The organism is Alteromonas sp. 07-89-2 (assembly GCF_013113925.1).
In the GTDB taxonomy this organism is placed as follows: Bacteria; Pseudomonadota; Gammaproteobacteria; order Enterobacterales; family Alteromonadaceae; genus Alteromonas; species Alteromonas macleodii.
In genome coordinates this window covers 57,672-103,432 of the sequence record NZ_VTYM01000011.1, presented here as the reverse complement: position 1 = coordinate 103,432, position 45,761 = coordinate 57,672, and the positions used below count along the sequence as shown (strand labels likewise).

The 45,761-nt window shown below is 43.9% G+C and carries 33 protein-coding genes (1 of these 33 only partly in view); 19 read left to right on the top strand and 14 right to left on the bottom strand.

Translation table 11 applies throughout. The features are described 5' to 3' along the window. Positions 1 to 489 (bottom strand): LacI family DNA-binding transcriptional regulator (locus tag F0261_RS09600; RefSeq protein ID WP_171337830.1); only part of this gene is annotated, 489 nt, incomplete at its 3' end. 219 nt (positions 490 to 708) lie between these two features. Between F0261_RS09600 and F0261_RS09595 the strand changes: the two genes are divergently transcribed. The 11 genes from F0261_RS09595 (at position 709) to F0261_RS09545 (ending at position 18,213) form a co-directional block, all read left to right on the top strand. Next, the gene (locus F0261_RS09595; protein ID WP_171337829.1) at positions 709 to 3,435 is read left to right on the top strand and encodes a TonB-dependent receptor; all 2,727 of its coding nucleotides are present in this window, start codon (positions 709 to 711) and stop codon (positions 3,433 to 3,435) included. A gap of 110 nt (positions 3,436 to 3,545) precedes the next feature. Beyond that, the gene (locus tag F0261_RS09590) at positions 3,546 to 6,098 is read left to right on the top strand and encodes a family 20 glycosylhydrolase (RefSeq protein WP_014979995.1); all 2,553 of its coding nucleotides are present in this window, start codon (positions 3,546 to 3,548) and stop codon (positions 6,096 to 6,098) included. Between the two features lie 85 nt (positions 6,099 to 6,183). Continuing rightward, the gene (locus F0261_RS09585; RefSeq protein WP_171337828.1) at positions 6,184 to 7,089 is read left to right on the top strand and encodes a BadF/BadG/BcrA/BcrD ATPase family protein; all 906 of its coding nucleotides are present in this window, start codon (positions 6,184 to 6,186) and stop codon (positions 7,087 to 7,089) included. After that, positions 7,086 to 8,084: a glucosamine-6-phosphate deaminase NagB-II gene (gene nagB-II / locus F0261_RS09580; RefSeq protein ID WP_014979993.1), complete on the top strand. Its 999-nt coding sequence runs from the start codon at positions 7,086 to 7,088 to the stop codon at positions 8,082 to 8,084. The genes F0261_RS09585 and nagB-II overlap by 4 nt, the downstream gene beginning before the upstream one ends. Continuing rightward, positions 8,081 to 9,232, top strand: coding sequence for an N-acetylglucosamine-6-phosphate deacetylase (nagA, locus tag F0261_RS09575; RefSeq protein ID WP_171337827.1), 1,152 nt, complete (start codon positions 8,081 to 8,083; stop codon positions 9,230 to 9,232). The genes nagB-II and nagA overlap by 4 nt, the downstream gene beginning before the upstream one ends. Positions 9,233 to 9,262: 30 nt before the next feature. Further along, entirely contained in the window at positions 9,263 to 10,615 is a 1,353-nt protein-coding gene (locus F0261_RS09570) for a sugar MFS transporter (RefSeq protein ID WP_171337826.1), read from the top strand. Positions 10,616 to 10,948: 333 nt separating this feature from the next. Further along, complete coding sequence (gene gcvT, locus F0261_RS09565; protein ID WP_014950361.1) at positions 10,949 to 12,028, top strand: glycine cleavage system aminomethyltransferase GcvT; 1,080 nt, start codon at positions 10,949 to 10,951, stop codon at positions 12,026 to 12,028. A 51-nt stretch (positions 12,029 to 12,079) separates the two neighbouring features. Continuing rightward, positions 12,080 to 12,469, top strand: a complete 390-nt coding sequence (gene gcvH, locus F0261_RS09560; RefSeq protein ID WP_014950360.1) for a glycine cleavage system protein GcvH — start codon at positions 12,080 to 12,082, stop codon at positions 12,467 to 12,469. Positions 12,470 to 12,590: 121 nt separating this feature from the next. Continuing rightward, positions 12,591 to 15,488, top strand: coding sequence for an aminomethyl-transferring glycine dehydrogenase (gene gcvP, locus F0261_RS09555; protein ID WP_171337825.1), 2,898 nt, complete (start codon positions 12,591 to 12,593; stop codon positions 15,486 to 15,488). Between the two features lie 420 nt (positions 15,489 to 15,908). Further along, entirely contained in the window at positions 15,909 to 17,936 is a 2,028-nt protein-coding gene (locus F0261_RS09550) for a histidinol phosphatase (RefSeq protein ID WP_171337824.1), read from the top strand. Continuing rightward, positions 17,917 to 18,213: a hypothetical protein gene (locus F0261_RS09545; RefSeq protein ID WP_171337823.1), complete on the top strand. Its 297-nt coding sequence runs from the start codon at positions 17,917 to 17,919 to the stop codon at positions 18,211 to 18,213. Before F0261_RS09550 ends, F0261_RS09545 begins: the two co-directional genes overlap by 20 nt. Before the next feature lie 324 nt (positions 18,214 to 18,537). On the opposite strand, the gene F0261_RS09540 is transcribed toward F0261_RS09545, so the two are convergent. Then, a complete protein-coding gene (locus tag F0261_RS09540; protein WP_171337822.1) occupies positions 18,538 to 20,046 on the bottom strand; it encodes a serine hydrolase in 1,509 nt (502 codons plus the stop codon). 92 nt (positions 20,047 to 20,138) lie between these two features. Then, on the bottom strand, positions 20,139 to 21,317 hold the full coding sequence (locus tag F0261_RS09535) for an alpha/beta hydrolase-fold protein (protein ID WP_171337821.1): 1,179 nt from the start codon (positions 21,315 to 21,317) through the stop codon (positions 20,139 to 20,141). A gap of 320 nt (positions 21,318 to 21,637) precedes the next feature. Between F0261_RS09535 and F0261_RS09530 the strand changes: the two genes are divergently transcribed. Both F0261_RS09530 and F0261_RS09525 read left to right on the top strand, forming a co-directional pair. After that, on the top strand, positions 21,638 to 23,494 hold the full coding sequence (locus F0261_RS09530) for a hypothetical protein (protein WP_171337820.1): 1,857 nt from the start codon (positions 21,638 to 21,640) through the stop codon (positions 23,492 to 23,494). A 14-nt stretch (positions 23,495 to 23,508) separates the two neighbouring features. Beyond that, positions 23,509 to 24,441: a hypothetical protein gene (locus F0261_RS09525; protein WP_171337819.1), complete on the top strand. Its 933-nt coding sequence runs from the start codon at positions 23,509 to 23,511 to the stop codon at positions 24,439 to 24,441. Between the two features lie 85 nt (positions 24,442 to 24,526). Here the strand turns inward: F0261_RS09525 and F0261_RS09520 are convergent, their stop codons facing one another. Beyond that, on the bottom strand, positions 24,527 to 25,411 hold the full coding sequence (locus F0261_RS09520) for a hypothetical protein (protein ID WP_171337818.1): 885 nt from the start codon (positions 25,409 to 25,411) through the stop codon (positions 24,527 to 24,529). 655 nt (positions 25,412 to 26,066) lie between these two features. Here F0261_RS09520 and F0261_RS09515 point away from each other — a divergent pair. From F0261_RS09515 to F0261_RS09505, 3 genes are all read left to right on the top strand, one after another. Further along, positions 26,067 to 27,263, top strand: a complete 1,197-nt coding sequence (locus F0261_RS09515) for a PQQ-dependent sugar dehydrogenase (RefSeq protein WP_014979980.1) — start codon at positions 26,067 to 26,069, stop codon at positions 27,261 to 27,263. 188 nt (positions 27,264 to 27,451) lie between these two features. Further along, positions 27,452 to 30,106 carry an ATP-binding protein gene (locus F0261_RS09510; protein WP_171337817.1) on the top strand — a complete coding sequence of 885 codons (2,655 nt, stop codon included), beginning with the start codon at positions 27,452 to 27,454 and terminating at the stop codon, positions 30,104 to 30,106. A gap of 92 nt (positions 30,107 to 30,198) precedes the next feature. After that, positions 30,199 to 30,648 (top strand): DUF3010 family protein, encoded by a 450-nt coding sequence (locus tag F0261_RS09505; protein WP_171337816.1) that lies wholly within the window; start codon positions 30,199 to 30,201, stop codon positions 30,646 to 30,648. Positions 30,649 to 30,757: 109 nt separating this feature from the next. Here F0261_RS09505 and F0261_RS09500 read toward each other — a convergent pair whose 3' ends face one another. From F0261_RS09500 to F0261_RS09475, 6 genes are all read right to left on the bottom strand, one after another. Then, complete coding sequence (locus F0261_RS09500) at positions 30,758 to 33,925, bottom strand: response regulator (RefSeq protein WP_171337832.1); 3,168 nt, start codon at positions 33,923 to 33,925, stop codon at positions 30,758 to 30,760. 77 nt (positions 33,926 to 34,002) lie between these two features. Next, positions 34,003 to 34,209 (bottom strand): hypothetical protein, encoded by a 207-nt coding sequence (locus F0261_RS09495; RefSeq protein ID WP_014977183.1) that lies wholly within the window; start codon positions 34,207 to 34,209, stop codon positions 34,003 to 34,005. Between the two features lie 14 nt (positions 34,210 to 34,223). Beyond that, the gene (locus F0261_RS09490; protein WP_171337815.1) at positions 34,224 to 35,069 is read right to left on the bottom strand and encodes an SAM-dependent methyltransferase; all 846 of its coding nucleotides are present in this window, start codon (positions 35,067 to 35,069) and stop codon (positions 34,224 to 34,226) included. 70 nt (positions 35,070 to 35,139) lie between these two features. Further along, positions 35,140 to 37,131, bottom strand: a complete 1,992-nt coding sequence (locus F0261_RS09485; RefSeq protein ID WP_014979972.1) for an ATP-dependent DNA helicase RecQ — start codon at positions 37,129 to 37,131, stop codon at positions 35,140 to 35,142. A gap of 140 nt (positions 37,132 to 37,271) precedes the next feature. Further along, entirely contained in the window at positions 37,272 to 37,997 is a 726-nt protein-coding gene (locus F0261_RS09480) for a transposase (RefSeq protein ID WP_014979971.1), read from the bottom strand. Between the two features lie 161 nt (positions 37,998 to 38,158). Next, on the bottom strand, positions 38,159 to 38,752 hold the full coding sequence (locus tag F0261_RS09475) for a hypothetical protein (protein ID WP_171337814.1): 594 nt from the start codon (positions 38,750 to 38,752) through the stop codon (positions 38,159 to 38,161). Between the two features lie 451 nt (positions 38,753 to 39,203). On the opposite strand from F0261_RS09475, the gene F0261_RS09470 reads away from it, so the two are divergent. The 3 genes from F0261_RS09470 (at position 39,204) to F0261_RS09460 (ending at position 42,384) form a co-directional block, all read left to right on the top strand. Further along, complete coding sequence (locus F0261_RS09470; protein WP_171337813.1) at positions 39,204 to 40,325, top strand: zinc-binding dehydrogenase; 1,122 nt, start codon at positions 39,204 to 39,206, stop codon at positions 40,323 to 40,325. A 207-nt stretch (positions 40,326 to 40,532) separates the two neighbouring features. After that, on the top strand, positions 40,533 to 41,354 hold the full coding sequence (nei, locus tag F0261_RS09465; RefSeq protein ID WP_171337812.1) for an endonuclease VIII: 822 nt from the start codon (positions 40,533 to 40,535) through the stop codon (positions 41,352 to 41,354). A 94-nt stretch (positions 41,355 to 41,448) separates the two neighbouring features. Beyond that, a complete protein-coding gene (locus tag F0261_RS09460) occupies positions 41,449 to 42,384 on the top strand; it encodes a GNAT family N-acetyltransferase (protein ID WP_171337811.1) in 936 nt (311 codons plus the stop codon). A gap of 241 nt (positions 42,385 to 42,625) precedes the next feature. Here the strand turns inward: F0261_RS09460 and F0261_RS09455 are convergent, their stop codons facing one another. From F0261_RS09455 to F0261_RS09440, 4 genes are all read right to left on the bottom strand, one after another. Then, on the bottom strand, positions 42,626 to 43,048 hold the full coding sequence (locus tag F0261_RS09455) for a TraR/DksA C4-type zinc finger protein (RefSeq protein ID WP_014979966.1): 423 nt from the start codon (positions 43,046 to 43,048) through the stop codon (positions 42,626 to 42,628). Further along, positions 43,045 to 43,263, bottom strand: coding sequence for a hypothetical protein (locus F0261_RS09450; protein ID WP_014979965.1), 219 nt, complete (start codon positions 43,261 to 43,263; stop codon positions 43,045 to 43,047). The genes F0261_RS09455 and F0261_RS09450 overlap by 4 nt, the downstream gene beginning before the upstream one ends. Positions 43,264 to 43,274: 11 nt before the next feature. Next, a complete protein-coding gene (locus F0261_RS09445) occupies positions 43,275 to 45,440 on the bottom strand; it encodes a M3 family metallopeptidase (RefSeq protein ID WP_171337810.1) in 2,166 nt (721 codons plus the stop codon). 160 nt (positions 45,441 to 45,600) lie between these two features. After that, positions 45,601 to 45,761: the 3' end of a sugar efflux transporter gene (locus tag F0261_RS09440; protein WP_014979963.1), read on the bottom strand. 1,009 nt of this gene lie beyond the right edge of the window; only the last 161 of its 1,170 coding nucleotides appear in the window; its start codon lies beyond the right edge, outside the window; its stop codon occupies positions 45,601 to 45,603.

Here is a 45,761-nt window from a genome sequence, read left to right as displayed (position 1 = left end):
CACCAACACGTAGGGGAGGGGCGATGGAAAGGGGCCGTCTCCAGATAAAATACGCACATAACTTATTTGGTTTTGATCAAGTTCCGATAATACCTCAGGCATTTCTGACAGCGGAGGCGAAAGAATAAGGCCTGCCAATTGCGCGGTGTCTACCATGTCCACCAGTTCTTTCGCTATGTTTTTAGAGCTTGCATCGCACGGGTGAATTAACAATTCGAAATTGTTTTTGCGACACACATCCAATATGCCTTTTTGCATATCGATAATGTAGTAAGCGTTGGGGTTGTCGTATACGTAACCCAGTACCGATGCTCCTTTGCTCGCTAAGTCTCGCGCTGCCTTATTTGGCGTGTATTTTAGGGCCTTTATCGCCTCTTCAACACGTTGCAAGGTGTCGGGTTTTACCGTGCCTTCCTTGTTAATTACGCGCGAAACGGTCTTTATCGAAACACCCGCCATTTCGGCAACACTTTTGATGGTAGCAGCCAAATTCGATCTCACTTTAAAAATTGGTTTAATTTTCAACAATTAAGAAGCTTGTATTACTTTTTTGTTAAAAAATTAATTGCAGCCTTACATTGTGTCATGTAAGTTAACATTCAATGACAGCGTTGTCATCAAAAAGCTGTACCCCACAACAACGCCTGTCATTTTATTATTTCAATAAATGACAGCGTTGTCATTTATGGCTGAGAGAAGGTAAATACAATGTTCAAAAACCAACAACATAAACTAACAAGAAGTGTTCGCCTCGCCATAGCTATGGGCGCATTAACAAGTATTTCAGCACCTATTGCGGTAGCACAGGAAGCAGGTGAAACTGAAATCATCGAAGTCACAGGGATCCGCGGAAGCCAAAAGGCCAACATCAATGCCAAGCGTTTTTCTAACGCCATTGTTGACGCTATCACTGCTGAAGACATTGGTAAGTTCCCCGATAAAAACGTGGCAGAAACACTTGCCCGTGTTCCGGGTATTACCATCGACCGCGATTTTGGTGAAGGGCAAGGCGTAACTATACGCGGCGTTCAGCCAGACCAAAACTTAACCCTAGTGAACGGTCAAGCCGTGGGAACCGGTCAGTGGTTTGTGTTATCAGACGCAACCCGTAACTTTAACTTCGAAATTTTAGCGTCAGAAATGATTGCAGGTTTAGAAGTGTACAAGTCGTCTCAGGCAGACATTGATGAAGGCGCATTGGGTGGAACGGTAATTCTGAAAACACGTAAACCGTTCGACCTTGACGCTAATTCTGGACAAATCTCGGTAGAAGGCCAGTATGGTGATATCGCCGATTCACTCGACCCAACGCTATCTGGTTTGTACAGCTGGAAAAACGATGACGAAACCTTTGGTATTCTTTTCTCAGGCTCTTATCAAGAAAGAACGGTAGAGCGTGAAACTAACGAAGACTTCGGCTGGTTCGGCCCTAGCATCCCTCGTATCGACCCACTTATTGAAGCACCAGTCGGCGCTTCACAAAAAGGCGCTATTCCATGGGGAATGGGCTCAGCGTTGTTTAAGCAAGACCGTGAGCGCGTTGGTTTTGATGTAACTGCTCAATGGGCACCTACCGACGACTTCGACGTGTCTGTCCACTATTTATCGTCAACGCTTAAAGCTGACAACGTAAACTCTAACTTGATTGGTATTCCGTTTCGCGGTGTGGCGTACACAGGTACAGACACCAGTCCGGGTACGGTGAGCAGCGACAACGTAGTAGAGTCGCTTAGCATGATGGGTGTAGATAACCGCCCTGAGTGGGCGCGCTTTATGGCGTATGACAACATCTTCCGCGATGGTTCTGAAATGTCTACCGAGATCGTAGATATTGAGGGGCACTATCTTATGGGTGATGGCAAGTTGCACTTCCAGTTAGGTACAACCACGGGTGAAGGCGAAAACCGAGATTTCTTTACTGAGTTTTGGGCTAGCGCAAACGACCCGCGTGCAGCCATCGATTTTTACAACCCAGGTGGCGACAACCCGTATATCGATTTTACAACGGCAAGCCCATGGCTAGCTAACCCAACGGATGAAATGTGGTTGGGAGGAATATTCGACCAGCTAAATGCAACGGAAGATAAAGAAAACTATATCCAGTTTGACTACGAGCATTCAGTAGATTGGGGTGCAGTAACCGAAATCAAAACGGGTATTAAGCGTCGCGATCGTAGCTTTGCGCAATCTCGCTACAGAACTGACTTGGCCAACTTAGCGCCGGTAGGTGAAGGTAGCCTTGGCCCAGCGTCATCGTTTTGGAATGGCGACATGATTAACGTGTCTCACGACAACACCAACGGTGTGGCTGCCAGCTACTTCTTCCCTGACAAAGACAGCATGTACAACGCATTATATAGCGTAGCCGAATGTGCTGATGACACTACTATACTTTGCCGCCGTACCGATGAATTCTTAGATGAATCTTCATTTGAGATAGAAGAAGATATTACTGCACTTTACGCCATGGCGAAATTTAGTGGTGATGGTTTCAGAGGTAATGTGGGTATGCGTTACGTTGAGACCGATTCAACATCGAACGGTTACGACCTAACAACAGGCGAAGCGGTAGCGTTTGACGGTGGTTACAACGAATGGCTGCCAAGCATCAACTTGTCGTACGACTTATCTGAAGATGTGTTACTTCGTATGGCGGCAGCACGTGTGCTTACACGTCCAGCACCGTTTCAGTTAGCACCTGCAGTAAACTTAACGCCTGAAACTAGTTCTGGCTCTGCTGGTAACCCGCAGCTTAACCCGCTAACTGCTAACCAATTTGAAGTGGGTGCAGAATGGTACTTTAGCGAATCATCTGTAGCCGCGGTAACGGTGTTCAAGAAAGATATTAACGACTTTATCTTTACCAAAACCGTATCTCGTGAAATTGATGGTCAGCAAATCAATCAGCTAAGAACGCCAGAAAATGGTGGCTCAACCACAATCGATGGTATCGAAATGCAAATTCAGCATGTGTTCGACAACGGTTTCGGTGGCTACGCTAACTACACCTACACTGATGTGGCCGACGCACAAGTTGATGAAGCGGTTGCCGTTACAGACAATGACGGCAGCATCATTGGTGCTACTATCGCAACGCGCTCAGTAAGCTTCCCGAACACGTCAAAAGACTCGTTTAACGTAGGTGTGTTCTACGAAACTGATCTTTACAGCGCGCGCTTAAACTACAACTATCGCTCTGAGTACTTTATTGCCCAAGCTGAAATTGGCGATCAGTACCGCGACGAACAGTCACAGCTTGATGCGCAGGTAAGCTGGAACGTGACAGAAACCATTACACTCAAAGCTGAAGCCCTTAACCTTACCGACGAAATCTGGGAGAACTACTATGTTCGAAGCAGTGACGGTAAGCGACTTGGTGGAACGCAAAGTGCTAATGGACGCCGTTTCTTCATCGGCGCTAGCATGAAGTTCTAGTTGCTAGTATGTGAAGATAGTTCGTGTGTTCACTATCTTCACTTAGCATAGGGTAGGGCGTTTGCTTTACCCTTGTTTTACTCTGAAATTGTGATTTAAGGATGTGCGACGTGATCCGCAAAACGACCAATATTGTCAAAGCGTGCTTGAGCTTGTCGTTACTGCTAGTGGGCAGCGCTTCGGCAATGGCTGAAACGCCTTCGCTACAGCAAGCCAGCTTGAATGCGCTAGGAGAAAGCCTCGATGTACATTACGAAGTATTAAGTAATGTGGACGATAGTTTGTGCCGGGTACATATTCCAAAAGGCGACTGCTTTTCGTCAGAGCTTACGATAGCAACCATGGCAATCCCCATTGAAGCCTCTACGTCGCTTTACTTTAGTCATATTGCGCCTATTCGCGGTTATGACTCAAAAAATGCAGTTCGTATTGAGCATATAAACGGTGACCTGCACCGCCTAACGTTCGAAGAAAAGGTGAACGCAAGTGATCAAATTAAGGTAACGCTATCTGCGCCCTTTTGGCACGCCTCTCGCTCAGACGCAATGCCGAACTATTACTTAACTTACCCTGCTTTATCACCGGTGGTGGTGGCCTCCACAACTCGCGTGAAAGAGTCGGGAAGCAATTTACTCATCAATCAACACACTGGCTTGTGGAACAAACACGCCCAGTACAAACGCACTGAAAACGACAATACACCGCTTATGGACAGCGCGTATTTATACAATAAGGGCGATTCAGCGCTAATTTCAGATGATGTCCAGAACCGTGTTATTCCCAACGTAAGTCGAAGAGATGATTCGGATAAATTTGTTGCAGCCGCTGGCATTAATATAGATAAGTCAGATCAAGACATGCTTGCTCCAGCCATTGAGCAAATGGCCTATTTTGGCCTGACTAACCAGAAAACAGGCTTACCGTTTAAGGTTATTATTCGCAGCGCTCACGATGCGAACGCCCTTGCAAATGAACCCGCAACAACAAGCGCAAAAGAAGGCTATGCGCTTAGCATAACAGAGCAAAGCGCCACGATAATTGCCAACGATAACATTAGTGCTAACTACGGTTTGCTAACACTAATGCAAGTATTTGATGCGCAGCATGGCCGCTTTCCTATCACTGAAATTGCAGACTCGCCACGATTCGAATTTCGCGGAATGCACTTAGATATTGCTCGACACTTTCCGGGAAAAGCCGCGATTGAATCTGTTGTTCGCCAAATGTTCACCTATAAGCTCAATAAGCTACACCTTCACTTAAGTGATGACGAGGGCTGGAGATTAGCTATCGATGCTTTGCCCGAGCTTACCGAAATTGGTGCGTTTCGATGCCACGATTTGTCTGAAACACAGTGCTTGCTGCCTCAGCTGGGAAGCGGGCCTTTTAAAAGTGCTACAGGTAACGGCTTTCTTACGCAGCAAGACTACATTGATATTTTAACAATGGCTCATGCGCGCGGTATAGAAGTTATTCCGTCGCTTGATATGCCCGGCCATGCCCGCGCAGCGATTGTTGCTATGAATGCGCGCTACAAGCGGCTTATGGCAGAGGGTAACTCAGATGCTGCAAATGAATTCTTACTGGTAGATAAAGAAGATAAAACCCAGTATGAAAGCGTTCAATTCTATTCAGATAACACCATAAACCCCTGTTTAGCTAGCAGCTATCATTTTATCGAAACCGTACTTACCTCTGTGAAATCACTGCATGAAAAGGCCAACGTTCCGTTGACTCACTTCCATGTTGGCGCCGATGAAACCGCCGGTGCTTGGGTTAAATCGCCTGTATGCGCTGCGAAAGGTCAAAAGGCAGATGAAATACTGCCGGCTTTTGTTACCGAAGTGCAGAAAATTGCGCAAAAGCACAATATAGCAATTGGTGGCTGGAGCGATGGCATGGAAAAAGCCGTAAATACACTGGATAACAGTAGCGCGTATACCAACGTTTGGCATCTTCTTGCTGCGGGTGGAGAGAAAACAGTATCGCACTTTGCGAAGGAAAATATTCCGGTAGTACTTTCGTTTCCAGACGTGCTTTATTTTGACTTTCCTTACCAAAGTAATCCTTATGAACCTGGCTATTACTGGGGTTCACGGGCAACCGATACCGAAAAAGTATTTTCGTTTATGCCCGAACAGCTGCCGCTTCATGGCGAGTTATGGACCGACCGTATGGGCCACAGTTACAGCAGTTCTGCTGAGGCCGACACATCATCAGTAATCGGTATTCAGGGGCAGCTGTGGTCAGAAGTCACCGTGAATCAAGATGCCGTGGAGTATATGGTGTTTCCCCGACTATTGGCCTTGGCTGAACGGGCCTGGCACTACGCACCATGGCAACAAAACGCGAAAGCACTGCATGAAAAAGGTGGTTTAATAAACCAGCAGACAAACGACTGGCAAGCGTTTGAGTTAGCGTTATTTAACCGCCATGCACCCGCGCTAGTGCAGCAGGGAGTGAATGTGCGTGTACCTTCGCCAGCAGCGGTAATTAACAATGGTAAGTTACATATAAAGCCAGTGTCTGGTCTTACGATGGAGTATTTAACTTCAGGTAACAAGTGGGAAACCTTTACCGCTCCTGTTGAAGTGAAGGGGATCGTAACTATACGCGCTAGAATTGCGGGAACACAGCAAATGAGTCGACAGGTGCAGTTATAAGTGCCTGTTTTTATTGGTTAAAATGACAGCGTTGTCATGTTTTTACCAAGTGCATCTATGCATTTATCTATACTGAGATGTTTAAATGAGCTCTGATTTATTTTTTATTGGCATAGACGGTGGTGGCACCAAGTGCCGAGCACGATTAGAAGACGTTGACGGAAATGTCTTGGGTGAGGGCGTAAGTGGCCCTGCCAATATTATGCGCGATAGCGATTTAGCTAAAGCGTCGATAGTAGATGCGATTAATATCGCTATTTCGAATGCAGGGAACGCCAACACATCTGAGCAAATTTCGCTGTCGCAGTGCGTGGTAGGCGCCGGTCTAGCTGGCGCAAACATTGAGTCTGCGAAGCAACAGTTTGAACAATGGCAGCACCCGTTTCATTCGCTACACGTGTTAAGCGATTTACACGCCGCATGCGTTGGAGCACACAATGGAAACCCGGGAGCAGCGATAATTATTGGTACGGGTTCATCGGGCACCATGTGGCAAGATGAATCTTTTCAAGATGTTGGTGGGCACGGATTTCCTATCGGCGACAAAGCCAGTGGGGCTTGGCTAGGTTTAAAGGCCGTGCAGCACACGCTATTGTGTTTAGATGAGTTGGAAAAAAAGGATGAACTTGCAGCAGAAGTGTGTAACGCCCTGCAATCATCATGCACCCAAGAAATCGTAGCGAAATGTGCGGAATTTAACACCCATCACTATGCCGCCTTGGTAGAACGTATGCTGCCTTTGCTATACACAAAGCAAAACAAGGTTACCGCACTTTTTGAAGAGGGTGCGGTTTACATTGAGCGTATGGCAAAGCGACTTCTTGCTAATCACAACCATTGTTTAGCCATGATAGGTGGGCTTAGCAATGTTTATTCAGCCTATTTTTCAGAATCCATCAAAGCGCGTTTAGTACCCTGCAAAGCAACGCCGCAGCAAGGTGCTATTTATCATGCAAAAGCCGCGTTTAATCACAAAGAAGGTGAGAAATGAGTTTATCTATAATGGCAAAAGAAGCCAGAGAGTTTCCGTCAGTTATTGCGCAGCAGTTAGATAAGAATGATGAAGCGATCAGTCAGTTAGCGGGTAGGTTACAGCAATTAAACCCTAACTTGATTTATATTATTGGTCGCGGCTCGTCAGATCATGCCGGCGTGTTTGGGAAATATCTCTTTGAAACAGAAATGGGTATTCCTGTATGCAGTGCCGCCCTTTCAATAGCAGGCATATTCAAACGCCAATTGAATTTGAAGGGGGCGGTAGCTTTTATTATCTCTCAATCTGGTCGCAGCCCAGACATACTAAAGCAAACCGAGTCGGCCAAAAACGGCGGGGCGTTTACGATTGCCTTCGTGAATGATGAAACGTCGCCATTAGCCGAGCTGGCTGATGCCGTTATTCCTTTATCTGCCGGGGAAGAAAAGGCGGTTGCGGCTACTAAGAGCTTTTTAGCAACGCTGTCGGCGCTTCTCCATTTGTGTGCCCGTTGGAGCGAAAATACCTCGCTATTTAATGCGCTAAAAGCCATGCCTTCGCAGCTAGAAGCGGTGATCAATGCGCCGTCTCAGCTAACAAAAGCCCATTTAGAAAATACGCGAAACACCATTGTTTTGGGGCGTGGCTTTGGCTATGCGGTTGGGCGAGAAGTAGCGCTTAAATTAAAAGAAGTATTGGGTATACATGCCGAAGCGTTTAGCAGTGCAGAGTTCATCCATGGCCCAGTGACGTTAGTTGAGAAAAAGCTGAAGCTTATTTCGTTAAACATAGAAGATGAGAGCGCACCTTTTCATCAAAACATGGTGCAAGATGTGAGATCCCGTGGCGGTGAGTGCATAGATCTGCAAGGGGGAGTAACGTCTTCACACCCAAGGCTGGACGCACTTTTACTAATGCAACGCTTCTATCTGGATATAGAGAAAATTGCCGTTGAATTAGGTTTGAACCCAGATACGCCACCCGGATTAAACAAGGTAACGAAAACCCAATGAAGACCATTATTCTGGCTGAAAAGGTGCTGATGAACGGTGCCTGGCAGCATAATCAGGTGCTAAGCATTGAAAAGGGTGTGATAGCTGACATTGCACCTCTTTCTTACTTTAAGAAAGACGCAACGGCAACAATCAACGAGCGCATACGTGGTGCAGTTATTCCAGGCTACATCGACACGCAGGTAAATGGTGGTGGAGGCGCGATGTTTAATCATGCTCCCACGCTTGAAAGCATAAACGTGATGGCCGATGCACATCTGAAATACGGCACCACCACATTGTTTCCAACGCTCATTACCGACGATATAGACACCATTGAGCAAGCGGCAGATGCAGTAAGCGAGGCCATTGCACAGGCGCACCCCTGTGTTGAGGGGGTTCATTTTGAAGGGCCGCACCTTTCTGTTGAGAAAAAAGGCGTGCACTTGCCACGCTATATTCGCGCACTTTCAGATCGTGAACTGGCAACCTATACCCGAAGAGATATTGGGCAAGTCCTTATTACGGTTGCGCCTGAAAACGTGCCCTGCGACATCATCCGAGATTTGGTGGGGCAAGGAGTTATTGTTGCATTAGGGCATTCAAACGCACCGTTTGAAACCGTGCAAAATGCATTAGACGCTGGGGCATCAGGCTTTACCCACCTTTATAACGCCATGTCGCCACTGACTTCCAGAGAGCCTGGAATGGTGGGGGCGGCGCTACTTAACAACAGCGTGTGCGGGATAATTGTGGACCATCATCACATTCACCCGAAAGCGGTAGAGTTGGCTTATAAGGTGAAAGGGCCGCATCATTTAATGCTAGTAACTGACGCCATGGCCCACGTGGGCGCAAGCGACGATACCATCGCGTTCTTCGATACTCATATCACGCGCCAAGGTAACAAGTTAACCACGCCCGACGGGACGTTAGCTGGTAGCTGTTTAGATATGCACGGCGCAGTAACGAACAGCATTAATGACATCAATATTGCACTAGAACATGCCAGTACCATGGCAAGCGCAACGCCAGCACGCTTCACCAAAATACATGATAGGGTAGGTGAAATAGAGGTAGGAAAGCGCGCTAACTTTTTAGTGATAAACAACGACAATACTCTGTTAGAAGTGTGGCAGAACGGAAGTAAATGCCTTTGCGCTAACTAACAACATAATAATAAATAAGAGATCTTTGCTATGACAACACAAGCTCAGTCGCAAGTACCCAACGCAACAGGAATGGGGCGCTTTGTACCTATTTTAAGTATCGGTTTACTGTTTTTCATTTTCGGCTTCATTACATGGTTAAACGGGGCATTAATTCCGTTTTTGCAAATGGTGTGCGAGCTAACCGAAATGCAAGCGTTGCTTATCGCCTTTTGTTTTTACATTGCTTATGTAGTCATGGCGCTACCCATGGCAAAGATCCTAGAAAAAACTGGCTACCAGAAGGGCATGAGCCTAGGGCTTAGCATTATCGCCGTGGGATGTTTGTTGTTTGTACCTGCCGCAATGAGCGCCATGTTCCCCGTGTTTTTGCTGGCACAATTTGTGGTAGGTAGCGGTTTGACCATACTTCAAACAGCATCAAACCCGTTCATTGTTCGCCTGGGTAACGAAGAAAGCGCTGCCGCTCGCATTGCCTTTATGGGTCTTCTTAACAAAGCGGCTGGCGTGCTGGCTCCTATTGTTTTTACTAGTTTAGTGTTAAGTGGTTTGCCTGACGTAAACCAAGAGTCGTTAAACGCCATGCCACAAGACGTAAAAGCCACGCTAATTAATGATATGTCTGTCTCACTTATTCAGCCTTATGTTGCAATGGCAATCGCATTGGGCGTACTGGCACTGGTATTTATGCGCCTTGCATTGCCAGCCATTAATGATGAGCAAGCAGAAGGCGAAACTGCGGAAGCATCGCTTTCCTCAAATAAAGATAAAAAGATCCTGCATTTCCCACACTTAGTATTGGGCGCAATAAGCTTGTTCTTCTACGTTGGGGTAGAAGTTATCGCTGGCGACACCATTGGGCTGTATGGCTCTTCAATTGGCGTAGAAAACGCGACCACGCTAACGTCATTTACCATGATTGCAATGGTTATCGGGTACGCAGTAGGCCTTATTTGTATTCCTCGATTTATATCTCAGCAAACGGCGCTACTAAGCTCTGCGGTATTGGGCGTAGTTTTTACCACATGCATTCTAATGAGCTCAAACACTGATACTGGGATCTCTCAAGTGCTGTGGGGATGGACGGGCGTGCAATCGCTTCCTTTCTTACCTAACAGCGTGACGTGTATTGCGCTTCTTGGCTTGGCAAATGCCATGGTGTGGCCTGCAATTTGGCCGCTGGCGCTAAATAATTTAGGTAAATACACTGCACAAGGTTCGGCACTGCTTATCATGGGGATTGCAGGTGGTGCTATTTTGCCCATGGTTTACGGCGGAGCTAGTGAGCTAGTTGGTGGTCAAAGTGCCTACGCGATCATGCTACCTTGCTACTGCTTTATTGCTTACTACGCCGTATTGGGCTGTAAAAAACAACGCTGGTAAATGCCAGTGTTTTACCGTGTGGCTCACGGTTCAACTGTTTAAAGAAATGCGCTTTTTAGCGCATTTCTTGTTGTTGGTCTGCGCTGCTGCATTAAAACTGGTGCTGTCGCATTAAAGTCGGTGCTGCCACATTAGAAAAGGCAAGTAGCTGCAGTAATTTGACGAGTCTTCACTAAGTCTTAACTTATACTGAATATTTGTATTTCTGATGTTCAGTGTTTAATACATTTGCTTTTTAAATGTATTGATAAAAATTTCCAATTTGTTGCATAAACGTTAGCTCACTATACTCAATTTCGTTTTCTACCTTTCAAATTAAAAAGAGTAAGTGGAATGTCTAGTACCACCGCCCTACACGCAAAGCACCTAGAAGCCGGTGCGAAAATGGTCGATTTCTTCGGCTGGGATATGCCAATTAACTATGGTTCACAAATTGAAGAGCATCACGCTGTGCGTCAAGACGCCGGTATGTTTGATGTGTCTCACATGACCATTGTTGACGTAAAAGGCGCGCAAGCCAAAGCGTATCTTCAGTACCTTTTAGCCAACGACGTGGCAAAATTAAAAGACAAAGGCAAAGCGCTATACAGCGGCATGCTTAACGAAGAAGGCGGTGTTGTAGACGACCTTATCGTTTATCACTTCGACGAGACTAACTATCGCCTAGTGGTTAATTCAGCAACGCGCGAAAAAGACATGAACTGGTTAATGAGCAAAGCAGAAGGCTTTGACGTAACCATCACCGAGCGCCCTGAATTTGCCATGATTGCCGTACAAGGCCCTAACGCAAAAGAAAAAGCCGCCACCTTGTTCAGCGCAGCGCAAAAAGAAGCGGTAGCGGGCATGAAGCCATTCTTTGGTGTACAAGCCGAAGATTTATTCATCGCTACCACAGGTTATACCGGTGAAGCAGGCTACGAAATTATGGTGCCAGCTGAGCAAGCGGAAAGCTTCTGGCAAGCACTACTAGACGCCGGCGTTAAGCCATGCGGCCTGGGTGCGCGTGACACACTTCGCCTAGAAGCAGGCATGAACCTGTACGGCCAAGATATGGACGAAACCGTATCACCACTAGCCGCCAACATGGGCTGGACAATTACATGGGAACCAGCTGATCGTGACTTCGTAGGGCGTAAAGCACTAGAAGCGCAGCGCGAAGCGGGTACCGACAAGCTAGTAGGCTTGGTAATGACTGAAAAAGGCGTGCTGCGTCACGGTCTTAAAGTGAAAACAGAAAGCGGCGAAGGCGTTATCACTTCAGGTACGTTCTCTCCAACACTAGGACACTCAATTGCGATGGCACGAGTACCAAGTGATGTTGGTGAAACAGTAGAAGTGGAAATGCGCAAAAAGTGGGTTACAGTAAAAGTGGTTAAGCCCTCCTTTGTTCGCAATGGAAAAAGTGTTTTGTAAGGCCAAAAGCTTCTAGGCCCCGAAAGTTAACAGAGAATAACAGGAACGATTATGAGCAACATCCCAACTGATTTACGCTATGCCGCTACGCACGAATGGGTTCGCCCTGAAGGTGACGGTGTTTTCACTGTAGGTATTTCTGAGCACGCACAAGGCTTACTTGGCGACATGGTTTTCGTTGATTTGCCAGATGTTGGCGACGCAGTAAGCACTGGCGACGACGTATGTGTTGCTGAATCGGTAAAAGCAGCGTCTGACGTTTACGCGCCAATTTCAGGTGAAATTGTAGCGATTAACGAAGACCTAGAAGATTCACCAGAACTAGTTAACTCTGACCCATACGGCGACGGTTGGCTATTCAAAATTAAAGCTGACGACGCGGCCGAAGTAGAAGGTCTACTAGACGCTGAAGGCTACGAAAACAGCATCGACGAAGAGTAATTCGTTACGCAGTTTTTAAAGAACCATAATTTGAAAAGGGGCATGAAGATAATTCAGCCCCTTTTTAACTTAAAGATTTAACGCGCCCTTGCGGCAACCATTACGAGTGCTTAACAACGTTATGTCGAATACTTCCCCTACATTGGCTCAACTAGAGCAAAAAGATACTTTTATCCGCCGTCACATTGGCCCGGGTAAAGGCGAAATTGAAGAAATGCTGTCTGCTATTGGTGCAAGCTCACTAGACGATTTAATCGAGCAAACTGTACCGGCAGGTATTGCGCTACCAGAGCCACTAAAATGTGGTGAAGGGGCGACAGAAGTTGAAGCATTAAGCGAACTTAAAGCCGTTGCACAAAAGAACAAAATTAACCGTTCTTTCATTGGTATGGGTTACTACGATACTCACGTACCAAACGTTATTCTTCGCAACGTACTAGAAAATCCAGGTTGGTACACAGCGTACACGCCTTACCAGCCAGAAATTGCCCAAGGTCGTTTGGAAGCCATTCTTAACTTCCAACAAGTGACCATTGACCTAACTGGCCTAGAGCTAGCATCTGCGTCATTACTTGATGAAGGTACAGCGGCAGCAGAAGCCATGGGCCTTGCTAAGCGCGTATCTAAGAATAAAAAATCAAACGCTTTCTTCATTGCTAACGACGTTCACCCGCAAACGGTTGACGTGGTTGAAACTCGCGCTGAAATGTTTGGCTTTGAAATCATCAAAGGTGCGGCAGAAGAAGCAGCAGAACACGACGTATTCGGTGCGCTACTTCAATACCCAACCTCTACCGGTGAAGTAAAAGACATCAGCGACATCATTGCTGCAGTACAGGCGAAAAAAGGTATTGTGGCAGTAGCCGCTGACCTAATGAGCTTAGTAATGCTTAAGTCGCCTGGCGAGCTAGGTGCAGACGTTGCACTTGGTAGTGCACAGCGCTTTGGTGTACCTATGGGCTATGGTGGCCCGCATGCGGCATTCTTTGCTACACGCGACAGCTACAAGCGTTCACTACCTGGCCGTATTATTGGTGTAAGTAAAGACACCCGTGGTCGCCCAGCACTTCGTATGGCGCTACAAACTCGTGAACAACACATTCGCCGCGAAAAAGCGAACTCGAACATTTGTACAGCGCAGGTGCTGCTAGCCAACATGGCAAGCTTCTACGCGGTATACCACGGCCCACAAGGCCTTAAAACCATTGCTGAACGCATTCACCGCTTCGCCGACATTCTTGCTACTGGTTTAAACCAGAAAGGTGTAGCTCTAAAACACAGCACGTACTTCGACACGCTAACCGTTATGGTAGACAACAAAGAAGACGTACTAGCAAAAGCCTACGCAAAAGGCATGAACCTGCGCGCAGACCTTGAAGGTGCGGTAGGTGTGTCGCTAGACGAAACCACCACACGTGAAGACATTGTTGCGCTATTCGACGTATTACTTGGTGAAGATCACGGCCTTACTGTTGAAGGTTTAGATGCAGAAGTAACCACGCAAGACGTGAAATCTATTCCTGAAGGTTTAGTACGTACTAGCGACTTCCTGACCCACGAAGTGTTTAACAAGTATCACTCTGAAACAGAGATGCTTCGTTACATCAAGAGCCTTGAAAACAAAGACTTGGCGCTTAACCATTCAATGATTTCATTGGGTTCGTGCACCATGAAGCTAAACGCGACGGCTGAAATGATCCCGGTAACATGGGCTGAATTCGGTCAGCTTCACCCATTTGCACCACTAGACCAAGCAACGGGTTATCAAGAAATGATTGCCGAGCTTAGCGAGTGGCTAATTAACGTAACGGGCTACGACGCGCTTTCAATGCAGCCTAACTCAGGTGCACAAGGTGAATACGCAGGTCTATTGGCAATTCAGCGTTACCATGAAAGCCGTGGCGAAGGTCACAGAAACGTGTGCCTAATTCCAAGCTCTGCCCACGGTACTAACCCTGCGTCTGCGCAAATGGTTAGCCTTAAAGTGGTAGTAGTAGCCTGTGATAGCAAAGGTAACGTAGACCTTAACGACCTTCGCAAGAAAGCGGAAGAAGTGGGTGACAACCTATCGTGCGCCATGATCACGTACCCGTCTACTCACGGTGTATATGAAGAAACCGTACGCGAGATTTGTGACATTGTTCACCAATACGGCGGTCAGGTTTACATGGACGGCGCGAACATGAACGCGCAGGTGGGCATTACGTCGCCTGGCTTCATTGGTTCAGATGTGTCGCACCTTAACCTACACAAAACTTTCTGTATTCCACACGGTGGCGGTGGCCCAGGTATGGGACCAATTGGTGTTAAATCGCACCTTGCGCCATTCCTACCAAACCACACGGTTGTTAAGGTAGAAACGGCGGGCAAAGACTGTGGTGCGGTATCGGCAGCGCCATGGGGCAGTGCGTCTATTCTGCCTATTAGCTACATGTACATCAAAATGATGGGTAGCGCAGGCCTTCGCCGTGCAACCGAAGTTGCTATTCTTAACGCTAACTATGTGGCTAAGAAGCTAGAAGGGCACTTCCCAGTGCTTTACAAAGGCAACAATGGCCGCGTAGCGCACGAATGTATTATTGACCTTCGCCCGCTTAAAGAAGCAAGCGGTGTAACAGAGCTAGACATTGCGAAGCGCCTAAACGACTACGGTTTCCATGCGCCAACCATGAGCTTCCCAGTAGCGGGTACGCTTATGATTGAGCCAACCGAGTCGGAAGCGAAGTACGAACTAGACCGTTTCATTAATGCGATGGTGAGCATTCGCCAAGAAATTGCGAAAGTAGAAAGCGGTGAGTGGGATGCCACTGACAACCCTCTACACAACGCACCACACACGCTAGCTGACATCTGTGACAGCGACTGGAACCGCAGCTACGACCGCATGTTAGCGGCGTACCCAGCGCCAGAAGTACACAGAAACAAGTTCTGGCCAACGGTTAACCGTATTGATGACGTGTATGGCGACCGTAACCTGATCTGTTCTTGCCCTAGCATTGAGAGCTATGTTGAGGAGTAGGGTGGTTTGGCAGCGTTGCTGTTAGAGCTTTATTGATTTGGAAGGCGAACCGGTTGGTTCGCCTTTTTTGTTTTCTGGGATTTTAGAAAATATTGGTTTGAATGTAGCAACGTTATATGTAAAGTTACCTCTGTAATGCTGATTCGCTCGTTTCTGTTAACAGGCTAGAAATGTAACTCTCAAGTATAATTTATATTTGGTTGAATTATTCTATTGACGTGACTTAAATTTATCTTTTAATAGGAAAGGTAAAATACGTTGATATTGAGATATGAAAAATATTTTTATATCTAAGTTTTATCTGTTTTCTTCATAATAATTTTTGTACTGACAAAGAGTAAAAAATAATATATGAATTGATAGAATGAAAGGAAAGGCTAAAACCTAGTGTTTTTAGCCATAAAAGGATTTAATTTTAAAATGAAGAAAATAGATTTACATATACATACCATAGCTACAAGATCTGATGCTAACTTTGACTTCTCTTTTGAGCAGATGAAAGAGTATGTGGAATCAGAAAAAATAGATTGTGTTGCAATAACAAATCACAACCTTTTTGACTTGAAACAGTACAAAACGATCTCAAAAGGATTAGATATAAGTGTATTACCTGGGATAGAGGTTGATCTCGAAGGTGGGCACCTGTTAGTAATCGCAGCTCCTGATGACGTAGAAGACTTTGCTTCAAAATGTCACAAGATTCATAACTTAGCTACCTACCCCAATCCCAACGTCAATTTAGATGAGTTTAAAGAGGTTTTCCCTGATCTCGCCTCTTACATATTAATTCCTCATTACGACAAGTCACCGAAAATTAAACAACATGTTTTAGAAGAGCTCTCCGACTATATCACTGCGGGTGAAGTCCAAGCACATAAAAAGTTCATTCAAACTTATAAAAACGAAAACTCTCTAGTGCCTGTTTTGTTTAGTGATCTAAGAATGAAACCTGACTTGAAAATAATAAAATCAAGGCAAACATATATAGATGTAAGTGACTGTAGCTTTAGAAGTATAAAGCTAGGCCTAACAAAAAAAGAATACGTAAGTTTGACAGAAGAGGAGGGGAATCAATTCATAGAGATTCCAAAATCAGATATCAAAATATCTACAGGCTTAAACGTGATTTTAGGGAGAAGATCTTCTGGGAAGTCTCACACTCTGAACTCTATTAATATTAGTTCAGGAGAAGATGATGTGAAATACATCAGGCAGTTTGAATTATTAGAAAGTGATGAAGAAGCTGATAAAAAAGAGTTTGACGCCCATGTTCATAGAAATAGAAGTGATGTTACTGAAAAGTATTTGAGTCCGTTTAAGCTGGTTGTGGATGATATCTTGACTGTTGACTCAAGGAGCGACGAAGGAGACCTAGAGCGATATCTAAATTCATTGATAAGCTATGCAACTAATCAAGTAAGAAACGATGCATTTTCAAAAGCTGCACTCTTTTCTTCCCCTTTATTCTCTACAAAAGAGAGCGCAGTTCTGCAAGATTTGATTAGTGCAACAGAAAAGCTTTTGGATAATTTGGAATATAAAGCACTAATTAATACGCATCTTTCACGAGATTCTCTAATCAGACTACATGCAAACTTAGTTCAGGAATATAGGAAGGAACAAAAACAAATAAAAATTCATAAGTTTACCAATGATTTAGTAAGTAAAGTTAAGCAAGATTTAAATAGAAAGAGTTCGCAGTCACCTATAATTGATGTCAACTTTAGAAGCCTGGCCTTGAATAGAGTCAAAATAAAAAAGTTTAACGAAGTTGTCGGTTCAATAAAAAGTCCTAAACAGATAGATGAGAAGACACTGTATGGATATAAAGTAGTTGCAGAGAGAGGTGAATTTAGTAATGCAACTGATTTGGGTCAAGTGCTTAGAAAGAAAATGAGCTTAAAGCAAGCCTTTAGTTATTATAATAAACCTATTGAATATATAGAAAAACTACAAGAGGCTGGTATCGAAAATACTGAAATATATAAGCATTTTTCAAAGGTTTCGTATCGCATTTTAAATAAATACGGCGCTGCTGTATCGGGGGGGGAAAGATCAGAGTATAGATTGTTGAAAAAGCTACATGATGCAAAAGATTTTGATATCTTGTTAATTGATGAGCCAGAATCGTCGTTTGACAATATATTTTTATTTAAAAGTGTAAACTCAATTATAAAAGACTTATCCAAGCAAATGCCTGTTGTCGTCGTAACTCATAATAGTACGGTTGGCAGCTCGATAGACCCTGACTATCTGATTTATACATCGAAATCGATAGAAGACGGAAATCTAATGTACGATGTTTATTCTGGCAGACCTACGGACAAGTATCTATATACCAAATGTGGAAAAAGCAAAGAAAACTACCTTATTCAATTGGATGCACTTGAAGCGGGCTTGAAACCTTATAGACAAAGGAATGAAGATTATGAAAGTATTAAAAATTGAAAGTAACGGAATACCTAAATTTACCTCAGACGGCAAAGAGTGGAAAAATATAGAGGATATTCAAAAAGAAGATATTGCCTCAATGCTTGATTTCTGTATTGATCATGATGTTGTACTAGAAGGTTACGATGATGAACTTATCAAGAATCCAGTACAAAAAATAATCTATGAAAATATTTATAACAAGTTTAAAGCCTTTATCGGTGAAAAAGATAACTTTATAGATGAGGTAGACGGTTTGTACAAAGATGCTTTGGAAAAGTATAGAGTGAATTGAGTGTTTAGTTATCTTGGAATGCTTATAGCGGTTAGTTTCTTTTTTAGCAGATTTCAATGAATTCTCAATTGATTTACTTGTAATCATTGCCGCTAATCTGATACTTTCTGAAACACTGATTTACAGGATAAGCGTGTCTATAGTGTTCGCTTTACTTGTAACTTATTGAAGCACTGGCAAAAACTGTTGTCATGTACTTTACATAAGTAAGTCATTTCTTTGGCAAATGTTTCAATATGTAACCTAGGAAATGTTTTAAGGTAGAATTACCTACATATGAGCTCCGGACTTACTTAGTAAATTAGGTCATTCAATACTTATCAACTACTTCTTCCTAACACCCCGAATATTCCCATCCATTACAAGCACTTCAGCCAGTCCGCCTTCGCCACCCTCAAAACGAACACTACTCCCGTTCTTAGCAAAGAATCGTCCGCCACCCTCATGAAAATACTCTTCATTTTCAACATACGGTAAGGCGTTAAGTACAAAACCATTGGCTGTTTTTTCTAGCACCACATCAACGTTAACTGGCTTTGTCACCACATAGGTTCCAATGTATTTACTTAATACCGTTTGGTTTATCGGTACTAACTTCCTAACTTCAGCTTCCGAATAGCCTACGTTTAACGCTTCTTTTAAGCGTATTTCTAGTTCAGTTATTAACTGCCTACCGTTGTTGCCGTTCGTCATAATGGCATAGCCGTTGCCAGTATCTAGCTCAATGTATAGCTGCGACATAAAGCCAGCATCTGCGCCGCCGTGACCAAAGCCTAAAATTTCACCGTTATCATCCATATTGATAAAAAAGCCTATTCCTACATTAGGCGGCTCAGTGCTTGGCGTATTGTTGGTTAACATTTCCTGCGCGGTGGCTTGCGATATCCAGTCGGTTTTCTGCCCTAAATACGCACTGCGCACGCCACTTGCCAGTTTCAACATGTCTGATGGTGTGCTCCACATGCCGGCTGCTGCAAGCGTAGCGTAGGTATGCGCGCCACCCTTAATTGGCGCGCCGTCGCCGTCATAAGGCGTAGCCATATTGTTCGATAGTTTTTTCGATATGGGCTGGTCGAAGCCAGAACGTGTCATGCCTAACGGTTTAAACAAAAGCCGTTGTGACATGGTTGGCAAGGGCTCGTTAGCTACGTCTTGCAAGGTGAGTTGAGCAAGCGTAGTGCCGCCACCGGAATAACGCATTTGCGTGCCAGGTTGAATATCAACAACAACGGCATCGGTATTAGCTGGAAATGCACCTTCTAGCACCTGCTGCAAAGTAGGCACGGGTTTGCCCGCCGCGTAACCAGGAAAGCCATGTACTGTGGTACCTGCCGTGTGACTCAATAATCTGCGTAAAGAAACAACGTCTTGCCCAGTCCATTCGTGTTCAGGCAACTGCCAGCTGGTGAGTAAGGTATTCACATCTGCATCTAAATCTATCGGGTTATCTTGGCGATATTTCATCAATACTGCCGCAAATGCGGGTTTTGAAATACTGCCTGCTTGGAACACCGTGTTTTCATCAATAGCCAATTCAGAAGTCAAATCTTTAACGCCGCTTTGCATGGTCCAAGCTATTTGCCCATTTCTCATAAACGCGACAGACACACCAGGTACATCATAATGCGCTTGTCTTTGCTTTAAAGATTGGTAATCAACCTCTTGCCCTTCAATTCGAATGCGTCCAGTAAGCCCAGTTTTTAAAAGGTTGGCTTCTTTTGATTCTGCGGCAGTAGAAGGGGAGGCGGGCAAGGTTTCAGGCTCTGTACAGCCCAATAACGAAGCTAAACAAAACGAAAGTGTTAAAGAGGAGAAGAGCTTGATTGATGTCATTATGTGTATTCCATTACGAGTGAGCGTACCAGAGTACGTTCCTACTATTATTCGGTCAATGCTAACAATTTTCTAGTTCAGGCACTCAATAGCTAGTCGCCTGTATCTTCCGCAATCTTCTTTCGCAAGTTAGCTAGCCGCGTTTTATAAGCACCATTCTCAACATTTTCTTCATAGCTCATTGCTAGTGCTTTCTCTCGCATTTCAAGTGCCATGGCTAAATCGCCGTTAGCTTCATAACCGTCTGCCAGACTGTCGTAAGCATCAGATTTGTTGGGGAAGCGAGCTACATTTTTCTTAAAAATTGTAATGGCAGAGTCAAACTCTTGGTTGTTTAGCGCCGCATAACCCGCGTGGTTTACGGCTTTATATTCTGGCTTTGCTTCAAAAGCGTATTTCGCAGAAAGGTCTTGATAGTATTGCTCTACCGCAGGAATACCTTCTTGTATTATCGCACCTGTTGGGCGTAAGGAATTTAGCTGCTTTTGAAGCGCCAAGCTCATACCTGCAAGTGCAGTCGTATTGTGGCTTTCAGATGTGTCTAGCTCCGTGTCAAAGATAAACCCTTTTCGTTCGCTGCTATTTAGCAGTTCAGAGTAACGTTCGTATGCGCTTAGCATGTTTCCTCCTTCGTTACCCATATTGATATAAAGGTATTTGTTAAGGTCGCTATCTGACGCAAAGAACGCTTTTGCTTCTGGAAATATCACTTCGTCGTGCCACCACAAACTTGGGCTAAATGCGAAGTAAGCTTGAAACAGTTCAGGTCGCTCTTGCAGTGCGTATAAGGTAAAAAGGGCGCTTAATGAATGCCCAGAAACAATCGCGTAGTTATTAGTGCGATAGTTTGCCTTTACGTATGGCTTTAGCTCTTTTTCTAGAAAGTCTAAAAAGTTGTCGGCACCACCAGATATTCCCCACTGGTTGTAGCTTTCATCATAGGTAGGTGTGAAGTCTCGCGTGCGCTCGGTGTTGGTAATACCGATAACAATCATTTCCTGCGCCATTCCAGACTGATTTAGCAGATCAAGCGTGCCTACGGTATGGGCAAAATTACGCTGTCCATCTAGCAAATATAAAACTGGGTAGGTGGTGTCTTTGTAGCGGGAATAGTTATTAGGTAAGTGAATAAGCAGTTCTCGCGACTCATTCAAAACTTCTGACTTTATTGTTGTAACCACGGCCTCGCCACGTACCTTGGCGTTTACGTGAAAGCTAAGGCTAAAAGTAAGTAAGGCGCCGATAAAAACACAGGCAAGCTTTTGATACATTTGAATTTCCTTATTCTTTGTAATCGGAGCGGAACACTGAATTGTAAGTTACTAAAAAAGTAGAAATTAAACCTGTCACACAAATCAGAGGTTGTCAAAATTACATCAATTCGTGATAAAAATTACCCAAGGTTTTTACCCTAATGAATTTGTAGAGTGCGAGAAATAGAGGTTTTGCAACTCATTTAGTTGCCGTTGCAGTGGCGGACACTTTAGCGGTTATACCCAAGGCGGGGATTACACGATAAATTAAAATTGAACAAAAAGTGTACAAATTAATTTTTATTGTGTATAAAAAATGTACAGAAAGGGATTTTGACATGAAAAGACAACTATTATTTTTTATTGTGGTTTTGGCGGTCAGCGGCTGTGCATACACGCCAAAAGAGGATCTAGAAAAATATAAAAATAATTCTAGAAAACACATTCTCCGGGTTTCAAACCACGGTTACCTCATAGAAGACGGAATCACTCTTCAAAACGGTTTAGCAGATACAGCTAGCAAGCATCTCACTATTGAAGAAACAGCTTACAAATATAGCGATATTTTTACAGGGGCTTTTGAGCTGGCATGCGAAAATGGCAGAGTTTCGTTATCTGATGCTCAAAAAAATGAGTGTAAAAAGTCTGCTCGACAGTTTATGAAGGAGGTAGCGCGTTGCTCAGTTGGGCAGCCCTCAGGTGGCTGTGACAGTATCAACTCATCTAATTTTGAGAGATTTTTTGTCGAGAAATCTACCCCAATAAAACTGCTAGTGTATTTTCACGGGGGATTGAACAAGTATAAACACACCGACCAAAGGATGGAGTCACAGATTGGCTCGATTATGAAAGGACTGCCAAAAACTAAATTTCAAAATAAAAAGGTCGGGGATAATAGCTTACCTATCACTGAGCATTGGCAATTCCCTGTTTTTGTTTCTTGGCCATCTTCAGCTTTGGATACTTACAAAGAGCACTTGCTAGAACTAAGAGAGGGAAGGAGAGTTGCCCCCAGCTTGTCATATTTTTCTTCTCCCATAATTTTGATAGAAGATCTTGTTACTTCAGTGGGCGAATTCCCTATGAATGTCTACTATCAATTCACAAACGATAAAGATCGACTTGCATCAAGAGGTGGCATTGGATTATCACATGTTTGGATAGAGTCTGATAACCAGTTTGCGAGCTTACAATGCGATCGCAATGATACAACTCAGCCAAATGAGTTTGCAGTAAAAGAAATTTTTCTCAAAGGCGACTCTGTGATACGGATAAACCGCTCTGAATACAATCGCAACTCGTTTCAGCACAAGTTGAAAAGTGGCGTGTTCATAGCTGCTACACCTTTTAGGTACGTTCTAGGTAGCGCATGGAATGGAACCATTGCTGGGAACGCGTGGAAAGTAATGAAGCGTAGAGCCAGAAACATGTTTGACCCGACAGGGGATGCAGATAACCGCCTGCAAAAAGAAAATTTAGAGTTGTTTAAAGATGGTATAGGTAGTTCGCTCGGTTCTTTTTTTGAAAGCCTCTTCGCTCTTAAACAAAGATATCCAACGCTGAACCTGCAGTTAAATTTGGTAGGCCACAGCATGGGAACAATTGCTATTAACAATCTATTAGAAAAATATGAATCGGATTGGACCGAATCAGGAGTCTTAAAAAATGTTGTTTACATGGCTGCTGCAGCTAGTACCGAAGAGACTCTCTCTATTGTTCCCGACTTGATGAAATCTGACAATTCATTTGACTTCTTCAACTTAACTTTAAATAGAGTTTCCGAAGTTGCAGAGTTTTACGCTTTTGGTTTTGCGCCTTCGGGCTCGCTATTGGTATCGATAGACAAGTATCACGACGAACCAGAGCATCACTTGAAGCGAACATTCGGCTCTGAAATAAATGTGCGATCTTCTTTACCTGCAATTCTTAAGTCCTTCAATGGCGTTAAGGGGAACGTGGTTTTAAAATCATTTAACGATATCGAAGCACTTGAAACATCGTTCAATATTCCTGTAATGCACGGTGACTTCGGAGACCTAGATTATTGGCTACCCTCAACGTGGGCAATCACAAATGCAAATTATGAAAAGCCAACAGCTAATCAAACCTTCAAATGTGAACCGTTAATAGAGCGCCCATATAAACCCAGTGAAGGTGAAACTCAAAAAAATTCAGATGTCTTATTTATTAACTAATCAAGGAAGAGAAAATGAAATTATCAAGAATGTGTTGTTTCATAATTGCGAGTACAGCTTTATTCAGTTGTTCAACAATTCATAAAGGGCCTGAAAGCCATATATTTTCGGTTAATGCTGTGCCGGCTTTTGACATTGGAACAATTGACGAATTAGATAGCAACGAGTTTAAAGTCAAATATGCTATCGATGATCAAAAAGTGTTCAGGTATGTGCAGTACTTAAAGGATACGTTAAGGAAAAAAGTAAAACAGGGACGAGTTGGAGAAGAGTCTTTCTCGACATTTCAAGTAGTAACAGCAGCTTTAGCTTCTGCCTTCTCAGCATCGACAGGTGTTCACCCTGATGTTGTCACATCGTTAGCAGGATTAAGCGCTCTATCTCCTGATATTGCAGACATCATCAGCGCTGGTGAAAAAGCAAAAGCTTATGCCCAAACTCTCGAAATGATAGAATCTGCAGATGCAGCGTATATTCAAGCAAGAGCCCAAGCAACAAGTAGTTCGAATGCACTCATACCTAGCTCAACTTTAACACCTCAGGGCGCCGTTCTGTTTGTCAGTACCGTAGCATCTCTTAAAGTTATGCGAGACGCTCTTTTGGGCACTATTCCTAAAGTTGAAGATTTAGAGAAAGCCATGGGAAAATATGCGCAGTTCGCTATGGCTGAGTCAGAGATAGAAGTAGAAGTTCCAAAAGCGAATTTGGCGGCTAATAAATCTATTAATGCAAACAAAACACTCTATTCACGTGAGATCATACTTTATAAAGGTGATGAAATAGCAAAATGCAGCTCGTCTACTCCTGCGGTACTAACAGTTACTTGTACCAGCGCCAATAAAGATTCCATAACGTTGCAGGCAGAAAGCGTCGGTAACGCTAAAGTTACTGTATTGAGTAACAGTGGAGAATTAACTACGGTCGATGTCACTGTTAAAGAAATCTAAATAACCAATAAATAAGGTTGGGCGCTAGCATTGAGTAAATCTGAGCTGTGGTAGGAGCCCAAGCTTGATAAAATTCACCAATTCATTAATTGGCAAGCATTAACTTTTCAATAGATTGCTCGATGATAGTTCGCAAGTTTTGTTTGTCCTGAGCGGGCAAATAGCGCGTATGAGCATTAATAAACGCAGGTGTTAAATAGATGCGTTTAATTGCAGCGTTTATACGCTTTATGTGCTCTGCACCCTGAGGAGTATTGGGGCAGATAACGTGGCCTGATACATAGTCAGGGTTATCTGCAATAGAGTAACTGCGTACTTTAAGAGGCGTGTTCTCTCCGAAACTTCTGTATAAAGTTGCTGGAAAAATGAGTGCAAAATCAGACTTTCCTTTTGAAAACATTTCCATAAAGCGAGAGTAATAAATATTATTTGCTATACGAAGGATTTGCTCTCGATTAACTTGCTTTAGATCGTCGTCTATCCTTTCACCGAACGAGTATTCTTCTGGTAACACAATAAAAGAGTCTGGAAAGGCTTCTAATACGCGAGATATGCTCAATATTCGGCCTTTTTCATCTAAAAATTCTTTTTCTATTGGTGGCAGTGAAGCCAGTTGGTAAAAACGTTGTGTCTGGAAAAAGCTAAGCGGTAGTGAGTAAAGATGATTTTTTTCGCGTTCAGGTGCTTTTATTTTATTAAGTACGCAAATGTTTTCGCCATGCTGCATATACGCAAAAGAACGCACAAGTGGAACATGAAGCACGGGATCTGTATACCCTATTTCATTAACTAGCATTTGTACCGTATCGACAGAAGTAGAATAGGGATTGCCTTGCAGATTTACCCTTTCAGTAAGAAATGCATTGTCTGCGTGAAACGCCAGAACATTATTTTGCTCAATGCTGTCACTCGAATTTGCATGAGCAAATTTCACTAATGTTAATAAAATTAATAGTCCAACCCTGAACAACTTTTTACTCCTTGGTAAAACCTCAACGCTCGTCACCTTGTCTCGCGTTAAACGTACTTTTATTTTGTGACTCTATTAGAAAAGGTAACAGCGTTTAATTTACGTAGTTTTTAAGCGCGGCTTCTACGATTTAACCAATTTACCATCTTTTTGATGTGCTTTTATGAATATTAGAAAGGTTTTCACGTGTTGACGCGCGACAAACGAGAAATTTTGCCTTGTGTAATTAAATTCTGTAAAGGGAGTAAAAAAGCCGCAATCAGCAACGTGATGTGGCTTTCCGAGTTGGGCTGACTAGGCAGCCTTATAGAGCAATTGCGTAAAAGGGGTTAGCTAGAACGACCCTCACTCATAGCTGCCTGTTCAAATACCTTAACTCTAGACATATGATCACCTCCTTATCTTCGTTGCTAAAACTTCTTGGAAAATAACATAGGCGGTATTTTAGTAAAGTGTCGCTGCATTAAAGAAAGTTTAGGAAAAGCGAGCACGACTCACAAATACGAATAGAGAAACCAAGTCGATAATATAAACCTGTTTAATTAAATCTACGTAACCAATGCTAACTGAAACCCTTTGCGCCGCCCGTTTACGTGCAATTAACGTCTTAACGTGCAACCAGCAGTACGCAAACCCTCAAAAAGGCTAGAACTTAATGCAAACAACAAGCACGCACAAAACCAGCAAGCGTCGGAAAGCCGCACTATTGGTTACGCTTTTTGCCACCTCTTTTTTTACCTTTGCTCAATCAAACTCGTCTGAACAAATTGAAATGAAGGGCAGTAAGGGCACTACAGTAACGGGTAATGTCCAGACGTCCTTCGATAACCCCTGGGCAATGACATTTTTGCCAGACGGGCACAGCTTGGTAACGGAAAAAGCTGGCACTCTATGGCTGCTTGATGAAAACCAGCAGAAGCGTTTTGCTGTTAGTAATGTGCCAAGTGTTACTGCGCGCGGGCAAGGCGGTTTAGGTGATGTCATTACTCACCCTGACTTTGCGTCGAATAACACCATTTATATTTCGTACATTGAACGAGATGAAAAAGACGATGCGTTCAGCGGTGCGGTGATAGAGCGAGCCACGCTTACCTTGTCTGATAGTGGTGCGAAGCTGTCTGATAGAGAGCTAATTTGGCGTCAGTCGCCTAAGGTGACGGGGAACGGGCATTACTCTCACCGCATGGCGTTTTCACCTGATGGCCATTTATTTATCACCTCGGGTGAGCGCCAGAAATTCACGCCAGCACAAAACATGGCGATGAACTTAGGTAAGGTGCTGCGCTTAAACGACGACGGTAGCGTGCCCGAAGATAATCCGTTTTATGGTCAAGGCAACGTAACAGAACAAATCTGGACGTTAGGGCACCGCAATCCGCTAGGCATTGATTTTGATGAGCAAGGTAATTTATGGGCTCATGAAATGGGGCCGCGCCATGGCGACGAACTTAATATTATTGAACGAGGTCGCAACTATGGTTACCCAGCAGTGTCGCAGGGCGACCATTACTCAGGCGTGAAAATTCCTAACCACGAAGACTACCCCATCTTTAAGTCGCCTGAATTGGCGTGGGTGCCTGCCATAAGTCCTGCCGGTTTTATCATTTACAAAGGCGATAAGTTTAGCGACTGGAAGGGAAATGGTTTTATAGGCGGTTTGTCTTCAAAAGCGCTGGTTCGAGTTGCATTTAATAAAGACGATGAAGGCAACTGGAAGGTTGAAGAAGCAGAACGCTACGAATGGGGTAAGCGAGTACGCGAGGTGGAGCAAGACAATAAGGGCAATATCTATGTGCTTGAAGATAAAGAAGGCGGAAGGCTGATAAAGCTCGATTTGTTGAATGATGAGTAGAGTTTTAAAGCTGCGTAAAGAGGAACAGTGGTTGCTTGAACACGGTTTTTTTTGTGCTCTAAAATTGCCGGTAAGCGAACATTAAATTAACCCAAATCGCATAGCGAGCATTACAAATCTATATGCCGATATGATACGTTGCGAACTATAACCAGCGCGGCTTAACTGATACAAACCTTAGGAACTCTATGACTCAATCGACTCAGAACTTTAACTTTGAACGTTGTGAAGATGAACCTATACATATTCCCGAAAGTGTCCAAAGTTATGGTTTTCTCATCGCGTTCAACTACGAAGATTTAGAGGTTTCGATTGTTAGTGAGAACTGCAATACGATATTTGCCGACGAGATCATAGGTAAAGGTTTTTTAGATATACTCTCTTCTGACACAGACGAACGCGCCTTCCTAGAAGAAACGTTTGATAGAGTTTCTAAGAGTAAGATAAGACTGCCTATTAAACTGCATCTTAAAGCTTCGCTTTTAAAGGAAGGTGCGGCAATAGATTATTTAGCCGTAGTCTATGATTCAGGTTGTCACTATGTGGTTGAGCTTGAGCCCGCAACTGAATTTAGAGACACCTACAGTGCAGAGCAATTTGTTAAGCTCTATTCAATGTCTATCGCTCCACGCTTCAAGGAGATGACATCGTTGAAAGAGATGGCTCAAGAGATGGTATCAACCATCAGGTATCTGACTAACATGGATAGGGTAGTGCTTTATAAATTTAATAAGGACTACTCAGGGAAGGTAATAGCGGAAGCCAAGTCTGAAGACATGGAATCTTATCAAGACTTGTATTTTCCCGCGTCGGATATACCAAAGCAAGCCAGAGAGCTATATAAGACGAATTGGGTGAGGCTTACTCCCGACACAGAGTTACCTGCATCTCGGTTGATTCCGTCTGTCGAAGAATCGGGAAGGGAGCGACTAGACCTCACTCGTTCGTTGTTGCGCGCATTTTCACCTATTCACCTTCAATACATCAGGAATCAAGGTTTACGTGCTTCATTTTCCATTTCGTTAGTAACGGATGGAGAGTTGTATGGGCTTATTTCCTGCCACCATCGTGAGGCTTGTTATATTCCACAAAATGTACGACTGCAATGTGAGAATTTAAGTCAACTGTTCAGCTGGCATTTGTTAGCGAAAGAAGAAGAAATTGCGAAACGCAAAAAGCATGTTACTGATAAAGCGGTTGATGCGATGTTGGATAGAATCGGTCCAGCAAATCCTATTAGCCGTGTCGTCAAGAGCGGTGAACGCGCTTTTTTAGACGCGCTTAATAGCTCAGGGTTTGTTTATTATTCACAGTACGAGACTATTACCCTCGGTTCTACTTTACCGGTAGAAGTCATCAAAGACATTTTTTCTAAAGCAAGTAGTGAAGGCGGCTTTCCTTACACTAACGATTCCCTTTATCACGATTACCCTGAAGCCAGAGAACATGGTATTGCGGGTATTATGATCATCCCACTGTTTGAAAAGAAGCAGTATTTTACTGCTTGGTTCAGGAAGGAAACCCATCGAAATCAAAAGTGGATAGGCGCTAAAGATGAGAAATCGGAAGATGCACCAAAAGCAGAGCGTCTTAAGCCCCGTTCATCTTTCACTATTCATACCCGAACAATTAAAGGGCGCTCAACAGCGTTTGATAAGACGGACGTCGACACCGCAAACCGGTTAAATAGAATGTTTCTTGTTTATGCGCTTGATGTGCAAGAGCGCATGCATATCAGTATTCAAGAGCTTGAAAAACAAGATAATTACAGAAATGAATTTCTCGCTACATTGGCCCATGAACTTCGAAATCCGTTAGGGCCTATTATGTCTGGTGCAAGTATTCTAGAAACGGTTGATGATGAAAAAACGCGAAAAAGAGTGACAGCTATCATTAATCGTCAAGCTGAATATATGTCTAAACTTATTAATGATTTGATGGACGTGTCTCGCATCACGCGAGGGAAAGTTAAACTTGAATTTGAAAGATTGAAAATTCAAGACGTGCTTTCAGACTCTCTTGAAATTGTTGAGCAACAAGTAAAAGCGAAGAAGCATGATATAACGGTAAACTGTCTTGAAGAAGATGTGACAGTTTACGGAGATAAAGCACGTTTAAGCCAAATCTTTTCTAATATTATTCACAATGCAACTAAGTATACGAAGGAATCAGGAAAGATAGTCGTAGAGATCAGAAAAGACGGGGTCATGATTGTTGTTGCTGTTAAAGATAATGGCATGGGAATACCCGAGGATAGGCTAAAAGATGTTTTCAATATGTTTACCCAAATCGAAGCGCACTCTACTCACACTAAAGGCGGTCTTGGTATAGGGTTAACTTTAGTGAGTAAGCTTGTTGCGTTACATCATGGTGAAGTGTCTGTGATGAGCGAAGGTGTTGATCGAGGAAGTACCTTTGAAGTCAGGTTGCCTATTTCTAAAACAGCCTACGAGCAATCTGAAAATCAAAAACTGGCCCCTGTTATACAAAGCTCAAGTAAAGTTATGTTCGTTGACGACAATGCTGATCTCATTGACGCTTATTGTCTGCTGGCAGAGTCTATGGGGGTGACTGCCTTAGGCATTACTTCTCCGAAAGAAGCTGTTGATGCATTTAAAACCTTTAAACCTCACTCTGTATTTCTTGATATCGGCATGCCAGACATAGACGGCTATCAGTTAGTAAAAATGCTTAAAGCCTTGCCTGAATCAGAAAATGTTAAGTTTTATTCTCAAAGCGGGTGGGGCTCAGAGAAATATGTAGAGGACTCCCAAGCGGCAGGCTTCGATCAGCATTTCGTAAAGCCCTTGTCAAAAGATACAATTCAGTCGGTACTTAGTTAAAACCTCTTTTAAGAGATTGAAGCTTACCTACTGAATGACTCAAATGCTGTGAAACGCGTTATAATGCCGGACAAACGTAATTAGGAATAAATATGAAAGTCTGTGGTGTAGATTTAAAAGGTAATGAAGCAATTGTTAGTTTGGTGTCGCTAGCAGACGGCGTGTTTCATTTGCCAGATTGCCGTACGCGCCGTTTAACGCTTGCCGATACCAGTGCGAAGGGGCTAAAGAGCTTCCAAAGCACCTTCGCTAAACTTGTAGAAGACTACAAAATTGATGCAGTGATAATTCGTCAGCGTCAAAGCAAAGGTAAATTTGCAGGTAGTGCAATTGGCTTCAAGCTAGAGGCTGCCATTGAATTGATTGAAGGGCTTCAAGTTGTAGTATTTAGCCCAACGGATATTAAAGAATCGCTACGCAGAAATCCGCTTGCAGTGCCATTTTCTGACACGGGTTTAAAACAGTTTCAAGAAACCGCTTTTACAACTGCGTACGCGTGGCTTATGAAAAATGAGTATGCGTCGCAAGAGTCAGACGAGTAATAATCGGGAGCGGTTGGCTCAACGTTTATTTTCAGTTTATTTAATTGTGCCTGCATTTAGTGTGCGGGCATTGTTTTTCTTAATTTCTCTTCTCCCAGCCTGAAAGGCTTTACTTCACCATTCCCTCAACTCTCTCATTCATCTCTACCAATGCTGTGTAAAGTGCTTCTAACTGATCGCTAAAACCAGCTACGCTTCCATGCTCATTACGTTTTATCGTTAGCTCAATCGTTGCAGCTAGCTCAGCTAGGGCGTAAGCGCCAATGTACCGAAGGGCAGTTGTGTAGATATGCGCTATACGAACAATAGAAGCATAGTCTTTTTCATCAATGGCTTTTCGAAGGTTATCTAGCTCTTTGTTAAGTGCTGCAAAGTCGTTAAGTAACTCTTTGTACAAAGTCTCGTCATTTAACATTGCTTGCATGGCTTGAGATTTATCTATAAAGCTCAGCGGTATTGTGTTTGCCGATGGCCCGCCAGTTACTTCAGTGGTCGCCGTCGACTTTCCTTTATTTAGCACTTCAACAAGCACGTCAAAGAAGCGGTTTGGGTCAACCGGTTTGTTGATGTGGCCGTCCATGCCCGCTGCCAGGCTCTTGTCGATGTCTTGCTGCATGGCGTGAGCCGTCATGGCAATAATCGGCAAAGTTAACTTCAGCTCATCTCTGATTTTTTTAGCTGCTGTTAACCCGTCCATAACGGGCATTTGGATATCCATCAATACCACGTCATAGCTGTTATCTTCACGTAAGGCTTTTATGGCTTCAAAACCGTTGCTAACCACTTCAATATTCGCGTGGGTGTCGTTTAGCAGACCAAGGGTTACTTTTTGATTCAGCGTATTGTCTTCTGCGAAAAGGATCTTCGTTCCGCGCAGATTAGGCACAGGCGCAGCATCTGCTGGTAGGGTTCTTGTGTTCACGTTTAAGCAAAGCTCTTGTAGCTTATCTACAAGCTCACTGGTGCTAAAAGGCTTTTTAATGAAGGTTCGAATACCTAGTTGGTTAGCCTGCTCTCGCATATGAGGCGACTCGAATGCATACAGCATTATCACCTTCGGTGGCTTAATTGAAGACTCCTGTTTCATGATGGCTGCGACTTCCAATCCATCAATATCAGGCATGTTCCAATCTAAGATGAGTACGTCGTAAGGCGCACTGTTTCCCACAGCAGCACGCATTTTGGCTACGGCTTCTTTACCGCCGGTCGCAACATCTGCTTTAATGTTAGCTACTGATAGCGACTCGATAATAGCGTCGCGCGACACGCCAATGTCATCAGCAATAAGCACCTTAAGTAACGAAAGTTGCTTAGACGGCGATACAATTTGTTGGGAAGCATCCTGTTTAACGGTTACGGTAAAATGAAAGCTTGCGCCTTTTCCAAGCTGGCTCTCAACCCAAATCTCTCCGCCCATTAATGTGACTAACTGCTTACATATTGCTAAGCCTAGGCCGGTGCCGCCGTATCGACGAGATATAGACTCATCACCTTGGTTAAATGGTTGAAATAGCAAAGCCTTTTGCGTGCTGTTTAGCCCAATTCCTGTGTCTTTAACTTCAAATTCAAGCTGAATGTCTTCTACATTATGCGTGCATCTAACGCTTACCGAAATCAGTCCATCCTCGGTAAATTTAAGAGCGTTACTGACTAAATTGCTTAGAACTTGCTGTATGCGTAACGGGTCGCCGATAAGGTTTAATGGTACGTCACGTGATATGTGCTGAATAAGCTCTATGTGCTTTTCCTCAGCGCGCCCTAAATGCAATCTAATGGTTTGGTTTACTAGCGCGTCTAAATTGAATTGCGTCGATTCAATATCAAGCTTGCCCGCTTCTATTTTCGAGAAGTCGAGTATGTCGTTAATTATACTTAGCAGGGTTTGCGACGCGCCTTCTATCTGAATAAGGTTCGTTTGTTGATCTTTATCTTCTGCAGCCCGCTGCGAAAGCTTGGTCAGGCCGATAATGGCGTTAAGCGGCGTGCGAATTTCGTGACTCATGCGTGCAAGAAAGTCAGATTTTGCTTTTGTTGCTTTCTGAAGGTCTTGAGTGAGTGCATCAAGCGCCTTACGCTGTTGGCGAGTTCTAAGCCATAGGCCAACGACTAAGCCTAATGAAAGGATCACAAAACCGATGAAATACAGCTGAAACGTGTTTTGCTTTTTCTGTATAAGGTTACGCTGCTCTTTTAGCTGGTTGTCTTTCTCTAGAAGCTTGATGGTTTCTTCTTTTTCTGAAATAGAAAGTCGCACGCGGTTAAGGGCTAACAATCTTGATTGCTGTTCATTAAAACTCTCTTCATAAGTTTTAGTGTATAGCTTTGAATATTCTAACGCGGCTTCAAAATTGTTGGTTGATTCAAGGAGTGAAATGAGCTTTTCCAACATGCTTAGAACCACTGATTTGTCGTTCTTTATGGCGTCTTTTTTTAATCCACCTTCAAGTTCGCTAATAGCCAAGTCTATTTGATTGCGTTTAATGTAGATGTCGACCAAGCGCAGTAGTCTAGACCCTTCGTTGTATTTAAAACCAACTTTGCGGTCTGATTCCGCAGCGCGGTTCAACATAGTCAGCGCTTCAGTTAAATTGCCTTGGGCGATATGTAGCTCAGCCATTTTGGTATGAACAATACCAATAAAGGGGTAGTGCACCTCTTTGAACAATTCTTCTGCCAGCAGAAGGCTTATTTTAGCGTCTTGATAGTCGCCCAGTTCCGTTTGCGCGTAACCTTGGAAAAAGTAAGCAATGGCTTTGTTTTCTTTATCATTCAAACGCTGGGCTGCGGCGAGGAAGTTTTGACCTAGCTGCAACATCATTTCGTAATTTTGCAGCGACATGTACACATTGCCCATAGCGCTATATACAAGCAAGGCGTTATCGCTATTTACTTCAATAAAAGCAGCAAGGGATTTATTGAGGGCTTCGAGTGCACGAGCATGCTCACCTGACAAGTCCAAAATAAGCCCTTCTAAGCGAAAAGACTCTGCCAGCGCCATGGTGTTGCCGCCTTTTTTCGCAAGCTTGCGGGCTTCCAACAGAGTTTCGTATCCGGCGACAAGGTCTTGCTCAAGAATGTGCTTATAAGCTCTTAGGTTGAATAAGCGGGCTTGCTGAAAAGCGTTCGGGTGGGCGTCGAAGAAATAGCCTAGCTCGGTGAATGTGGTTTCTACAGACTCATCATTGTTTTGAATTCGCTGTTTCAGTTCGTCTAGCGTAGTGACTGATGATGTGGTGTTAAGTGGTTCTTTTAAAAACGCAAAAGTAGGAAGCGCCATCGTAAAACAAACGATAGCGAAGATGCATTTCAAACGGCGCTTCACTTTCTACTTCAGCTAGCTTAAAAAGATAACGACTAGTAGCTAATTACGCGGGTAGCTTTGCTTGTATCATCAAAGCGTTTGGCTACTTCGTCCCAGTCTTGGTCTTTAATTAGCTGAAGATCTTCACCAGATAAACCGTACTTTTCTGCAGTGCCCACAGGGTCCTTTTTATACGCATCCATTAGTTTGCTGTTGCTGTCTAGCTCAACCAAGAAATCTACAATTGTTTTCTTTGCCATGTCGTTTTTTCCTTTTAGTTTACTTTTGGAGATCTAAAGTCAATTACTTGCTGCTCAGTTAAACCTAGCTTTGCCAAACGATCCTGACGGTATGCTGGCATGCCAAGTGAGGGTACAACTAGGGTCGAAATTAATGTTGGCTTGGCGAACTGTAATTCGCGAAGCAACACTTTTTGTATTTTGGGCTCGCAAAGGGGCAGGGTGGCTGCCTCGTAAATAATCAGCTCGTGATCTTCTGGGTAGTGCTCGGCCAGAATGTCAGCCAGCATGGCAAGCCCAGATCCACTGTGATTGGCATCTAACACGCTTAGCGTTGCTTCTCCGGCTAAACCTATTTGCCAGATGATTTGCGTCATGTGAGGGTCAATTCGGTAATCGCGAAACAAAAATTGAGTTGCTTCATAAGATTGACAGCCAAAGCGAGAGGGATCTATTCCCAAATCCGCAATTAAGCAGTCTTCTGCAGACACGCCGGGGAGCATTTGCGCATCAAGGCCAAGTTCCCGCACTCTGCGAATAGCCTCATGAGAAGGCGTCACAAATACGCCTGGGTGACCATAAAAAGCCACACATACTTTTTTACCTTCAATAACTGACTGCACGATGCGGTCGGCCATTTGGGCATAGGTGACAGCGCGAGATTTTCCTTCTTGATAAAGGTCGTCTAAAGACACACTGTTCGGGTTTATATTGGAGACCACGTGTTCACCAATTTTGTTCATGATCCCCATGTACACAATGTCAGCATTTTCGATGTGGCTTTTGGTCGCTATCGTCATTTGACCCGCAACACTGATTCCAGTGCCAACTACAACTAGCGATCCCTTAGGAGTATGTTCTTGTCCCTGAATTAGCGTCATATTTTCCTTTACCACTTGCTAATTGTGATTCACTCAACACTATAAATTAGATTTAGGGTATTTGCTACGTTCACTGATTTATAGCGTCTACCATTGCTTTCACATCAGCGTATCGGCAGTGTTCGCAGCTACCAAACCCTTTGACCTGCCTTATTTTTAAGCGAGTGAACAACGGCATAGTCATACCGGTTAGAAAGCGGCAATAAATAGACGAAGTAATAGGGCCGTCAAATTTACCGATTAAATGGGTTTTGAGAGCCGTCATGGCTTGAGATAATTGGTCAAAATTTGGTTTAGGAATTGGAGTTGAATAGCTAAGCTTAGCCACGTTTCCTTCGCAAACACTACAGTGCCCACATTCGTTTGGCACTTGAGTATCATCAAAATACGCTGATAGGTTGTAGCTTAAACAGGTATTAAGTTCGAAGAAGCTTACCAGTGCGGCAATGCGCTCAATTTCTTTGCGCTCGTTTTCAGCGAAATAGCGAGCCAGGTTATTAGCTAAGTCGGCATCTTGCAGTTTTTCGTAGTCAACGCGGTATACGTCAGTTATTAAGCGCGAGGCAAGCTCAATATGATTGTGTTCATGTAAATACTCTAGTGCGGCCACCACTCTTGCACGCTCTGCGCCGTAATGCTGATAAATACTGTCGAAATCTACAATGCCCCACACCTTTTTCATACTTGAATGAGTGAATACGGCGTCTAGAAAGCGAGCCCGTTCTTCTGAGAAAAGGCCGAGTATGGTGGTTTTCTCTGAAATAAAGCGAAATTTATATTCAGCAAAATAGGCATACAAAGGGCGAATAACGTTAGCGAGTTCAAGCTGTACAAGCAGGGTTTTAAGCGGAAGCTGTCGTATGTTGCTGGCACTCGATAAACTATTTATTTGCGTTTCCCACTGGTAAACACTGTTTTCGCCGTTGGTAGGTAAATCATTGTGCGCCGCTGAATTTATGTGAGCAGAGGCCTGTGCGCTGATATCATCTATTACGCGTTGAATGGCGCTTTTATCTGGTGTATCGCCATAAACGAAGTTCTCTATGGTGACTAGCCCGTCAAGGTTAGCTAAAACCGTGCAGTTTGCGGCTTTACCGTCTCGTCCACCACGGCCAATTTCTTGGCTGTAGTTTTCAATTGACTTTGGTAAGTCGTAATGAACAACAAAGCGAATATCCGACTTATCAATGCCCATGCCAAATGCAATGGTAGCTACAACAACTTGAAGCTTATTGTGCATAAAATCTTGCTGGATACCTTGTCTTACACCACTGTCGAGACCAGCGTGATAAGCCTTCGCAGCAAACCCTTGTTGCTGTAAGAACCTGGCTACTTCTTCTGCACTATTTTGAAGCGTGACATAAACAATACCCGCGCCTTGCTGCTTTTGAATTTCTTCAAGTAAGGCTTGGTTTTTATATGGTTCATGTACAGGGCGAACATGCAAATTCAAGTTGGGTCGATAAAACCCTGTTTGAATAATATTGGATGGCGCAATATCAAAGCGCGCTGCCATATCTTCTTTTACTTTTTTAGTGGCAGTAGCTGTGAGCAGAAGTACTAACGGAATATTAAGCTCTTTTTGATACGCGGGGAGTTTTAAGTAGTCAGGGCGAAAGTTGTGGCCCCACTCAGAGATACAGTGTGCTTCATCGACAACTAGCATACTTACCGGAACAGACTCAATGAACTGCCGAAAGCGTTCGTTCTTAAAGCGCTCCACCGACACCATCAGAATTTTACACTGGCCTGACCGCACGTCGTTCATCACTTGCTTGTTCTGCTCGGGCGTTAGCGTAGAGTCGATACTCGCTGCTGCAATGCCTTTGCTATGAAGAAACTCCAGCTGATCTTTCATCAGTGCTAATAGTGGGGACACAACCAAGGTCAAGTGCGGCAATTGCGTAGCAACAAACTGATAGCACAATGATTTGCCCGAGCCAGTGGGAAAAATCGCTAGCGTTGAATTTCCACCAAGCAGTGATTCCACTGCCTCCTTCTGTCCCTCGCGAAACGCCGAAAAACCAAACAGCTGCTGCAAAATATTGGGGTCAGAGTACATTAATAAGCTTCCAAGTCGCGATATAAAAAATGGGGTCAGAGTACATTAACTTATTTCCAAACAGTTTGTGATTAAGTGTTCGCAGGTTTGAGCTAGTTGAGCCAACGCGACGTTTTTAAAAATAAAGGGATCAAAGTACATTAAGCTATTTCCGAGCAATCAGCGGCTAACTGCTCACTGATTTGCGGTGGCCTACCCAACGCTTCGTGTTTTAAGCGGTGCCCAGTCAGGCTTTCAATTTGCTGTTTAAATGTATCGCTTCCCAGTACTAGTCCTCTTCGAGTACCGCTTTGAATTTTATCAATGTCAGTTTGAGGCAGTTCATCATCGAACAGAGCGCGGTAAGCGGCAAGACGCTGGTTTTCTGAAGCTCCTAAATTTAGGTATACAGGATGAGGACTGTGCAGTGACGAAGGTGTGCCTAACGCATTTATTCTGTAGCTTGACCATTTATATTCAACCGGCTTTTCGACCATGTTCGCTCTTACAGGGTTCAGCTCGATATATCTATAAACCGTGAGAAGATATTCGTCGTTAGAGACCAGACTGGAATGAAACCTTCCTTCCCACAACGTTCCAGAGCGCTCATATTTGTGGTTAAAGTACCTCACATACATGCGGCCAAGCGCTTGCATCATTTTGCTTACGCCAAGGTTATCAAGCTTAGGAGTGCAAAGTAAATGAACATGATTGGTCATCAATACCCAAGCATGTATGCCTACATCAAATTTTGCAGAGAACTTTTTAAGCCAGCTAATATAAGCGATGTAGTCGTTTTCACACTTAAAGCATATTGAGCGATTGTTACCTCTTTGGATGACGTGTTGAGGATAGCCTGCGGGAGCCAAACGAGGTTTCCTTGCCATAATTTCACCAAATTCCTTTCTATATTCTCTCTACTAAAATGAGTGAATTGAGAAAAGGCTACAACCCTGTACCTATCAAAACTGGTCTAACGGGCAAGCTGGAAGAATGCAATGAATGGCTTATTTGGCTCTCTTAAATTAGAAAATGTACTCTGACCCCATTATTCATATCCCCAGGGGGCGCTTGGCGTTGTTATAGGATTTTTGAGATCAAAATCTACCTGTACTTCGCGGGCAGGGCGAATTAGTCGATAGCTAAAGCGACTTGGGTAGATCATCATTTGCCAGACGTTATCCGTTGATGCTGCAATTCCCGATTCTATAAATAACGATTTTGAATATACATCTGCAGGAAACGACTGCACTTGGGGGAACCCTTCATCTACTGTGTGGCCGCCATACATGGTTGAAGAGTGAAAGCTGCCATCTTCATTTCTATGATCGTGCTTCAGCATAAGACCCGCGCCGGTTTTCGTTAGAATCCAAGTGCGGGATGCATCGTCTCCCACGTGAAAAGGAATTTGAATTTCCGAGTCTATACACTTTCGTACGTGCATAACAAGCTTCGCATTACCGAACGTATTACCCACATTGTCTTTGCTAACTTTGCCCTGAAATGCTTTACCGCAGAGGGCCTTTATCGCATTAAAAAATGCATCGTGAGTAGGAGTCGAGACCAACGGTGCCTCTTTTGCAAGCGCAGCATTGCTTATTACAGCAAGCCCAAGTAAGACATACGCACAATACTTTTTCATTTCTTAATTCATCATAGCAAGTTGATACAGGCTTAGCAGTGTAACCCATCTGAGTAATGGGGTCAGAGTACTTTATTGATAAAGCTCATGGCGTGATGTGTGATTAGAAGAGAGGCGGTATCACTTGGTGAAGCCGTTGGGTTGCTTCGCGGAAAAACTCGCAAAAATGTACTCTGACCCCATTTTTATGATGTGTGATTAGAAGAGAGGCGGTACCACTTGGTGTAGCCGTTGGGTTGCTTCGCGGAAAAACTCGCAAAAAAATGTACTCTGACCCCATTAATTTTGAGGGGGACTATCTGGGGGAGCGGGGAAATGTACTCTGACCCCATTTTGGGGGTGTATAAGTGGTCGAAACGCATATGTATTCGCAATATAAATATTGCTGATAGTTGTGGCGTGTTAGCTTAGCACTACATTCAGCGTTTAATTTTCAGGGCGAAATAATCACATGAATAAATCAAAACAACTGTTTACGCTAATTACCTCAGAAGGTGAACTTCAGGTATCGTTAAAAGAGGTTGATGTTCCAGAGCCGAAGCCGCACGAAGTGATTGTGCGTATGGAAGCATCTCCTATTAACCCGTCAGACATGTGGCCTATGTTTGGTCCAGCAAGTCTAGATAAAGCGACCTTTGATACAGATAAAAGTGCGTTGGTTGCGCCGGTGCATAAGCCTTTGTTAAATCGTATTAAGTCGCGTTTAGACCAGACTCTGCCTATCGGAAACGAAGGTGCAGGTACGGTTGTTAAGGCGGGTGACAGCCCGGAGGCACAAGCTTTAATGGGCAAAACCGTATCTATTCTTACTGGTGCAGCGTATACCGAGTATGCCTGTGTGCCTATGCAGGCATGCTTGCCTCACCTAGATAGCACAACGCCACAACAAGCAGCGTCGTCATTCGTTAACCCACTGACCGCGCTAGGTATGGTTGAAACCATGCGTATGGAAGGCCACAAAGCGCTAGTGCACACCGCAGCGGCATCAAACCTTGGGCAAATGCTAAATAAAATTTGTTTAGAGGAAGGCGTAGAGCTAGTTAATATTGTACGTAGCCAAGAGCAGGTAGACCTACTTAAAGGTATTGGCGCGAAAATTGTGCTCGACTCAAGTAGCGAAAATTTTAAAGCCGAACTTTATCAAGCCATCGACAGCACGGGCGCAACACTAGCGTTTGACGCCATTGGCGGCGGTGAGCTAGTTAGCGATATCCTCACTATGATGGAAGCGTCGGGCAGTAAAGATGCAAAAGGCTTCAACACTTACGGCTCTGACAGCAATAAACAAGTGTATATCTACGGCGGCTTAGATTTCTCGCCTACTACTTTGAATCGCGCTTACGGCATGACGTGGAGCATTGGTGGTTGGCTATTAATGCGTTTCTTAGGCAAGCTTGATAAGAAGCGTGTGGGCGAGCTATATCAAAAAGTGGCGACGGAAATTAACACTACCTTTGCGTCGTCTTACACCAAAGAACTGAGTCTTGAGGAGGCACTACAGCCTGAGAATGTAGCGCTTTATAACGCTAAAAAGACCGGTGAAAAATACCTGATTGTGCCAAACAAGGGCTAATCAGCGCAGCGTTTAAATACGGCAATTTCAGCTAAACTTTGATTAATAATAGGGTCTGTTGATCTTTGATGTACAAACTTCGGTTTAAAGTACATCAAAGGGCTACAGACCTTTTTTTGTATTCGCTATTATTCAGCTGCAAAGAAGCTGAAAATGATGCGAAGTAACCAGTAAATAGTAACCGATATAAAAGGTATTTGAGACAGCATGCCTGAAGGCCCAGAGATTCGTCGCGCTGCAGATAAAGTCGAAGCGGTGATAAAAGATATCTCCCTAGAAAAAGTAGAGTTTGGATTAGCTCAACTTAAACCCTACGCTAAGCAGCTAGAAGGCGAAAAAGTCTTGCGCATGGAAACCCGTGGTAAGGCGCTAATTACCCATTTTAGCAATGGTCTCTCTATGTATTCACACAACCAACTTTATGGTGTGTGGCATACCTGTAAACGCAACGAAATACCGGATACAACCCGCCAGCTAAGGGTAGGGCTTCATACCGAAACACACAGTGCTATTTTATATAGTGCGTCTGACATTAGCATTTGGCCAACACAAACTATTCATGAACACCCTTTTTTACAAAGAGTTGGACCCGATGTACTCAACAATTCGGTGACAGAAGAAATGGTATTAGAACGTTTACGTTCAAAAGCTTTTTATAACCGCGCACTAAGCGGTTTATATCTGGACCAACGCTTTATGGCAGGTCTGGGCAACTATCTTCGCAGCGAAATATTGTTTGCAGCAGGTGTTCATCCTTCACTCAAACCTTCTCAGTTAGATGATGAGCAGCTGCGCAGCTTGGCACATCACACCTTAGCAATATGCAAACGCAGCTATGAAACTGGTGGCTATACCGTGTACACAGAACTACGTGAAGTGCTTGAAGCAAAAGGCGTTAACTTTGAAGGTACGCGGTTTATGGTGTTCGACAGGGAAGAGCAGCCTTGTAGAGTCTGCGCCACTCCAATAGAACGCCAAACGTACAATGGACGACGTCTTTATTGGTGTAGCCAGTGCCAGGCGAAGTAATCTACCCCAATTTTTTATGATCAATAAATAATCTGTTTGACTTGTTTCCGATTACGATCAATTATATCCGTAACCGGTTACGGAGTTTTGTGAAGTGAAGTCATTTAATGAATTGGGGCATATTGCATTAGGTACTGCCTTACGTCAGTTAGCCGCGCAGGTGTCAAAGGATGCGGAAAATACTTATGCCAAATTTGGATTTGCAATAGAGCCAAAATGGTTTCCAGTATTTTACGTGCTCGCGTCCAAAGGTGCTGATTCCGTCGTGAATATCGCCAAAGAGATAAATCACTCTCACGTGTCGGTGAGTAAAATCGTAAAAGAAATGAAAGCATGCGACCTAATTGAAAGCTACAAGTCGAGCGACGATTCGCGGGTTACGCTGGTGGCTTTAAACAGCAAAGCGAAAGCGATGGTGCCCCAAATGGAAAAGCAATGCGATGCCATAGACGCTGCTATGCGCGAACTAAAGGAAGAAACGGGTATCGATTTATGGGAAGCGGTGAGCGTAGTTGAACGGCACCTTCGATATCGCCCAATTAGTGCAAGAGTGGACGGTGACTCGCCTGATATTAAGGTAGTCGATTATGCACCAAAGTATCGCGAGGCATTTAAATCGCTCAATGTAGAATGGATAAGCAAATATTGGGAGCTCGAAGAGCCCGACTTTAAAGCGCTCGACGACCCTGAAGGCTACATTTTGAATCAGTCGGGTGTGATACTGATCGCGTTAGATAAGGGCGAACCCATAGGCTGCTGTGCGCTTATCAAACAAACTGACGATGCGTTTGAACTTGCCAAAATGGCGGTGTCTCCCAAAGCTCAAGGCAAAGGGGTAGGGCTGCTGTTAGGTAAAAGTATTGTTGAAAGAGCGAAACTGATGGGATTAAAGCGGCTTTATTTAGAGAGCAACTCGGTACTTAAGCCCGCAGTCAGTTTGTACGAAAAGATAGGGTTTAAGCATATTAAGGGGGCGTCATCGCCTTACGCGAGATGTGATGTGCAGATGGAGCTTTATTTAAATAAGTAATTGTTACCGTGAAGTGCAGCGATAAGTAAAGCCACACAACACCACGGTCACTGTTTTGGTTTAACTGGAGGTTCAATACTGTTGCCAAAACGGATAACTCTCAGCTTTCAATATAAAATGATAAAAAGCTGAGACGCATTCAGTCCATTCTTGCCAAAATACGAGTGTGCGCCTTGTTAACCGCACACTCAAATTTTCACTTAAATATTCACTCAAAAACTCTCAGGCACAGAAAGTATCATTACTTTCTTTGTGAGTAATAATGCTGCTCTCTGCCTTCGTTTACCATTTTCACATCGGCGCAGTATTCTGAGACCGGCCTTATCAGTAACCTAGGAATGCCAATGGGTTCTCCGGTCTCCAAGCAGTATCCAAAAGACTTGTCTTTTATTCGTCGCAACGACTTATCGATTTTAGGAAGTAGCTTTCGCTCCCTATCCAAAATTCGAAGAGAAAGCCTGGATTCTTCTTCATACTGCGCCCGATCAACTTCATCGTTTATCTCAGGAGGTTGGCTTAACGATGCCTTCATCTCTTCAATATGAGCCATAGTTTGCTGTTTTAAATCGTTGAGCAATGCCTGAAAAAATTCAAGCTGCTCATCGTTCATGTAGTCGTCTTCACTGGCGGCAAGAAGCGATTCTTTAGTCAACGTTTTACTCATTTCAGCTCCACTAAGGCTTGATGAAACCAGCCTAAAACCTGCTTATAGTGTGCCTCGCCATACAAACGTAGGAATTGCTTTGTATGCTGATCCTTCATGTTCGAAAGCGCCGCTATCCGTGATTCTAAAAACGCTTTGTCTAACGTTATGCCACAATCGCGGACAATACAGTTTTGCCATTCAACGAAGTTAGACGGTATTACCGGTGAATTCATGAGGCCTCCTGTTAGTCGAGTTTGGTTTTAAGCCCTCTGCGAATAAGCAGAGCATCTGTTGTTGGCGCTTTTCCTCGGAATGCTTTATAAGACTCCATCGGGGGACGAGAATTGCCGGTAGATAAGATTTCCTTTCTATATTTCATACCGTTTTCTAACTTTAATCCGCCGAGTTCTTGCATATAAGCAAAGGCATCAGCAGCTAAAATTTCACTCCACATATAGGCATAGTAGCCAGCGGAATAGCCGCCACCCATTGAATGTGCAAAGAATGCTGACTTATAACGAGGTGGTACATAAGACAAGCCAACATTATGTTTGCCGAGAGCTTGGGCTTCAAAGGCTTGGACATCTTCAGGCGCCTGCTCGGCAGAGATAGAATGCCACTCCATATCAAGCAGTGCTGCAGACATATATTCCAAAGTGTCATAACCCATATTGAAAGTACGTGAACGAATCACCTTTTCCAGCAGAGCCTCTGGAATAGGCTCGCCAGTTTCATAATGCTTGGCATAGTTTGCAATAACGTCAGGGTGGGCTGCCCAGTCTTCTTCGAAGGTAGAAGGGAACTCTACATAGTCTCGCGAGACAGATGTGCCGGCCAACGTTGGGTAATTTACGTCTGACAGCATGCCGTGAAGTCCGTGGCCCATTTCATGAAACATGGTAGTCACATGATCGTAACTGACTAATGTAGGCTCGCCATCAGGCGCTTTGTTTATGTTCATTACATTAACCACAACAGGCTTTTGCGAGAGCAATTTCGACTGTCCTACGAACGAACTCATCCAAGCTCCACCGCGTTTACCTTTGCGAGAAAAGTAGTCGGCATAAAAAATCGCTAAACTGTCACCATTTACATCAAACAGCTCGTAAGCTTTTACATCAGGGTGGTAAACCGGCAAATCTGGACGGGGCTTGAAGCGCACTCCGTACAATTTATTCATGGTGAAAAATACGCCATCTTCAAGCACGCGATTAAACTCGAAGTATTGTTTCACCTCGTTTTCATCTAGCTCGTATTTAGCTTGTCTTACCTTTTCTGCGTAGAAAGCCCAATCCCAAGGTTTTAGTTCGAAGTTATTACCTTCCGCTTCAATCATTGCTTTAATGTCAGCGGCTTCTTTTTCGACGTTTTTAAGCACAGCGGGCACCATACTGCCTAGCATGTCGTATACAGCGCTTGGCGAACCGGCCATTTGTTTGTCTAGGCTGTAGGCCGCCCAACTATCAAATCCAAGCAATGCTGCTTTTTGTGCGCGCAGTCCTGCCAATCGGCTAATAATTTTGGTGTTGTCGTATTCCCCAGATTGGTTTCGGTATGCTGATGCTTCCCACACTTGCTGGCGAAGTGCTCTATTTTCTAGTGAAGTAAGGACAGGTTGACGAGTAGTGTTCGTGATATTTAGAAGATACTCGCCTTCTTTACCAGCAGCTTTAGCAGCATCTGATGCGGCCTTTATTTGGCGCTCTGACATCCCTGACAACTGCTCTACGTCATCTACTACCACCGCAATTTCAGATGACTCTGCCAATAGGTTTTGAGAAAACTGCGTGGTTAACGTTGAATGTTCTTCGTTTATTTCACGTATCTTTTGTTTATCTGATTCATTGAGTTTAGCGCCAGCGCGAACAAAATCAGAGTAGTACTCTTCGAGTAGTCGGGTTGATTCAGTATCTAACTCCAACTCGTCGCGCTGGTTGTATAGTGTTTCAATACGCTTAAAAAGCGCACTATTTAAATTAATGGTATCGCTGTGAGCCGCCAGCTTTGGCGCTAGAATTTTTTGGATTTCTCTGCGTTCAGGCGAGCTATCTGTTCCTACTAAGTTGAAAAATACTCGGCTAGTTCTGGTGAGTAAACTTCCACTTTTTTCAAGCGCTAGCAGCGTATTATCAAAGGTAGGGGCGTCAGGGTTAGACGCTATTTTTTCTACTTCTTGTAAGTGCTGTTCCATTCCTTTTTCAAATGCAGGAATGAAATGCTCGTCCTTTATCAAATCAAATTGCGGCGCGCCGTAAGTCAGTGAACTTGTCATAAATAAAGGGTTCGTCTGCTCTGCTTTTGCTGAGTCAGTCTGCGTTGTAGCAGTCTTATTCATTGTTGACGCCTGTTCGGTGCAGCCTGTTGCCAAAAGTATAGAAGATATCGTGGCTGAAATAAGGAGCTTTTTCATAGGGTTCCTAAATTTTTAGGGTAATTAACTGTTCGTGAGAGTAATGTTATATTGTAACAATTGTCAATTGTGAGAAAGTGCGAAGAAATTAAAGGAAGCAATAGAAGTGCTGCTGGGGTGCGCCTTAACTAGCGATCTGCTAGTTTTCTTTGAATAAAACTTAACGTGCTTCTCGTTTTGCAAACATGAACACTAACATTACGTTTAAGCCAAATATGGCAATGCACAACGACCCAATAGTGGCATCTCTGAAGCTAAAGAATTGAGCCACGGTGCCTGCGCCAATGGTGCCTAGCATCATACCCACCCGAGTGGCGTTTG

Coding starts and splice junctions, on each gene's coding strand:
- F0261_RS09595 (WP_171337829.1), top strand. CDS start 709: ATGTTCAAAAACCAACAACATAAACTAACAAGAAGTGTTCGCCTCGCC.
- F0261_RS09585 (WP_171337828.1), top strand. CDS start 6,184: ATGAGCTCTGATTTATTTTTTATTGGCATAGACGGTGGTGGCACCAAG.
- nagB-II (WP_014979993.1), top strand. CDS start 7,086: ATGAGTTTATCTATAATGGCAAAAGAAGCCAGAGAGTTTCCGTCAGTT.
- nagA (WP_171337827.1), top strand. CDS start 8,081: ATGAAGACCATTATTCTGGCTGAAAAGGTGCTGATGAACGGTGCCTGG.
- F0261_RS09570 (WP_171337826.1), top strand. CDS start 9,263: ATGACAACACAAGCTCAGTCGCAAGTACCCAACGCAACAGGAATGGGG.
- gcvT (WP_014950361.1), top strand. CDS start 10,949: ATGTCTAGTACCACCGCCCTACACGCAAAGCACCTAGAAGCCGGTGCG.
- gcvH (WP_014950360.1), top strand. CDS start 12,080: ATGAGCAACATCCCAACTGATTTACGCTATGCCGCTACGCACGAATGG.
- gcvP (WP_171337825.1), top strand. CDS start 12,591: ATGTCGAATACTTCCCCTACATTGGCTCAACTAGAGCAAAAAGATACT.
- F0261_RS09550 (WP_171337824.1), top strand. CDS start 15,909: ATGAAGAAAATAGATTTACATATACATACCATAGCTACAAGATCTGAT.
- F0261_RS09545 (WP_171337823.1), top strand. CDS start 17,917: ATGAAAGTATTAAAAATTGAAAGTAACGGAATACCTAAATTTACCTCA.
- F0261_RS09540 (WP_171337822.1), bottom strand. CDS start 20,046: ATGACATCAATCAAGCTCTTCTCCTCTTTAACACTTTCGTTTTGTTTA.
- F0261_RS09535 (WP_171337821.1), bottom strand. CDS start 21,317: ATGTATCAAAAGCTTGCCTGTGTTTTTATCGGCGCCTTACTTACTTTT.
- F0261_RS09530 (WP_171337820.1), top strand. CDS start 21,638: ATGAAAAGACAACTATTATTTTTTATTGTGGTTTTGGCGGTCAGCGGC.
- F0261_RS09525 (WP_171337819.1), top strand. CDS start 23,509: ATGAAATTATCAAGAATGTGTTGTTTCATAATTGCGAGTACAGCTTTA.
- F0261_RS09515 (WP_014979980.1), top strand. CDS start 26,067: ATGCAAACAACAAGCACGCACAAAACCAGCAAGCGTCGGAAAGCCGCA.
- F0261_RS09510 (WP_171337817.1), top strand. CDS start 27,452: ATGACTCAATCGACTCAGAACTTTAACTTTGAACGTTGTGAAGATGAA.
- F0261_RS09505 (WP_171337816.1), top strand. CDS start 30,199: ATGAAAGTCTGTGGTGTAGATTTAAAAGGTAATGAAGCAATTGTTAGT.
- F0261_RS09500 (WP_171337832.1), bottom strand. CDS start 33,925: ATGGCGCTTCCTACTTTTGCGTTTTTAAAAGAACCACTTAACACCACA.
- F0261_RS09495 (WP_014977183.1), bottom strand. CDS start 34,209: ATGGCAAAGAAAACAATTGTAGATTTCTTGGTTGAGCTAGACAGCAAC.
- F0261_RS09490 (WP_171337815.1), bottom strand. CDS start 35,069: ATGACGCTAATTCAGGGACAAGAACATACTCCTAAGGGATCGCTAGTT.
- F0261_RS09485 (WP_014979972.1), bottom strand. CDS start 37,131: ATGTACTCTGACCCCAATATTTTGCAGCAGCTGTTTGGTTTTTCGGCG.
- F0261_RS09480 (WP_014979971.1), bottom strand. CDS start 37,997: ATGGCAAGGAAACCTCGTTTGGCTCCCGCAGGCTATCCTCAACACGTC.
- F0261_RS09475 (WP_171337814.1), bottom strand. CDS start 38,752: ATGAAAAAGTATTGTGCGTATGTCTTACTTGGGCTTGCTGTAATAAGC.
- F0261_RS09470 (WP_171337813.1), top strand. CDS start 39,204: ATGAATAAATCAAAACAACTGTTTACGCTAATTACCTCAGAAGGTGAA.
- nei (WP_171337812.1), top strand. CDS start 40,533: ATGCCTGAAGGCCCAGAGATTCGTCGCGCTGCAGATAAAGTCGAAGCG.
- F0261_RS09455 (WP_014979966.1), bottom strand. CDS start 43,048: ATGAGTAAAACGTTGACTAAAGAATCGCTTCTTGCCGCCAGTGAAGAC.
- F0261_RS09450 (WP_014979965.1), bottom strand. CDS start 43,263: ATGAATTCACCGGTAATACCGTCTAACTTCGTTGAATGGCAAAACTGT.
- F0261_RS09445 (WP_171337810.1), bottom strand. CDS start 45,440: ATGAAAAAGCTCCTTATTTCAGCCACGATATCTTCTATACTTTTGGCA.